The organism is Streptomyces sp. MNU76 (assembly GCF_020982545.1).
Classification (GTDB): Bacteria; Actinomycetota; Actinomycetes; order Streptomycetales; family Streptomycetaceae; genus Streptomyces.
On sequence record NZ_JAJKLK010000006.1, the window covers coordinates 518,435 to 576,105 of the forward strand.

46 protein-coding genes, 3 tRNA genes and 7 pseudogenes (1 of these 56 cut by a window edge) are annotated in these 57,671 nt (G+C 68.8%); 25 read left to right on the forward strand and 31 right to left on the reverse strand.

All coding sequences use genetic code 11. The annotated features are described in order from the left end of the window. Nucleotides 1-345: 345 nt before the first annotated feature. Nucleotides 346-741 (reverse strand): hypothetical protein, encoded by a 396-nt coding sequence (locus E4N62_RS17630; protein ID WP_230215488.1) that lies wholly within the window; start codon nucleotides 739-741, stop codon nucleotides 346-348. A gap of 452 nt (nucleotides 742-1,193) precedes the next feature. On the opposite strand from E4N62_RS17630, the gene E4N62_RS17635 reads away from it, so the two are divergent. Together E4N62_RS17635 and E4N62_RS17640 are read left to right on the forward strand one after the other, a co-directional pair. Further along, the gene (locus tag E4N62_RS17635; protein WP_230215489.1) at nucleotides 1,194-2,081 is read left to right on the forward strand and encodes a prohibitin family protein; all 888 of its coding nucleotides are present in this window, start codon (nucleotides 1,194-1,196) and stop codon (nucleotides 2,079-2,081) included. A 670-nt stretch (nucleotides 2,082-2,751) separates the two neighbouring features. Next, nucleotides 2,752-3,915, forward strand: coding sequence for an LAETG motif-containing sortase-dependent surface protein (locus E4N62_RS17640; protein WP_230215490.1), 1,164 nt, complete (start codon nucleotides 2,752-2,754; stop codon nucleotides 3,913-3,915). 907 nt (nucleotides 3,916-4,822) lie between these two features. Here the strand turns inward: E4N62_RS17640 and E4N62_RS17645 are convergent. Beyond that, nucleotides 4,823-5,134, reverse strand: coding sequence for a hypothetical protein (locus E4N62_RS17645; protein ID WP_230215491.1), 312 nt, complete (start codon nucleotides 5,132-5,134; stop codon nucleotides 4,823-4,825). A 258-nt stretch (nucleotides 5,135-5,392) separates the two neighbouring features. Continuing rightward, nucleotides 5,393-6,532, reverse strand: a complete 1,140-nt coding sequence (locus E4N62_RS17650; protein ID WP_230215492.1) for a peptidoglycan recognition protein — start codon at nucleotides 6,530-6,532, stop codon at nucleotides 5,393-5,395. A 417-nt stretch (nucleotides 6,533-6,949) separates the two neighbouring features. Between E4N62_RS17650 and E4N62_RS17655 the strand changes: the two genes are divergently transcribed. Both E4N62_RS17655 and E4N62_RS17660 read left to right on the forward strand, forming a co-directional pair. Next, nucleotides 6,950-7,372 carry a GNAT family N-acetyltransferase gene (locus tag E4N62_RS17655; RefSeq protein WP_230215493.1) on the forward strand — a complete coding sequence of 141 codons (423 nt, stop codon included), beginning with the start codon at nucleotides 6,950-6,952 and terminating at the stop codon, nucleotides 7,370-7,372. A gap of 208 nt (nucleotides 7,373-7,580) precedes the next feature. Beyond that, nucleotides 7,581-8,576, forward strand: a complete 996-nt coding sequence (locus E4N62_RS17660) for a PP2C family protein-serine/threonine phosphatase (protein WP_230215578.1) — start codon at nucleotides 7,581-7,583, stop codon at nucleotides 8,574-8,576. 202 nt (nucleotides 8,577-8,778) lie between these two features. On the opposite strand, the gene E4N62_RS17665 is transcribed toward E4N62_RS17660, so the two are convergent. The 3 genes from E4N62_RS17665 to E4N62_RS17675 all read right to left on the reverse strand — a co-directional run bounded on the left by E4N62_RS17665 (nucleotide 8,779) and on the right by E4N62_RS17675 (nucleotide 11,881). Beyond that, complete coding sequence (locus E4N62_RS17665) at nucleotides 8,779-9,126, reverse strand: hypothetical protein (protein WP_230215495.1); 348 nt, start codon at nucleotides 9,124-9,126, stop codon at nucleotides 8,779-8,781. Between the two features lie 216 nt (nucleotides 9,127-9,342). Then, nucleotides 9,343-9,825, reverse strand: coding sequence for a hypothetical protein (locus tag E4N62_RS17670; protein ID WP_230215496.1), 483 nt, complete (start codon nucleotides 9,823-9,825; stop codon nucleotides 9,343-9,345). Between the two features lie 178 nt (nucleotides 9,826-10,003). After that, complete coding sequence (locus tag E4N62_RS17675) at nucleotides 10,004-11,881, reverse strand: hypothetical protein (RefSeq protein ID WP_230215497.1); 1,878 nt, start codon at nucleotides 11,879-11,881, stop codon at nucleotides 10,004-10,006. 176 nt (nucleotides 11,882-12,057) lie between these two features. Between E4N62_RS17675 and E4N62_RS17680 the strand changes: the two are divergent. After that, a pseudogene (locus tag E4N62_RS17680) lies at nucleotides 12,058-12,490 on the forward strand (serine/threonine-protein kinase); the annotation flags it as partial. A 57-nt stretch (nucleotides 12,491-12,547) separates the two neighbouring features. Here E4N62_RS17680 and E4N62_RS17685 read toward each other — a convergent pair. From E4N62_RS17685 to E4N62_RS17695, 3 genes are all read right to left on the reverse strand, one after another. After that, on the reverse strand, nucleotides 12,548-13,006 hold the full coding sequence (locus tag E4N62_RS17685; protein ID WP_230215579.1) for a hypothetical protein: 459 nt from the start codon (nucleotides 13,004-13,006) through the stop codon (nucleotides 12,548-12,550). A gap of 27 nt (nucleotides 13,007-13,033) precedes the next feature. After that, nucleotides 13,034-13,393 carry a hypothetical protein gene (locus tag E4N62_RS17690; protein WP_230215498.1) on the reverse strand — a complete coding sequence of 120 codons (360 nt, stop codon included), beginning with the start codon at nucleotides 13,391-13,393 and terminating at the stop codon, nucleotides 13,034-13,036. 894 nt (nucleotides 13,394-14,287) lie between these two features. Continuing rightward, nucleotides 14,288-14,479 (reverse strand): hypothetical protein, encoded by a 192-nt coding sequence (locus E4N62_RS17695; protein ID WP_230215499.1) that lies wholly within the window; start codon nucleotides 14,477-14,479, stop codon nucleotides 14,288-14,290. Between the two features lie 475 nt (nucleotides 14,480-14,954). Between E4N62_RS17695 and E4N62_RS49465 the strand changes: the two are divergent. From E4N62_RS49465 to E4N62_RS17705, 3 genes and pseudogenes are all read left to right on the forward strand, one after another. Further along, nucleotides 14,955-15,299: pseudogene (locus E4N62_RS49465) on the forward strand (Mu transposase C-terminal domain-containing protein); the annotation flags it as partial. A 178-nt stretch (nucleotides 15,300-15,477) separates the two neighbouring features. Further along, entirely contained in the window at nucleotides 15,478-16,356 is an 879-nt protein-coding gene (locus E4N62_RS48030; RefSeq protein WP_308185162.1) for an AAA family ATPase, read from the forward strand. A 154-nt stretch (nucleotides 16,357-16,510) separates the two neighbouring features. Beyond that, on the forward strand, nucleotides 16,511-17,140 hold the full coding sequence (locus E4N62_RS17705) for a hypothetical protein (protein ID WP_230215501.1): 630 nt from the start codon (nucleotides 16,511-16,513) through the stop codon (nucleotides 17,138-17,140). A 204-nt stretch (nucleotides 17,141-17,344) separates the two neighbouring features. Here the strand turns inward: E4N62_RS17705 and E4N62_RS17710 are convergent, their stop codons facing one another. Further along, nucleotides 17,345-17,656 carry a helix-turn-helix domain-containing protein gene (locus E4N62_RS17710; RefSeq protein ID WP_230215503.1) on the reverse strand — a complete coding sequence of 104 codons (312 nt, stop codon included), beginning with the start codon at nucleotides 17,654-17,656 and terminating at the stop codon, nucleotides 17,345-17,347. A 111-nt stretch (nucleotides 17,657-17,767) separates the two neighbouring features. Here E4N62_RS17710 and E4N62_RS17715 point away from each other — a divergent pair, with 111 nt between their 5' ends. Next, the gene (locus E4N62_RS17715) at nucleotides 17,768-18,286 is read left to right on the forward strand and encodes a hypothetical protein (protein WP_230215504.1); all 519 of its coding nucleotides are present in this window, start codon (nucleotides 17,768-17,770) and stop codon (nucleotides 18,284-18,286) included. A gap of 202 nt (nucleotides 18,287-18,488) precedes the next feature. On the opposite strand, the gene E4N62_RS17720 is transcribed toward E4N62_RS17715, so the two are convergent. After that, nucleotides 18,489-18,572 (reverse strand) — tRNA-Leu (locus E4N62_RS17720). Nucleotides 18,573-19,057: 485 nt separating this feature from the next. On the opposite strand from E4N62_RS17720, the pseudogene E4N62_RS17725 reads away from it, so the two are divergent. The 6 genes and pseudogenes from E4N62_RS17725 to pknB all read left to right on the forward strand — a co-directional run bounded on the left by E4N62_RS17725 (nucleotide 19,058) and on the right by pknB (nucleotide 27,194). Continuing rightward, a pseudogene (locus tag E4N62_RS17725) lies at nucleotides 19,058-19,890 on the forward strand (FhaA domain-containing protein). A 10-nt stretch (nucleotides 19,891-19,900) separates the two neighbouring features. Next, on the forward strand, nucleotides 19,901-20,425 hold the full coding sequence (locus E4N62_RS17730; RefSeq protein WP_184906312.1) for an FHA domain-containing protein: 525 nt from the start codon (nucleotides 19,901-19,903) through the stop codon (nucleotides 20,423-20,425). Nucleotides 20,426-20,553: 128 nt separating this feature from the next. After that, on the forward strand, nucleotides 20,554-22,089 hold the full coding sequence (locus E4N62_RS17735; RefSeq protein WP_230215505.1) for a Stp1/IreP family PP2C-type Ser/Thr phosphatase: 1,536 nt from the start codon (nucleotides 20,554-20,556) through the stop codon (nucleotides 22,087-22,089). Nucleotides 22,090-22,116: 27 nt separating this feature from the next. Further along, nucleotides 22,117-23,567, forward strand: a pseudogene (locus E4N62_RS17740) (FtsW/RodA/SpoVE family cell cycle protein). Beyond that, nucleotides 23,564-25,024, forward strand: coding sequence for a penicillin-binding transpeptidase domain-containing protein (locus E4N62_RS17745; protein ID WP_230215506.1), 1,461 nt, complete (start codon nucleotides 23,564-23,566; stop codon nucleotides 25,022-25,024). The pseudogene E4N62_RS17740 and the gene E4N62_RS17745 overlap by 4 nt, the downstream one beginning before the upstream one ends. 169 nt (nucleotides 25,025-25,193) lie before the next feature. Then, the gene (gene pknB / locus E4N62_RS17750; RefSeq protein ID WP_230215507.1) at nucleotides 25,194-27,194 is read left to right on the forward strand and encodes a Stk1 family PASTA domain-containing Ser/Thr kinase; all 2,001 of its coding nucleotides are present in this window, start codon (nucleotides 25,194-25,196) and stop codon (nucleotides 27,192-27,194) included. Nucleotides 27,195-27,365: 171 nt separating this feature from the next. Here the strand turns inward: pknB and E4N62_RS17755 are convergent, their stop codons facing one another. From E4N62_RS17755 to E4N62_RS17780, 6 genes are read right to left on the reverse strand one after another with little or no spacing between them, the layout of a single operon-like run. Next, the gene (locus E4N62_RS17755; RefSeq protein WP_230215508.1) at nucleotides 27,366-28,106 is read right to left on the reverse strand and encodes a class E sortase; all 741 of its coding nucleotides are present in this window, start codon (nucleotides 28,104-28,106) and stop codon (nucleotides 27,366-27,368) included. Between the two features lie 25 nt (nucleotides 28,107-28,131). Next, complete coding sequence (locus E4N62_RS17760; RefSeq protein WP_230215509.1) at nucleotides 28,132-29,376, reverse strand: class E sortase; 1,245 nt, start codon at nucleotides 29,374-29,376, stop codon at nucleotides 28,132-28,134. Further along, the gene (locus E4N62_RS17765) at nucleotides 29,373-30,023 is read right to left on the reverse strand and encodes an aminodeoxychorismate/anthranilate synthase component II (protein WP_230215510.1); all 651 of its coding nucleotides are present in this window, start codon (nucleotides 30,021-30,023) and stop codon (nucleotides 29,373-29,375) included. The genes E4N62_RS17760 and E4N62_RS17765 overlap by 4 nt, the downstream gene beginning before the upstream one ends. Next, nucleotides 30,020-30,181, reverse strand: coding sequence for a hypothetical protein (locus E4N62_RS17770; RefSeq protein WP_230215511.1), 162 nt, complete (start codon nucleotides 30,179-30,181; stop codon nucleotides 30,020-30,022). The genes E4N62_RS17765 and E4N62_RS17770 overlap by 4 nt, the downstream gene beginning before the upstream one ends. Before the next feature lie 53 nt (nucleotides 30,182-30,234). Further along, nucleotides 30,235-30,927: a class E sortase gene (locus E4N62_RS17775; protein WP_230215512.1), complete on the reverse strand. Its 693-nt coding sequence runs from the start codon at nucleotides 30,925-30,927 to the stop codon at nucleotides 30,235-30,237. 17 nt (nucleotides 30,928-30,944) lie between these two features. Continuing rightward, a complete protein-coding gene (locus E4N62_RS17780; RefSeq protein WP_230215513.1) occupies nucleotides 30,945-31,724 on the reverse strand; it encodes a DUF881 domain-containing protein in 780 nt (259 codons plus the stop codon). A 142-nt stretch (nucleotides 31,725-31,866) separates the two neighbouring features. Between E4N62_RS17780 and crgA the strand changes: the two genes are divergently transcribed. Beyond that, nucleotides 31,867-32,121, forward strand: a complete 255-nt coding sequence (gene crgA, locus E4N62_RS17785; protein ID WP_045558527.1) for a cell division protein CrgA — start codon at nucleotides 31,867-31,869, stop codon at nucleotides 32,119-32,121. A gap of 304 nt (nucleotides 32,122-32,425) precedes the next feature. On the opposite strand, the gene E4N62_RS17790 is transcribed toward crgA, so the two are convergent. Both E4N62_RS17790 and E4N62_RS17795 read right to left on the reverse strand, forming a co-directional pair. Beyond that, a complete protein-coding gene (locus E4N62_RS17790; RefSeq protein WP_230215515.1) occupies nucleotides 32,426-33,313 on the reverse strand; it encodes a rhomboid family intramembrane serine protease in 888 nt (295 codons plus the stop codon). A 153-nt stretch (nucleotides 33,314-33,466) separates the two neighbouring features. Next, nucleotides 33,467-34,000, reverse strand: coding sequence for a peptidylprolyl isomerase (locus E4N62_RS17795; RefSeq protein ID WP_230215517.1), 534 nt, complete (start codon nucleotides 33,998-34,000; stop codon nucleotides 33,467-33,469). Nucleotides 34,001-34,360: 360 nt separating this feature from the next. Here E4N62_RS17795 and E4N62_RS17800 point away from each other — a divergent pair, with 360 nt between their 5' ends. After that, nucleotides 34,361-35,062, forward strand: coding sequence for a DUF5324 family protein (locus E4N62_RS17800; RefSeq protein WP_230215519.1), 702 nt, complete (start codon nucleotides 34,361-34,363; stop codon nucleotides 35,060-35,062). 469 nt (nucleotides 35,063-35,531) lie between these two features. Here the strand turns inward: E4N62_RS17800 and E4N62_RS17805 are convergent. Continuing rightward, a tRNA-Ala gene (locus E4N62_RS17805) sits at nucleotides 35,532-35,604 on the reverse strand. Between the two features lie 182 nt (nucleotides 35,605-35,786). On the opposite strand from E4N62_RS17805, the gene E4N62_RS17810 reads away from it, so the two are divergent. Both E4N62_RS17810 and E4N62_RS49470 read left to right on the forward strand, forming a co-directional pair. Further along, the gene (locus E4N62_RS17810) at nucleotides 35,787-36,335 is read left to right on the forward strand and encodes a transcriptional regulator (protein ID WP_033530590.1); all 549 of its coding nucleotides are present in this window, start codon (nucleotides 35,787-35,789) and stop codon (nucleotides 36,333-36,335) included. A 293-nt stretch (nucleotides 36,336-36,628) separates the two neighbouring features. Continuing rightward, a pseudogene (locus E4N62_RS49470) lies at nucleotides 36,629-37,312 on the forward strand (serine/threonine-protein kinase); the annotation flags it as partial. Between the two features lie 1,117 nt (nucleotides 37,313-38,429). Here the strand turns inward: E4N62_RS49470 and E4N62_RS17820 are convergent. After that, nucleotides 38,430-39,973 (reverse strand): annotated as a pseudogene (locus E4N62_RS17820) (hypothetical protein). Nucleotides 39,974-40,271: 298 nt separating this feature from the next. Further along, entirely contained in the window at nucleotides 40,272-40,400 is a 129-nt protein-coding gene (locus tag E4N62_RS17825) for a DLW-39 family protein (RefSeq protein WP_003999697.1), read from the reverse strand. Between the two features lie 371 nt (nucleotides 40,401-40,771). Between E4N62_RS17825 and E4N62_RS17830 the strand changes: the two are divergent. Beyond that, a pseudogene (locus tag E4N62_RS17830) lies at nucleotides 40,772-41,139 on the forward strand (DUF6344 domain-containing protein). Between the two features lie 345 nt (nucleotides 41,140-41,484). Here E4N62_RS17830 and E4N62_RS17835 read toward each other — a convergent pair. From E4N62_RS17835 to dnaA, 9 genes are all read right to left on the reverse strand, one after another. Next, nucleotides 41,485-41,561, reverse strand: a tRNA-Ile gene (locus tag E4N62_RS17835). Nucleotides 41,562-41,669: 108 nt separating this feature from the next. Next, complete coding sequence (locus tag E4N62_RS17840; RefSeq protein ID WP_230215523.1) at nucleotides 41,670-42,482, reverse strand: DUF3566 domain-containing protein; 813 nt, start codon at nucleotides 42,480-42,482, stop codon at nucleotides 41,670-41,672. An 18-nt stretch (nucleotides 42,483-42,500) separates the two neighbouring features. Continuing rightward, nucleotides 42,501-45,095: a DNA gyrase subunit A gene (gene gyrA / locus E4N62_RS17845; RefSeq protein WP_230215525.1), complete on the reverse strand. Its 2,595-nt coding sequence runs from the start codon at nucleotides 45,093-45,095 to the stop codon at nucleotides 42,501-42,503. Nucleotides 45,096-45,137: 42 nt separating this feature from the next. Then, nucleotides 45,138-47,207 (reverse strand): DNA topoisomerase (ATP-hydrolyzing) subunit B, encoded by a 2,070-nt coding sequence (gene gyrB / locus E4N62_RS17850; protein WP_308185168.1) that lies wholly within the window; start codon nucleotides 47,205-47,207, stop codon nucleotides 45,138-45,140. A gap of 395 nt (nucleotides 47,208-47,602) precedes the next feature. Then, nucleotides 47,603-48,136, reverse strand: a complete 534-nt coding sequence (locus tag E4N62_RS17855) for a DUF721 domain-containing protein (protein WP_230215527.1) — start codon at nucleotides 48,134-48,136, stop codon at nucleotides 47,603-47,605. Next, nucleotides 48,133-49,257: a DNA replication/repair protein RecF gene (recF, locus tag E4N62_RS17860; protein ID WP_230215529.1), complete on the reverse strand. Its 1,125-nt coding sequence runs from the start codon at nucleotides 49,255-49,257 to the stop codon at nucleotides 48,133-48,135. Before recF ends, E4N62_RS17855 begins: the two co-directional genes overlap by 4 nt. 119 nt (nucleotides 49,258-49,376) lie before the next feature. Continuing rightward, a complete protein-coding gene (gnd, locus tag E4N62_RS17865) occupies nucleotides 49,377-50,252 on the reverse strand; it encodes a phosphogluconate dehydrogenase (NAD(+)-dependent, decarboxylating) (RefSeq protein ID WP_230215531.1) in 876 nt (291 codons plus the stop codon). Between the two features lie 200 nt (nucleotides 50,253-50,452). Next, nucleotides 50,453-51,583: a DNA polymerase III subunit beta gene (dnaN, locus tag E4N62_RS17870; protein WP_037689673.1), complete on the reverse strand. Its 1,131-nt coding sequence runs from the start codon at nucleotides 51,581-51,583 to the stop codon at nucleotides 50,453-50,455. Nucleotides 51,584-52,588: 1,005 nt separating this feature from the next. Next, the gene (dnaA, locus tag E4N62_RS17875; protein WP_308185171.1) at nucleotides 52,589-54,616 is read right to left on the reverse strand and encodes a chromosomal replication initiator protein DnaA; all 2,028 of its coding nucleotides are present in this window, start codon (nucleotides 54,614-54,616) and stop codon (nucleotides 52,589-52,591) included. A 416-nt stretch (nucleotides 54,617-55,032) separates the two neighbouring features. On the opposite strand from dnaA, the gene rpmH reads away from it, so the two are divergent. The 5 genes in view from rpmH to E4N62_RS17900 are tightly spaced (at most 21 nt apart) and all read left to right on the forward strand, a layout consistent with a single transcriptional unit that may run on beyond the window. Then, nucleotides 55,033-55,170, forward strand: coding sequence for a 50S ribosomal protein L34 (rpmH, locus tag E4N62_RS17880; protein WP_005482975.1), 138 nt, complete (start codon nucleotides 55,033-55,035; stop codon nucleotides 55,168-55,170). Between the two features lie 21 nt (nucleotides 55,171-55,191). Further along, nucleotides 55,192-55,563, forward strand: a complete 372-nt coding sequence (rnpA, locus tag E4N62_RS17885; RefSeq protein WP_230215533.1) for a ribonuclease P protein component — start codon at nucleotides 55,192-55,194, stop codon at nucleotides 55,561-55,563. After that, nucleotides 55,560-55,913, forward strand: a complete 354-nt coding sequence (gene yidD / locus E4N62_RS17890) for a membrane protein insertion efficiency factor YidD (RefSeq protein WP_184906350.1) — start codon at nucleotides 55,560-55,562, stop codon at nucleotides 55,911-55,913. The genes rnpA and yidD overlap by 4 nt, the downstream gene beginning before the upstream one ends. 3 nt (nucleotides 55,914-55,916) lie before the next feature. Beyond that, nucleotides 55,917-57,191: a membrane protein insertase YidC gene (gene yidC, locus E4N62_RS17895; RefSeq protein WP_230215535.1), complete on the forward strand. Its 1,275-nt coding sequence runs from the start codon at nucleotides 55,917-55,919 to the stop codon at nucleotides 57,189-57,191. A gap of 15 nt (nucleotides 57,192-57,206) precedes the next feature. Beyond that, nucleotides 57,207-57,671, forward strand: the 5' portion of a protein-coding gene (locus tag E4N62_RS17900; RefSeq protein WP_184906354.1) for a R3H domain-containing nucleic acid-binding protein. 48 nt of this gene lie beyond the right edge of the window; the window shows 465 of its 513 coding nt (coding positions 1-465); its start codon is at nucleotides 57,207-57,209; its stop codon lies beyond the right edge, outside the window.

Here is a 57,671-nt window from a genome sequence, read left to right on the forward strand (position 1 = left end):
CCGACCTGCCTCTGAGCGCGCAGTCCGACGACAAAAAGAAGCGGTCCCATCGTGATCACGATGGGACCGCTTCGCTGTGGGGCACCGACGGAACTCGCTGGTCAGGGGCTACACGAGGACTGACGGAGATCGTTTCCCACGGTGGCACAGGGCATTTCCCACCGCCCTGGCCAACAGACCGCGTAGGGCTCGACAGCGCCATGTCTCGCGAATCCACCGAAGCGTGGGTCGGGGAACCGACAGGTGGCCGGCGCCAGGGGCACGGCACTCGCCACCTCCTTGACGCCCAAATTCAACGGGTCAGCCGAGACGTGCAACCGGACCGAGGTGGCGGCGGCCGTGGTGCTACGTCTCCTTGTGGGAGGGGGCGAGCCGGACCCTGCCCACGTTCGAAACCTCCACGGTGCCACCGTCCGCCATCGGCAACTGCCTGCCCAGGGCCGTGAGGGAGCCAAGTAGCTGGGACTCCACGGCCGGCTTACGTCCGGCGGCGCAGCTCGCTGTGACAGTCACCTCCTCCACCTCCACCACGGGCAGCACCGGCACATGCGCCCGGGCCCGCACGACGTGGGTGGCTCCCTCCGCCCGACCGCTCGCGGCATCGGCTTTCGCCATGGCGACGTCGGTCTGCAGAAGATTGACCGGGCGATCGCCGTTGACTCCGTCGAGGTCGACGTCGAGGGTCCTCTTCTCGGCGGTTGCCGGAGCCTGCACCTCGTTGAGCGAGGCATGCAGGGGCACCGTTCCGGCCAGCCCGACCCCGGAGACGTCCAGCGTGGCACGGACACCGCTGCGGTGGCGCTGCCTTCCGACACGTCGGCGACCAGAGCGGCGGTGGCCCCTCCGGCGACGGCCGGGCCGGCCACGAGGAAGCCGCAGACCGTCAGGGCGGCAAGGCGGCGGACGGGTGGGGTCAGGGCTCGGACTTCGGAGGCCCGGCCAGTCAGGCAGGGTACGGATGGCCTTGTGGGCGGGAACTGCGATACCGGAGATCTCCATCAGGAGCCGCACGTAACTTGGCAGCCGTCCGTGGTGCCGCAGGGTTCCGGGAGCGCGGACCGCGACCAGGTCGGGCACCGGGACGGACGGTCCTCCGGGGCCCCTGATCACTCCTTCTCCTGGATGTCCTACGCTCCGCTGACACAAGCAGTGCCTGGTGTGGCGCTGTTCTGCCGTTCCAGGGGGGAGCCACCGTGCTCGTACTGTCCGTTCTGTTGATCCTCGCCGCTGTGGTGTTGTACTTCGTGGCCCGGGCGCGCGCCTCGTCCCCGTTGCGCCTGGGTGCCATAGCCGCTCTGGCCGGGGGCGCGTTCTTCGGGATTGCCAGCTGTGTGTACGTCGTCAGCGCCTACGAGGTCGGCGTCCCGGTGCTGTTCGGCAAGGTGGGTACGCCGATGGCCTCCGGCATGCACCTGAAGGCGCCGTTCACGGATGTCACGTCCTTCTCCACCCGCCCGGTGGACCTCAACCTCTCCGACAAGGACGTCGTCGAGGTGCGCTCCTCGCAGGGCGGAGTGATGTATGTGGAGGTGACCGTGAAGTGGGCGGTGACCCCGGCCAAGGCGGTGGAGCTGTACCGGCTCGCTGGGAACGAGACGGCCATCCAGCAGCGGCTGGTCTATCCGGACAGCCGGGAGATCATCCGCAATGTCTTCGCCCGGTACACCAGCGAGCAGGGTTACGCCTCGGACAGGGAGAAGATCAACGCGGAGCTCGGTGAGCTGATCAAGGAGCGGCTCGCACCGCGCGGTATCGACGTCACCGCCGTGAACCTGCGCAATGTGAAGCCCTCCGAGCAGCTCCAGCAGCAGATCGACCGCAAGATCCAGCAGAAGGAGGCCACCGAGCGGGCCGTCGAGGCGACCCGTACGGCGGAGGAAGAGTCCAAGCGGCGCAAGATCGAGGCAGAGGGTATCGCCAGGGCCAACAAGATTCTCAGCGACTCGCTGTCCGACAAGGTCCTGATGAACCAGTGCATCGAGGCCTTCAAGGAGGCCTCGAAGAAGAACCCGGTCTACGCCGTGCCCTGCGGCTCCGGCAGCGGTAACCCGCTGATCGTGGACGGCACCGGCCGGAACTGACCCCAGCGGCCCGGGGGCGGAGAAGGGGCCTTGCTGTGTCGGCACGGAGAACAGGGTCTGCTCAGCTCAGTGATGGCGGTGCCCTGGCGCTGGCGGGGTCTGTAAAGGCCGCCGTCGACCGCCGAAGTCGGTGCCGCCGCCCCGACGTGACGAAAGCGCCTTCGCCCCCGCGATCCGGCGCTGGACCGGTCTTCCCGTCTTCTCCCTCACTCCTGCTTCCGGCCGGGCCGAGCCTGCTCACCGGGCGGTTCGGCCACCCGAGTCGCGTGCGACTGCCTCCACCGGCACCCTCCTGCGGTGCCGCTCCGGCGACGACACGGAGCCGCGAGAGCCGATCGGCACCGATGCCGAGCGGCCGGCACCCGGTGCTACCAGTAGCACCACAGGTTCAGGCTGCGCCCGCATCAGCCCTGAGCCCCTTTCCCGCCCTTCCCCGTAGGCCACGTGTTTCGCGACGCTTCGAACTGGAACAGCCCATTCCCCATCGCCTTCAAGGCGTGACCGCCGACAGCGTCCACCCCGCCCCTTCTCGTGTGACACAAGCCACATAAGGATTCTGTGAATGCGGGTGCAACCTTCCAAGGGTTTGCTGAGTCACCCCTGTGGAATCAACGGCCACATCCGCGGCCCCACAACGCGACGGCCACTCACCCCTTCGCACGAGGTGCACATGAAGCTTCGCCGCGCCATGGCCGTCGCAGCCGCCACGGCAGTCATAGCCCCCCTCGCCCTGCTGTCGGCCCCGGCAGCGTTCGCCACCGACACCCCCGGCACCACGGAGAACTCCTCCACCGGTACCTCCGGCGACACCGGCACCGGTGACGCGACCGGGACGGGAGACACAACCGGCACCGGTGGTGACTCTTCGGACACGGACACGGACCCCGCCTCCGGCGGCCAGGACACATCGACCGAGGAGCAGAACGCCACCACGGACGACGAGGCGGCGACCTCCGAAGGCTCCGACGGCGAGGCATCCTCCTCGGACGACCAGGACACGTCGACCGAAGACGACACCACGTCCGGTGAGGACGGGGACTCGTCCTCCGAGGACGAGAACAAGCCGTCGGACGACGAGGGCGACGACACCGACCTCTCGGACGACGAGCCGTGGAGCCCCTACGAGGACTGCGAGACCTTCGACCTGGACGACAAGCTCACCGCCTCCATCGCCGGGCTGCCGAACCAGATCGTCGCGGGCTCCGGCTGGCACGAGTTCGATTTCGTGATCAGGAACGACTCGGACAAGGACCTCAAGAAGGTCTGGGTCCAGGCGTTCACGGAGTACGGGGACGACACCAACGACGACAGCTCACTCGCCTTCGACCTCGCCGAGCTCCAGTACAAGCTGGACGGCAAGTGGACCAGCGACTACCAGGAAGGCTTCGAGGACGAGGACGGCAAGATCGCCCTCACGGGCACGTTCGTCGCCGTCCTGGACTCCCTGGAGAAGAACTCCACCGCCACCCTGGACCTCCGGGTGCGGGTGGACGGCAAGGCCCCGGCGGGTTCGTCGTTCGCCCTGAGCCAGGCCGTGTACGCAGGTGAGGAGTCCGCCTGCTACGGCAACGGCGACTTCTACGAGTTCACCGTGCTCGCCGCCGGCCGCGAGCCGGGCGACGACGTCGAGGACGCCGAACCGAACGGCGAGAAGCCCGATGTCACCGACGGCACCAAGCCGCAGGGCGGCGCCAAGGAGATCACCGGCAACCTCGCCGAGACCGGCTCCGGCTCCGCGCTTCCCATGATCGGGATCGCCGGCGGCGTGGCCGTCGCCGCCGGTGCCGGCGCGATGTTCGTCGTACGCCGCAAGAAGACCGGGGCCCAGGCGTAGGACGAGAGCGGTTCCGTACGGAACACGAAAGAGGGGCCTGCGTCCGAAGAGGGCGCAGGCCCCTCTGCCATCGCGGGCGGCCTCGCTGAAGCCATGGGCGGCACACTCAGTGCATGGGGGTCTGGCGCGGCGGCTGCACCGTCACCTTGCCGCCCTTCACGGGAAACGACCTTCCGACGCAAGGGGAAGCAATCTCCAACGGGGTGCTCCGCCACACATCAGCCCCCACTCGTGAACACCCCTGGTGGCGGTGTCCGGCGGCTGCGGCCGTGATGGCGACAGCCGGGTGCACGGCGCTCGAACTCGCGCCGCAAGCTGAAATCCAGTCAGCCGGGAAGGAAGACAGATGCTCAAGAGGCAGTACTGGGGAGTCACCGTACTCCTCATCACCGTGGTCTTCAGCTGCGTCGGTTACCGCCTCAATGACCAGCACCCCAGCCTGCCGTGGATGGTCGGCGGCTTGGTGACCGGAGTAATCGTCACGACAGTTCTCGCCCGAATCGGAAGAGAGTAGATTTCGGCTCCCGGCAGACTCGGAGGCGCCACCAGATCCCTCGGTGGCGCCTTCTGCCCGTTCTTCTTGTGATTGCAGGGGGTGGTTCACAGTGACTCGTGACCCTGTTCCCCCATGTGGACCACGGATCCCGTACGGGGCCGGAGGCCGATGGGCGATGGCCGCTCCACGCGGACAGGACCAGGTGGGTTGCCCGAGCAGCCTCAGGGATGGTCTTGAAACGGGGGCCGCTCCAGTGATCGCCGGATGCCACGCGTCGCGATCAGTGGCAACGCGCTCGGGGCGACGAAATCCGACGGGCCGCATCCGCAGGCCGGCGGTCAGGGCACGGTCGCCCCGTCCGTCCCGGAAACCCGTATCACCGCTGTCCAGGAAATCGCCGAGCCGGGTGGCTCAGTCGCGCCGACGGTCGCGGAGGGGAGCCGTGCGCTCGTACGCGATACCGAGCGCGACAGCCAGGAGTGCCAGGAGCAGCGCGATGCGCGAGCAGGCGGTGACCACGCTCTTGGACGCACCGGCGAGGCGCGGCGCCGCCTCGGCGAAGGCGGCCGCATACGCCGCAAGCGCCACCGAAGCGAGAAGGCGTGGTGGGTCCGTGTCACGGTGCGGCAGCGGTGGCTCCCAGCCGAGGAGGGTCGCCAGGATGAGCGGAAGGACGAGCACCGTGCCGATGCCGAGAACGACACAGCCTGCGGTGGTGTTCATACGAGCGCTCCAGGGCAGGGCGGCGGCTTGCGCCGACCAGGCTTCCCGGCTCACCTGAGGTGGATCATAGCCACCGCGCGTGCACCCTGTGGTGAAAACGTGTGTTTCTGGTGCAGGCCGGGCTCATGCGCGACGAGGTCGTATGTCATGTTTCGTGAAGTAGTGACAAGGAGAACTGCACCGTGTCTGTCTGAGGTTCCCCGCCGTACGGAGGGGCCTTGCGCCCCACGGTGCGCCGGCGTGGGTGTCCTGGGCATCTCAGCCACCGGCCAGTATCCGGATCGTGGGCAGCTGGGCGTACAGCTGGTGTCCGGGGCACTGGGTGTTGTAGCCGTCACGGTGACCGTGGATGGCCGGGAAACTCAGCCGGGCGCCCTTGGCCCAGGTAGAGCCGAAGTAGTTGCGGCCGGCGTCGCCCGCGGTGAGGGTGGCGGTGCCGGCCGGGTTGACGCCGTACTGGCCGAGCTTCCAGGCGGCGACCCTGGCCACGGCGGTCAGGACGGCCGGGCTGGGCGTGACGTCGGTGTACGTGCCGAGGACGGAGACGCCGGTGGTCTCGGTGTTGAAGCCGTAGGCGTGGGCGCCCATCACCGGACGGTCCACGCCGCCCTTGCGGCCCTCGTAAAGGGTCCCGCATCGGTCGACGAGGAAGTTGTAGCCGATGTCCTTCCAGCCCAACTGCATGACGTGGTAGACGTAGATGCCTCGGATGACAGCCGGGGCCTCGGCGCAGGTGTAGTCGTTGCTGCCGGCGGTGTGGTGCACCACCACCGCCTTGATCTTCCCGTCCGGCAGATATCCCGGCGGCTCGGGGCTGATCGACTCGTCCGCACCCCATCCGGCACGCGAGGTGATGGGCGGACGGGGTGCGAGTTCGGCATTCGGTGCTCCGTGGGCAGCGGTGGGGGCCGGCCGCGCGGTGGCTGGTGCGTCGGGACCGGGATCGACCAGGTCCAGTCTCAGCCCGGCGGGCAGGACGGAGGCACCTTCCGCGGCGATGCGAACCTCGGCGCCGCCAGAGGGCCCCGTCCAGACGGGATCGGTGCCGCCCCGCAGGGCTGTGTCCTCGCCCTGGCTGTCGTCGCCGTCCAGGTGCCGCCAGCCGGACCACCGGCCCGTCCCGGCGGACCGGGTGCGCACCGCCACGCTGCCCGCGAGGTGGGCAGACGGATCGTCCCAGGTGACGCCCAGCACGCTGAACAGGCGTGTGTCTCGTACCACCAGTACGGCGCCGCGCCGGTCCGCCGTGGCGGGCACCGCGCGGACCTCACTCCGCGTCCCGGTGGTGGGGCCGGGATCCGTCGGCCTGCCGTGGCTGCGGGCCGCCGGCGCGCACAAGCCCTGGACGGTCAGTGCCCCCGCCACCACCAGCGCAGCAATGTGTCCTGTACCCCACACGCGTGAACTCCCTTGCCTGAACGCTACTGTCGGCCACCGGCTCACGGTTCCGGCCCTCGTTATGAGCTGTTGCGGCTTCGGGCGGTGAGTGTGTCAGCCGCCTGGCGATCATCGGGTTATCGACACGGAAGTCCAGTCCGGGACCCGGGCGCGCACCCCCGGGCGGGTGAAGGGCGGTTGGGCCAGGTGGCGGCTCCGGGCTGGCCCTGCCATGGCCGCTCCCCGTTGCCGTGCGGGGTGCGGGCCGGCTGTCCATCGCCGAGAGCCGCACTGCGGCAGACAGGTCTGCCAGGATGCTGCCATGCAGCCGTACGGGACAGCAGCACGCGTCCAACGATGCCTTGGCCGGCTGCGGAACCCACCCCTCCGCCGGATCCGTGCCCTGGCGGCACGCTGCGCGACCGCGGCCGGAGCACGATGACCCGGGCCTGGCGCGTGGGCGGCCGGGGCTGCTGGACCTGGCGGCTGGACAGGGTTCACCGGCAGCAGCGGAGTCGCCCGATGGAGATCGTCCTGCGCGACGGTCGGGAGCGGGTGGTCGCGCGGCTGCGTTTCCGGGTGTGTCCGGCATGCCGTACGGGGCGGATCCACGACGTCTGGGTCGACGAAGCGTGGCAGCGGCAGGAACTGGGCCGCGAGGCCCTCCACTCACTGCTCGCTCGGCATCCTGGACACCGCTGGAGCACTACCCTGAAGACCCGGCAGGGGCGGGCCTTCTTCAGCGCGATGACCCGGGAGACGTCCACCGACTTCCCGGCCGCAGCCCCGTTGTGCCCTCATCTCAGGGGACGGTTCGGGCAGTTCGTGCACCGCATGACCGGTCGGTCCCCGGCGCCGTGAACGGAGCCGGGGATGCGGCGGCCCGACTCGGCCGTGAGCGCGGGCCCGGCCGTCTGCGACTATGGATCTCGCTCCGCGGGGAGTGTGTGACGGCAAGGGCGTCGTCCTGTGCCGTCCTGGGGCCGCGGGGCGTGACCGCCTGGCGCTGGAGGGGGATGTGTCCGAGGAGAACGACCGGCTTGCCGTGCTGTCCGCCCTGCCGTTCGCCATGATGGCCACGGTGACGGTGGTCGACGTCGCCACCGGACCGGCGGTGGGACTGCTGCCGTTGGTGTCGCTTGGACCGGCCTTCGCCCCGCTGGTCGGCGGCTGGCGGCGCACCCTGGGCATCGGTGTGATCGCGTTGCTGCTCACCGTCGGGCTGAGTGTGTACAACGACCTGTTCGACGCCGCGCGCGGCTACGTGAGCACGGCCTCGGTCATCGGCGTCACCGCGGCGGGACTCGTCGCCGTGTCCATGCGCCAGAAGCGGGAGGCAGAGCTGGCCAGCGTCCGCTCGATCGCCGAGGCCGCCCAACGGGTGCTGCTCAAGCCGGTGCCGCGCCTGGCCGGGCAACTGCGCGCGGCCGTCTCCTACATGTCCGCCGTCGCCGAGGCCCGCATCGGCGGCGACCTGTACGAAGTGGTCGCCGCACCGCAGGGCGTGCGGGTGATCGTGGGCGACGTACAGGGCAAGGGACTGGACGCGGTGGAGACCGCGGCCATCGTCCTGGGCGCCTTCCGCGAAGCGGCCCTGGACGAGGCCGATCTCACCCAGGTCGGGCACAGACTGGCGCGGTCCGTGGACCGGCAGCTGGAAGGGGAGAAGTTCGTCACCGCCATCCTCGCCGAAGTGCGCGACCGCGAGGTCACCTTCCTCAACTACGGCCACCCCGCACCCCTGCTGATCCACGCCGACGGCTCCGCGACGCTCCCCGAACCGGCCGTCTACGCGCTCCCCCTCGGCCTGAGCGCCCACGGCCCGTCGGAACCGGAGCCGTTCCAGGCCGACTTCCACCCGGGGGACCAGCTGCTGCTGTACACCGACGGGGTTACCGAAGCCCGAGACGGCGAAGGTCAGTTCTACCCACTCGCCGACCGCGCTCCCCTGCTCAAGGAACGCGATCCGGAAGCGGCTCTGGAGACCCTGCGCCAGGACCTGCTCCAGCACGTCGGCGGCCCGCTGCAGGACGACGCCGCCATGCTGCTGCTCCGCTACCGGTGACCGGCCGGATCACACCTGACGGTCGACCACCGGCGGCGGATGGGCGAAGCGTGCTGTCCGCCTCCACCCACCCCGCGGCCGTCCAGCACGGTGGTCTCCACGGTGGCCGGTCCGAGCCCCTGATGAGCGCGGCATCCCCGAGGCCCGTCATCTGCGCAGGCGACGCCGGCTGGCGGGAGAGCGATACGTCCGGTACGCCATGTCAGGAGTTCCGCAGCCGGGAGCAGGAGGTGAAGGCGACCAGCGCCACAAGGGCTCCCGCCTCGGTGGCCGCGGCGTCGGCGAGCAACCGGCCCAGACGCGGGCGCAGGTGGTCGACCAGGACGAACACCACGGGGAGCCGGTGAGCGCGGCGACCACGCCAGGGCCCCAGTAGGGGGGGCCGGGTCCAGAGCCAGTGGGCCAGCAGCATCACCACCGGGGCGGTGAAGGGCAGTTGAGGCTCTCCGAGCAGGGCCAGAACAGGACAGGCCAGAGCGCACACGATGGAGCACGCCACCGTCATCCGGGCGGCCTCGCCCCACGTCACCGGCCGTGGCTCGGACACCACGTCGCCTTCTCCTCGCTGTACCACGGCCATTGAGCCGCAGCCGGTCGTCCTTCGGTCATGCCAGTTCCCTGCGTGATCAGCGTGTCTCGGACTGCCGAAGGACGGCGACGCTCCCTGTGGTTGCGCGCCGTGAACTCGGCGTCGTGCAGGACAACGAATGAGTCCGGGAGTCGGGAGGGGACGGCCGGGGCTGAGGTCTCGGCGCTCTGCAGCGTCTCACCCGGTGGGAAGAACCTGCGCCGATCCATCCGCCGGCAGTGAGGCGGCCGGAGTGCCGGTCACCGCAGGCAGCACCTCAGGAGCGTCCTCCGACTGCTGCACGGTCGTCCCCGTGTCTCCCGGGCGACCGCCCGTGCCGTCAGGGCGCACCACCACCAGGATCAGGGCGATGATGGCGGCCACGCCGAGGACGCGGGCGGCGCGACGGCACCTGGCCCATCCGTCCAGTTCGTGCCATGCCGGGCCGGTACGTGGTTCGTCCGGATGCCAGAGCTCACCGACTGCCTCCAGCCCGCCCAGCGCGCTCTCGTCCGCGGAACGCAGGGCAATCCGCTCCCGGGCGGAGGGCTCCCTGGGCGCGGACTTCCGGGTGGCGCGCTCGCTGTCCTTGAGGAACTGCTGCCACACGTCGTCCGGGACGGACGACGTGTGGTCCGGATCCCCGGATGATCCGTCGCTGCCCGGCCGCTGAGTGGTCACCGCTCCCCCTGTGCACAACCTGTGGACGAAGGCAGGGGCGGAGAGAGCCCCCCGAGCCAACGGGTCTCGAATGTACGCCCGCTGACGTCTCCGGTCGCTTTCGGATGCCGGCTGCTCTGCCTCATCAGCGCCTCCCGCCTTCCCGCACGGCCCGGTGACGGTCGGTGCCGCCTCGTGCTCATCTGATGACCGCGACCGTGATGGCGAGGCTGACGAGGAGGAGCAGGAGGGGTCCCAGCGGCAGGCCGTGTTCGCGCGGTGTGCTTGGTTCGGTGGGGCGCAGTTGCGGATGGGCGTGCAGGGCGGTGACCTCCTCGGTCATGCGGGCGTAGGACGGTCGCAGTCCCAGGCGCCGTTCGAGGCGCTGCTCCCCCAGGCCCGTCAGACGCCACGCGTCGCCGTCCGACCGGTGTATCTCCACGCCGCCCTCGTCGGTGTACTTGGCTGCCCGCAGCTGTTCCCATGGGACGTGCCGTACGGTCCAGGCCCCGGTCAGCCACAGACCGGTGCTGTCCGCGATGACGCGCCAGTTCAGGAGGATGGCCGCGAGGTTGATCAATATCGACAGTCCGAGGAAGGGGAGGAGGCCCCAGTCGAAGCCATCCGTCGCAAGGTCCTGTGCGGCGAGGGAGAGCCCAGTCGCCACGCCTGCGGTGAGGGCCAGTCCGACGGTCCGGGAAACGGGGCCCGGCCCCCACCGCACAGGGCGGCCGGTGGGCGTCAGGGTGGCGGCGATGCGGTCCGTCCAAGCCTGCTTCTCTGGTTCTGTGGTGTCGGAATCGGTATCCGTGACGGCAGGAGCGTCCAGGAGGGGCTCCTTGCCGGTTCGAGGGAGCCGGACCGGGCCGACGGTACGGAGCGCGATCGGATCCCCCGCATGGTCTGTGGTGATGAGGACCAGTTCACCTCCCTCGTAGGGGGCGCCGAACAGGACCGCTTCGTGCAACCGCGTGTCGACCGAACAGTCCTCCTCCTCGTCCTCGACTTCGTGCTCGTGCTGGCCCTCGGCTTCGGTGCGGTCGGCCGGTTCGTCGTCCTCGCGGAGCGTGGTTGTGCAGAGACAGGTGAACAGCGCGGTGCGGCCGGCTGTGTCGTCGGCCGCATAGATCCAGGTGCGGCCTTCGTGGTCCGTGCGCTCCAGCACGCGTAGGGCGGGAACCGGTGCGCGACGCAGCGCCGCAGCACGGCGGCGGGCGAGGACGCCCATCATGAGAAGGGACAGGCCGGGCAGTCCGGCGGCCAGCACCAGCAGCTGCCAGCCGAAGGCGTCGTACGGCTCGGCCACCAGACGCCGCCACGAGCCGTCCTCCAGGACGGTCACCGTGCTGCCGACGCGGTAGTCCTCGGGGTAGAACGCGTCGACGGTGATGCGCCGTGCGTCGTCGGCGCGGACCTGCACGCTCTCCTCGCCGCGGCTGATCACCTGCGCCGTGGTCTGCACGGACCGGGCCGCGTGCTGCTCGTCGGCGCGGATCCCGCTCAGCCCCAGCAGGACCGCAACCGCGGCCACGGCACACAGGACCAGCCCAGCGGCGAGCGGGAGCCTGCCTCGCGCGAGTGGGCCGACGGGCTCCGGCAGCCGGTGCCGCACTCCGGCGGCCCGCTCGGCGATCCGCCGCTGCCTGGACCGGGCGGCCAGCCGCTCGCGGGCCGCGGCCCAGCCGAAGGCCAGAGCCCCGATCACGGCGACGTTCGCGGCCTGGGACATCCGCCCGGCGCCCGGCAGCTCTCCCCACGCCACGATGGCCGCCAGGGCGGGCGCCGCGATCAGCGTGAGCTCCGGAAGCCGGGCGAGCCAGAACAGCAGCCCGACGGCCAGGCCCGATTCCGCCATGCCGACCCAGTCCGGGCCGCAGGGCGCCGCATCGCTGCACGGCGGTACCGGTTCCACCGCGATCGCCCATATGACGCTGATCAACAGCGCCAGCACGGACCACATGGGCTGTGCCCATGGCGCGGGGCCGGCCTGGGCCCATGGGGCGGCGTCGGTGGACGACCAGGCGGGCGTACCCGCTGGAACGGCGCCCGAGGGTATCGGGACGGGAGTTTCGGACACGCGAGGATTATGCGGCAGGAGGCGGGCAGTCCCGCCGCGGGCCGAACTCGGATCGGCCCGACGCCACCGGGCCAGAAGGCTGAGGCCGCTGCAGCACCCCCACCAGCACCTGCCTTGCGCGCGGTTATGGCCTGCGGTGATCGGAAATCGGCTCACGGCGTGAGGATGAGACACAGGTGATAGCGGGCCGGTATCGGCTGCGAACCAACCATCGGGCGGGGCGCGATGGGCGAGGTCTGGCAGGCCCGCGACGAAATGCTGGGCACAGACGTCGCGGTCAAGGTCCTGCTCGCCCAGGGCTCCGACGCCACCGTCGCCGCCCGCTTACGCCTGGAGGCCCAGACCGCGGGTTCCCTCAACCACCGCCACGTCGTCGGCGTCCTCGACTTCGGCGCGCACGAGAACCAACTGTTCCTGGTCATGGAACTGGTCGACGGCGACAGTCTCCGCACACTGTCCGCCACGGGGCCGCTGCCCGCCGAGCAGGTGGCCCGCATCGCCGCCCAAACGGCCGCCGGACTGGCCGCCGCCCACCGACAGGGCATCGTGCGCCGGGACATCAAACCCGGCAACCTGCTCCTGGACGCCGACGGCACCGTCAACCAGGGCCCCGACAGATTCGAACCTTGAAGACTGTTTCCCTGACCCTCCACCGCAACGCCCGGCTCATGCTCCGCCGATCCTCCGCGCTGCGGCCCGAGTCACTTCCTCGGGCGTGAAATCGTCGAACAGCCGACTCAGGGCGCAGGACAGCCTCGCGCGTCGTGTGGAGCGGTCACGGGCCAGTGCCCGGGCGATGGCGCCCCGGAGATACTTCTCCGGTGTCTGTCCGGCTTCCGCCGCGAGGCGTTGAAGGCGTTCAGCGGTTTCCGGCTCCATCGGGATGCTCATGAGGTAGCTGCCGTCGGAGCCGGGGAACAGTCCGCAGAGCACGTCGACGGGCAGTGCGTCTCCCAGCCGTTTCCAGATCTTCCGTACGGCTCTCGGCTCGCTCTTCGCGGACACGAGGACCACCAGGCGAGTGCCGTCGTCGGAGGCCGCCATGGCAAGACGGCTTCGCTGTTGCGCGGCTCTCAACTCGACCGCACCCACGGCGCGGGTCAGGACGATCTCGATGGCGTGCATGGACACTGCGCTTCTCCTGTCCCTGGGTCACTCGAGGGAGACCACCCCGTCGGGCAGCCATCCCTCCCAGTAACCGTCGATGAGGTCGAGCAGCACGGGCGGCTCCACCCGCACGTCCGTGGCCCGCAGTTCAGCCGTCGTCCACCACCGCGCGCCTGTTGCCAGCAGGGCGCGGACATCGCAGGGCCAGGCCCCTGCCGCCGGAGCCGCCAGGACGAAGTACTCCTCGTGCCGGCGACCCCCGGAGGCGGGAAGCCGTCCTGTGACGGGGGCGATCCGCAGTGCGGGCAGCCGCAGTTCACGCCCAAGGTGGTGCGCCGCGGCCCGGCGAAAGGATTCGCCGGGCCGTATCGAGCACCTGGGAACACTCCAGATGACCGGGGGCACGACGCGGTCGGGCAGCAGCAGAAAGCTGCGTGCGGCTGGGTCGATAACGACGGGACGGACGCATGCGGCTGCCGGAAGGCCTGAGCTGATCGCATCGACCACTCTGCCCGCATGTTATTGGAATGGCATGCCGATGTGTTCCATACGGGTGTGTCAGGGCAGGATCCGGCGTGCATATCCAGCGAACTGGATGCGATGTGTGTGCGCACTCACCCTCGTATCCAGTTCACTGGATGGCGAGGAAGATCTGGCCGGACCGAGCGGTGGCGGTCCGGGCTCGTGGGCGGTGTGAACGCGCACGAGCCCGGCCCGGTGCGGACGACCGGGGAGGGGAGGAGCAGGGTGTGGCCCGACCGGCTCGTCGTGGAGGACCGGGTCCGGTTCGACGGGCAGGTGTGCACGGTGACCGGCGTGCGTGGCGGGCGCGTCGCATTGCTGGACGGACTCGGCGCCACCGAGCACGTCGATATGGTGTTCCTGGTTGCCTCGGAGGGCTTCGAGTTCCTGGCGAGGGGAACGGGCCCGCCGCCTCTGGAGCAGTCGGCGCCGCCCCTGCCGGAGGCGGCGCTGGAGCGTGCACGCTGGTGGCGGCGGCACGTCACCGAAGTACTCAACGGCGTACCGTACGACGCCTCGGCCGGCACCGAGCCACTCCCGGCCTACGATCCGTCACACCGCACACTGGCCGAGCGCGAGGAGGCCAAAGCGCGGGAGTTGGCCGACCTGGGCGTGCGCGGGGCTTCCGCGCGGACGGTGCGGCGCAAGCGGCAGCGGTATCAGGAGCAGGGTCTGGCCGGGCTCGCCGACGGGCGGGCAGGTCGGCATATGACCGACGAGGCCCGAATGGATCCCCGAGTGGGGGCGACGGTCTGGGAGGTGCTCGCCGCGCAGCGGTCAGGAGCCCCCCTGACGGCCGGGCACTTGCACGAGCAGGTGCTGGCCCGGCTGGCCGGGCCCATCTCGGCGGGTGAGCTGCCCAGGCCGTCCCGGGCTGCCGTCCGGCGGCTCGCCGCCGAGATGCTTGCCGGCGAAGGGAGGCGGCGGCTCCGCCGGGTGAGCGACGTGGCCGTGGGCGAGCGTGTTCATCTGGATACGGTCGAGTTGCCGCTGCCGCCCGGCGGGGCGGGCTCGAGGGAGCGTCTTCGGGTAGCTGGTCGCTCTGGACGAGGCCACTGGTCTCGTACTGGCCGCCGTCGTCCACACCGGTCACCGGCCGCCACTGCACGCGACGCTGCTTGCCCGGATGCTCGTCCCCGTCGGGATGCACACGGACTGGGGCGCTCTCCTGTCCGGACGGCTCTTTCGCACGGACCGGCGACCCGCGTCCTCACTGATCGTCCGCCCGGACAGCCTCGTTGTCGACGGGGCCCACGCGCCCAGCCTGCGGGCACTGCGCCCGGCCTGCGCCCATCTGGGCATCCACGTGCGGTACGCGCAGCGTGTGCGGCCCACGGACCGCCGGGCTGTGGAGCGCACGCTGGACCAGTTCGTGTCCCTCTTCACCGACCATCTGTTCTCCGCCGACGGGCAGGCCGCGCACGAGGCCGGATGGCCGCCCGAGATGGTGCAGGACCTGCTCGACGTATGGGTGGCCCAGGTCTGGCCGGACGCCCCGGCGCCGACCGCGCCCTCAGGCGGAGCGCACACGCCGCGAACCCGCCACGAGACGCTGACCGCCTCAGCGGGATGGACACCGACGCCTCTGCCCCCGCCCGGTGTCGCGGAACTTCTGAGCGTGGCCTGGAGAGTGGTCGGAGGTCAGGGACTACGGCTCAGCGGGCAGACCTACAACTCCTCGGCCTTGGATCCCCTGCGTTCCCCGGCGTCACCGGACACAGGCCGCAGGTTCGAGGTCCGCTGGGACCCGTACGACCTCCGCCGTGTGTGGCTGCGGCCCGAGAACGACGAGTGGATCACGGTTCCCGCCGTGGTGCCCGCCGCCCGGCCCGCCGTTCCGGCTACCGTCCTGCATCACGCGCCACTTGAACACACGGAGGTCTACGCCGCCATCGCCCGGCAGCAGCCGGATCCGGCCGCGAACACGAGCGCGCACTCGCCTGTCTCCTGGGCAGGGCCGGCCTGTCGTGACTGGGTGTCCTTCTCGCCGCTGCCGGACCAGGAGGACGGCTCACACGCAGCACCAGACGATTCCCGCGTGGCCTTTCACGCCGGGCTCCCGCTGCGCGTGCCGGACGTCGTGTCCGCAGCGCAGCGGATCGGCGAGTTGCTGGCCCTCAACCGGTACGGGACAGGCGCCCGCCACGGAATGCTACTGCACGGGGTGTCCGGTACCGGCAAGACGACAGCCCTGCTGGAAGCAGCACACCGCTACACCGCCCGGCATTGCCTCGGAGAAGCCGGGCAGTTCGGCCGTGCCGGTGGTCTACGTCCGGCTGCCACCCGCCACCTCACCGCGCCTGCTGCTGGCCGAACTGGCACGCGCTCTCGGCATCCCACTACGAGGCTCGCCCACCACCGCCGACCTGGCGGCCCGGGTGAGCGAGGCGATGACAACCGCCCACACCGGCCTCGTCCTGGTCGACGAGGTCCAGCATCTCCGCAGTCCGGGCTGGTCGGACACCGCCGTGGCCGAGATCCTGGACTACCTCTGCGACCGCATCCCAGCGACGTTCGCCTTTGCCGGTATCGGCAGCCCCGAGTCCCTCGCCACGGCGGTGACGCACACACCGCACCGCCGACTGCTGTCGGCACGCCTGGACCTTCTGCCCGCCGGCGAGGTCTGGCAGGAGGTCATCAGCCGGTTCGAAGACGCGCTGCGGCTGCACGCGCACGAGCCGGGCACCCTGACCGCCCAGGCCCCTCTGCTCCACCAGCGCACCGGCGGGAACGTGGGCCGGCTGGCCCTTCTCCTGCGCACCGGAGCCGTCCGGGCCATCCGCGAAGGCACCGAACAACTGACGGTTTCACTGCTTTCCGGGCTGACTGTTCCGAGCCTCTGGTGACCCCCTCCTCCGAGGCCACGAGTGACCATACCGAAAAGCGAATCACGAACGTGTAGACGATAAAATGGAGTTCTATCAGGGTCGCAGCCACCAAAAAGCCAACTGGCCCCCAAAGGCCAGACAGCCAACTGGCTTTGCCCCTACCTTGATGGCCATGACGTACCAGGAGACTTTTCCGAGTCCCCCACCTGACGGGGACGAAGCGGAGCACGTGGTCCGTCAGTACGAATCGCTGATCGAGAAGTCCCAAGCGGCTATCGGACGGCTGAGTACGGCACTGCGCGAGGAAACCGAGAAGTGTGAGGCGCTGATCGCTCACCGCGATGAGGCGCGAGGCCTGGTAGGAATGCAGTCTCGTTTGCGGACTATGCAGGAACAGGCCAGACAGCACGGTATCTTCACCGGCCGGCCCACCCCTCCGGTGACGCTGCACATCGTCCCGGAACCTCAGGACCGCGAAAAGTCCGCATCGGACAGCAAGCCGCCCGCGTCCCCTGAACCCACACCGACAACGACGGATGTGGTACACCCGCCGGCCGCCATCACGATCCGGAGTAGCAGACAGCAGGAGATCCTGAACGTCATCGCCGCACGTCCCGACCTCCCCTGGGGCAGTGAGGACATCGCCAAAGTCCTGGGAATCCCCAAGGAGGACCCCCGGGGCCGCAAAAGGCTGCGCAACCGCCTTCGGGCTCTGACGCTGATCGGCGCCCTGGAACGCGTCACACGCGAGGACGACCGGCACGTCTACTACCGTCCACGAATGAACTGGAAATTCGACTGACCATTCCACTCACGACAAGCGATACACGCAGTACTGCTGTTTTATGACCGCCGCCGCATGTAGCGACCCAGGAGGCACTGGATCCGCGGCGACGGTCGTGACCGTACAGGCCGTTTCCGACACTACCCGGCACCGCCCGAGCGTGTTCGGCATTCGGTCATTTTTCCCTGCCTCTTTCCCGAGGAACCGAGTGCCCATGCGTATTCACTTCGGTGGATTGCCCGGCTCACGGCCGGGCCACAGGTCCACCTCCAGCGCCTTCTCCAGGTTCGCGATCGTCAGCAGGTCGCACCACACCGCGCCATCGAGGACCTGGGCGACCGTCATCCGCGACACGCCACTGCGCCGGGACGCCTCTGCGACCGACCAGCCTCTCTCGCCGATCACCCTGCCCAGCCTGGCTGCCACCTCCTGCGCCACACGGGCGCCGTGGTGGTCATCGAGCACGGCGTGCGGCCACGCGCCGTCGGTCACGTACTCGGCAGGGCTGCGTCGTCGCTTGTCTCCTCGTGGCACAGCGAAGAGTGTCGCCCATCCGGCCCTCCAGGGATGACAGCGTCCGCCAACTCCACCGCATGCTATTCCAAACACACCCCTCCCGGGGTTCTTTTCTGGTGGAGAGTCACGATGGACGCGATCGAGCGCTACCGGCCCAAGCTGCCGAGGCCTGTCTGGGCCCGTATCGGCCCCGACTGCCGCCGCGCCGTCGCCAAGGCTGGGCCGGCCACGCCCAAGGAGGCCCGCGACTGGCTCGGCGCCCTGGCTCACCCCTGTGCTGTAGCCAGAAGACCGTCACCGTCCCGCCGGAAGCCGCCGCCAACCTCTGGCAGCCCCTCCAGTACGGCTCCGAAGCCTGGCAGCGCGTGTACTTCCGGCTGCGCAACAGCGTCGAAGGCATCAACGGCTACGCCAAGGACCCCCCTCTACGAGCGCCTCGAAGACGCCGGCACTCGCCGGATCCGCGGCATCGCCGCCCAGACCCTCCTGCTGGCCTTCCAGCTCGCCCACGCCAACCGCCGCAAGCTCAGGGCCTGGGCCGACTCGATCGCCCTGCACGACGACCGACCGCGCCGCCGCCCCACCCGCCGCCGCAAGACCAAGCCACTGGGCACCTGGACTCCCAAGGGCTACGTCAACGAGCCCTAACCCATGAGACCTTCCTCACAAGCCACCCAGTAGCTCACCCTCGACGTAACCGAAGATCCACACCCGAACACGGGACCGCCGACGGCCTCAGCCGTCGGCGGTCCCGTGTTTCTGCCCACACAAAGCGGAACGGGCGGCATCGTGATCACGATGCCGCCCGTTCCGTCGGTGCAACCAGAGCACTTTCGTCGGTGCTCCGCTGTGCGCGAGGGGGGAGTTGAACCCCCACGCCCTTGCGGGCACTGGAACCTGAATCCAGCGCGTCTGCCTATTCCGCCACCCGCGCATTGGGTGTGTCCTCAGGCCCCGTTCCTTGCGGTCTGGCGCCTTCCGACATCGAGAAGATTAGCACGCTGGAGAGGGTGGCTTCACATCCCTTAAACCGCGGCCCGCCCCGTCCCGCGCCGCCTGGACCGGCCGACCAGCACGGGCCGAACACACGCCCCCTCCTGTCACGTATCAACGAGTGCTGGTTCACGTATCAACCTCGTACCGGTCCCGGCCATCTCCTTGGGAGAGGGACGGGGCGCACAGTCCGGTGCGGGACACTGGTCTCGCGCCGCCTCTACGATCCTTGGCAGAGTTCGGACGGGGTAGTTCGAAGAGGAGTTCCGATGGGAATCCGGGAGGGGACTTCAGTGGGCGTCGACGCCGGGTGACACCGGTCGACCGGGCCGACAGGGGGAACCAGCCGATTTCCCGGCGCGTGGATACGATCAGTAAGCAGTACCGATGCGGTACGCAGAGCGGTGACGACGGAGGAGGTGCCCCATGGGAGTCCTGAAGAAGTTCGAGCAACGTCTCGAAGGTCTGGTCAACGGCACCTTCGCCAAGGTGTTCAAGTCCGAGGTCCAGCCCGTGGAGATCGCGGGAGCACTCCAGCGGGAGTGCGACAACAACGCGACCATCTGGAACCGCGACCGTACGGTCGTCCCCAACGACTTCATCGTGGAGCTGAGCACGCCCGACTTCGAGCGCCTCAGCCCCTACTCCGGCCAGCTCGGCGACGAACTCGCCGGCATGGTGCGCGACTACGCCAAGCAGCAGCGCTACACCTTCATGGGCCCCATCAAGGTCCATCTGGAGAAGGCCGACGACCTCGACACCGGTCTGTACCGGGTGCGCAGTCGTACGCTCGCCTCCTCCACCAACCAGCAGGCCCCCTCGGGCGCCCCGGCGAGCCCCGCCGCGGGCCGCCCCGGCGGCTACGGCTACCCGCCCACCGCCGCACGGGAGCCCCGCCCATGCCGGCCACACCGCCGCCCGGCGGCCGTCCCGCCCCGCTCGGCCAGCGGCCGCCCGCCTCTCCGGCGGGCGGGGGACGCACGCGCTACTGGATCGAGATCAACGGCACCCGCCATCAGATCTCCCGCCCGACGCTGGTGCTGGGACGCAGCACCGAAGCCGACGTGCGGATCGACGACCCCGGCGTCTCCCGCCGGCACTGCGAGATCCGGACCGGAACGCCCTCGACGATCCAGGATCTCGGATCCACCAACGGCATCGTGGTGGACGGACAGCACACCACCCGCGCTACGCTCCGCGACGGCTCGCGGATCGTCGTGGGCAGCAGCACCATCATTTACCGGCAAGCCGAAGGGTGAAGCGGGGGCAATGTCAGAGCTGACCCTCACGGTCATGCGGCTGGGTTTCCTGGCCGTACTGTGGCTGTTCGTGATCGTGGCCGTGCAGGTCATCCGCAGCGACCTGTTCGGTACGCGTGTCACCCAGCGGGGGTCGCGCCGGGAGCGGCCGCAGGCGGCGGCCCGCCAGGCCGCGCCCCCGCAGCAGCGCGGCCAGCAGCCCGCACCCTCCACCGGCGGTGGCGGCCGTCGCGGGCGCAACGCCCCGACCAAGCTCGTCGTGAGCGAGGGCACACTGACGGGGACGACCGTGGCGCTCCAGGGCCAGACCATCACCCTGGGCCGCGCACACGACTCCACGATCGTGCTGGACGACGACTACGCCTCCAGCCGGCACGCCCGGATCTACCCGGACCGCGACGGCCAGTGGATCGTCGAGGACCTGGGGTCCACCAACGGCACATATCTCGACCGGAACCGACTGACGACTCCCACGCCGATTCCGCTGGGCGCGCCGATCCGCATCGGCAAGACCGTCATCGAGCTGCGGAAGTAGTGCTACATCATGAGTAGGCGCGAGCGGAGCGAGCACGCAGGGGCGGCCCCCACCAGGGCTCCCGGCGCGCTCCCGACCGGAGGGTGGGCACCGTGCGGATGTACCCGGAGCCGACGGGCGAGGTGCGCATGAGTCTGTCACTGCGCTTCGCCGCCGGATCGCACAAAGGCATGATCCGCGAGGGCAACGAGGACTCGGGCTACGCCGGTCCGCGGTTGCTCGCGATCGCCGACGGCATGGGCGGCCAGGCGGCCGGCGAGGTCGCCTCCTCCGAGGTGATCTCCACCCTCGTCACGCTCGACGACGACGTCCCCGGCTCCGACATCCTCACCTCCCTCGGCACCGCCGTGCAGCGCGCCAACGACCAACTGCGCTCGATGGTCGAGGAGGACCCGCAGCTGGAGGGCATGGGCACCACGCTCACCGCCCTGCTGTGGACCGGCCAGCGACTCGGCCTGGTCCACGTCGGCGACTCCCGCGCCTACCTCCTCAGGGACGGCGTCCTCACCCAGATCACCCAGGACCACACCTGGGTGCAGCGTCTGGTCGACGAGGGCCGCATCACGGAGGAGGAGGCCACCACCCACCCGCAGCGCTCCCTGCTGATGCGCGCGCTGGGCAGCGGCGACCACGTGGAGCCCGACCTCTCCATCCGTGAGGTCCGGGCCGGCGACCGGTACCTGATCTGCTCCGACGGCCTGTCCGGCGTGGTGTCCCACCAGACGATGGAGGACACCCTCGCCAGCTACCAGGGCCCGCAGGAGACCGTGCAGGAGCTGATCCAGCTCGCACTGCGCGGCGGCGGCCCGGACAACATCACGGTCATCGTCGCCGACGTCCTCGACCTCGACACCGGAGACACCCTCGCCGGGCAGCTCTCCGACACCCCGGTCGTGGTCGGCGCCGTCGCCGAGAACCAGCTCCACCTCCAGGACAACGGCATCATGCAGACCCCCGCCGGCCGGGCCTCCGGTCTCGGCCGTCAGGGGCACGGACAGGGCGGCGGCGAGTTCGGCCCGCCCGGCTCCGGCGACACCACCGGGTACATGCCCGCGGCGGGCGGCTTCGGCGACTACTCCGACGACGACTTCGTCAAGCCACGCAAGAAGCGCAGGTGGCTGAAGAGATCCTTCTTCGGCATCCTCACCCTCGCTGTGGTCGGCGGGGGCCTGTACGGCGGCTACCGCTGGACGCAGACGCAGTACTACGTCGGCTCCAAGGACGACCACGTGGCGCTGTACCGCGGCATCAGCCAGGACCTGGCCTGGATCTCGCTCTCGAAGGTCGAGAAGGACCACCCCGAGATCGAACTCAAGTACCTGCCGCCCTACCAGCAGAAGCTGGTCGAGTCCACGATCGCCGAGGGCGGTCTGGGCGACGCCCGGAAGAAGATCGAGGAGCTGTCCACCCAGGCGTCGGCGTGCAAGAAGAACGCCGAGCGCCGCGAGGCGGCGGACAGCAACGCCAAGACGGGCGAGGGCGAGGCGGGCGGAGTCACGGGAACCACGAAGACCTCCATCACGTCCAAGGCCACATCGTCCCCGACGCCGACACCGTCGGTGTCCCCGACCCCGAACCAGACTGAGACCGCACCCACACCGTCGACCGGCCCCACCCTCTCGGAGGAGGAGCAGGAGCTGGTCTCACGGTGCGGTGAGCAGTAGGCAAGCCGCGAGGGGCCCACGTACACCATGAGCAGTACTACCAACCCGTCGACGCAGCACACGTCCACGATCGGCGCGATCGGCACACCGAGCCGACGCAACACCGAACTGGCACTGCTGGCGTTCGCGGTCGTCATCCCGGTGTTCGCCTACGCCAACGTGGGTCTCGCCCTGAACGACCAGGTGCCCGCAGGACTCGCCGCCTACGGCATCGGTCTCGGAGTGCTGGCCGGCATCGGCCATCTCGTCATCCGCAAGTTCGCGCCGTACGCCGACCCGCTGATGCTGCCGCTGGCCACGCTGCTGAACGGGCTGGGACTGGTGGCCATCTGGCGACTGGACCAGTCGAAACTGCTCCAGCAGATCGGACAGGCCGGCGGCAAGGCGACCAATCAGCTGGTCTACACAGCGATGGGCATCACCCTCCTCATCGTCGTACTGATCTTCCTCAAGGACCACCGCACCCTCCAGCGCTACACCTACATCTCCATGGCCGGCGCGCTGGTCCTGCTGCTGCTCCCCCTGGTGCCAGGCCTCGGCGCGGAACTCACCTACGGCGCCAAGATCTGGATCCAGGTCGGCAGCTTCACCATCCAGCCCGGCGAGTTCGCCAAGATCGTGCTGGCGATCTTCTTCGCCGGCTACCTGATGGTGAAGCGCGACGCGCTCGCCCTGGCCAGCCGCCGCTTCATGGGCCTGTACCTGCCGCGCGGCCGCGACCTCGGCCCGATCATCGTCGTCTGGGCGATCTCGATCCTGATCCTGGTCTTCGAGACCGACCTCGGTACGTCGCTGCTGTTCTTCGGCATGTTCGTGATCATGCTGTACGTCGCGACCGAGCGGACCAGCTGGATCGTCTTCGGTCTGCTGATGTCCGCGGCCGGCGCGGTCGGCGTGGCCAGCTTCGAACCCCACGTCCAGACCCGCGTCCAGGCATGGCTCGATCCGTACCGCGAGTACAAGCTCAGCCGCGCGGGGACCAGCGACGGCATCATCCACTCCGAGCAGGCCATGCAGGCCCTGTGGGCCTTCGGCTCCGGCGGCACCCTCGGCACCGGCTGGGGCCAGGGCCACTCCGAACTCATCCGCTTCGCCGCGAACTCCGACTTCATCCTCGCCACCTTCGGTGAGGAGTTGGGTCTGACCGGGGTGATGGCGATCCTGCTGATCTACGGGCTGATCGTGGAGCGCGGTATCCGCACGGCCCTCGCCGCCCGCGACCCGTTCGGCAAGCTGCTCGCCGTCGGCCTGTCCGGCGCGTTCGCCCTCCAGGTCTTCGTCGTCGCCGGCGGTGTCATGGGCCTCATCCCGCTGACCGGTATGACGATGCCGTTCCTGGCATACGGAGGTTCGTCGGTCATCGCCAACTGGGCGCTCATCGGCGTCCTGATCAGAATCAGCGACACCGCGCGCCGTCCAGCACCCGCCCCGCCCCCAACCCCGACGCCGAGATGACCCAGGTGGTCCGCCCGTCATGAACAAGCCCCTGCGCCGCATCGCGATCTTCTGTGGGCTCCTGGTCCTCGCCCTGCTCGTCCGCAACAACTGGCTGCAGTACGTCCAGGCGGATGCCCTCGCCACCCACAAGGAGAACCGGCGCGTCGCCATCGAGCGCTACGCCACGCCTCGCGGGGACATCATCGTCGACGGCAAGGCCATCACCGGGTCCGTCGCGACCGAAGGCGCCGACTACGAGTACAAGCGCACCTGGAAGAACGGCGAGATGTGGGCGCCGGTCACCGGCTACTCCTCCCAGATCGTCGGCGCCACCCAGCTGGAGAACCTCGAGGACGGCATCCTCACCGGCAACGACGACCGGCTCTTCTTCCGGAACACGCTGGACATGCTCACCGGCAAGAAGAAGGAGGGCGGCAGCGTCGTCACCACCCTCAACGCCGCCGCGCAGAAGGCGGCCTTCAAGGGCCTCGGCGACAAGAAGGGCGCCGTCGCCGCGCTCGACCCCAAAACCGGCGCGATCCTCGCCCTGGCCTCCACGCCGTCCTACGACCCGTCCACGTTCGCCGGAATCAGCACCAAGGACAGCGAGACCTTCTCGAAGCTGGAGAAGGACGCCGACAAGCCGATGCTGAACCGCGCGCTGCGCGAGACCTATCCGCCAGGCTCCACGTTCAAGGTGGTCACGGCCGCCGCGGCCCTGGAGAACGGCGTCGTCTCGGACATCGACGACAAGACGGACACGCCTGACCCGTACAAGCTGCCGGAATCGTCCACCCCCCTCACCAACCAGCACGGCGCGTGCAAGAACGCCACCCTCCGCTACGCGCTCGAGCAGTCCTGCAACACGGTCTTCGGCAAGCTCTCCGACAGCGTCGGCAACGACAAGATGATCGAGCAATCCGAGAAGTTCGGCTTCAATGACGCCACCCTGGACACTCCCGTCCGCGCCGCGGAGAGCATCTACCCCGAGGACAACCGCCCGCAGAACGCGATGGCCGGCATCGGTCAGGCATCCAACCGGGCCACCCCGCTCCAGATGGCCATGGTCGCCTCCGCCGTCGCCAACGACGGCGAGCTGATGGCTCCGTACATGGTCGACCAGCTGCGGGCTTCCAACCTCGACGTCATCGAGACCCACGATCCTGAGACGCTCTCCCAGGCGGTCTCACCGGAGAACGCCCAGAAGCTCCAGGACATGATGGAGAGCGTCGTCAAGACGGGTACCGGTCAGCGCGCGCAGATCGGCGGCGTCACCGTCGGCGGCAAGACCGGTACCGCCCAGCGCGGCGTGAACAACAAGGAGAGGCCGTACGCCTGGTTCATCTCCTACGCCAAGCTCAGTGACGGCAGCTCGCCGGTGGCCGTGGCCGTGGTCGTCGAGGACAGCGACGCCTCGCGTGGCGACATCTCCGGTGGCGGTCTCGCCGCCCCGATCGCGAAGAGCGTGATGCAGGCAGTGATCAACAGCAAGAAGTGACCCCGCTCACGTCGCCTTCACATCGGTGCACGTTGCGATACCGGTCCTGTATCGGGTGACGCGGTTGGCCAGGTCACAGAAGGCGAGCCGGGTACCGTATGCCCGGAGCACAGCCGCCGGACCACACATGGGTGCGGTCGGGACCGACGGAGAGGGCTGGTAGGAAGCTATGGAAGAGCCGCGTCGCCTCGGCGGCCGGTACGAGCTGGGCCAGGTGCTCGGCCGTGGTGGCATGGCGGAGGTCTACCTCGCGATGGACACCCGCCTCGGCCGCACCGTGGCGGTGAAGACGCTGCGAGCGGACCTCGCGCGCGACCCCACCTTCCAGGCCCGGTTCCGCCGGGAGGCCCAGTCGGCCGCCTCGCTCAACCACCCCGCGATCGTGGCGGTCTACGACACGGGCGAGGACTACATCGACGGGGTCTCGATCCCGTACATCGTCATGGAGTACGTCGAGGGCTCCACCCTCCGTGAGCTTCTCCACAGCGGCCGCAAGCTGCTGCCGGAGCGGGCCATGGAGATGACCATCGGCATCCTCCAGGGACTGGAGTACGCCCACCGCAACCAGATCGTCCACCGCGACATCAAGCCGGCCAACGTCATGCTGACGCGCAACGGCCAGGTCAAGGTGATGGACTTCGGTATCGCCCGCGCCATGGGTGACTCCGGGATGACGATGACGCAGACGTCCGCGGTCATCGGCACCGCCCAGTACCTCTCGCCGGAGCAGGCCAAGGGCGAGCAGGTGGACGCCCGGTCCGACCTGTACTCCACCGGCTGTCTGCTCTACGAGCTGCTGACCGTCCGCCCACCGTTCATCGGCGACTCCCCCGTGGCGGTCGCCTACCAGCACGTGCGGGAGGAGCCGCAGCCCCCGAGCGTCTTCGACCCGGAGATCACTCCGGAGATGGACGCCATCGTCCTGCGGGCCCTGGTCAAGGACCCGGACTACCGCTACCAGTCCGCCGACGAGATGCGGGCCGACATCGAGGCCTGCCTCGACGGTCAGCCCGTCGCCGCCACGGCGGCCATGGGTTCGGTCGGTTACGGCGGCTACCCGGACGACCAGCCGACCAGCGCCCTGCGCGCCGACGCCGGTGCCACGACGATGCTCCCGCCGGTCGGCCCGGACGACGGTTACGGCTACGACGACCGCCAGGGCCGTCGCCGCCAGCAGCCGAAGAAGAACAACACCTCGACGATCCTCCTGGCCCTCGCGGGTGTGCTGGTCCTGATCGGCGCGGTCCTCATCGGGCAGTGGATGTTCTCGGGCAATGACACCGGCAACGACACCCTCAAGGCGCCGAACTTCGTCGGCCAGAGCGAGGCGGAAGCGAAACAGGCGGCCACCAACGTCGACCTGAAGGTGGAGACCTCCCAGAAGCCCTGCGAGGACCAGAAGAAGGGCAACATCTGCCAGCAGAACCCGCAGGCGGGTACCCCGTTGAAGAAGGGCGACACCGTCGAATTGGTGGTGTCCACGGGTGCGCCGAAGGTGGCGGTTCCGAGCGTCATCGGCGATCAGATCGAGGACGCGAAGGACAAGCTGGAAGGCGAGGACTACGAGTTCGTCGTCAAGACCAAGACGAAGGAGTCCCCGGAGGAGGCCGGCACGGTTCTCGACCAGAACCCCACAACCGGCAAGGAAGTGGAGAAGGGTTCCACGATCACCCTGACAGTCGCCAAGGCCGAGGAGAAGGCCACCGTGCCGACCGTCACCGGCCGGAGCTGTGACGCCGCCAAGTCCCAGATGGAGGCCAACGACCTCGTCGGCACCTGCACCGAGGTCGAGACGCAGGACCCCAACCTCGTCGGCAAGGTCGTCGCGACCAACCCCGAGGCGGGCTCCGAGCTGAACAAGGGCGACACGGTCACCATCCAGATCGGCAAGGCGGCCGAGGAGGAGGAGCAGGAGGCCGAGGTCCCGAACGTCGTCGGACGGACCGTGGGCCAGGCCAAGCAGATCCTCCAGGCGTCCGGCTTCACCAACATCCAGTTCGCCAACGGCAGCGACCAGAGCGACACCGCGTTCGTCACCGACCAGGACCCGGACGGCGGCAACAAAGCCGACCCGGCCCAGACGACGATCACCCTCGCGTCGGTCGGTTTCGGCGGCAACAACGGCAACAACAACAATGGCGGCGGCGACGGCGGAGGCTTCTTCGGTTAGCGCCACCCGCCTGAGGCGGAGGGGCTGATCAAGCCCTCTGCCCCGTACGACGAAGGAGCCCTGGCACCCCCTCAGGAGGGGGTGCCAGGGCTCCTTCGCCATCTCGATGTTTCACGTGAAACCGGATGTTTCACGTGAAACATCCCTCCGGGGGAACAACCCACCGCGCGACTACCGGAGTTCCTTCGGCGGCGTGCGCTCCGCGTTCACCCGTTCCACGCGTTCCAGCTCGCCCCACACGATGTACCGGTACCGGGACGTGTAAACGGGCGTACAAGTCGTGAGGGTGATGTATTTGCCGGCCTTCTTCTTGCCGGACTCCTTGGGGATGTTCGAGAGAACCTTGACGTTGTACTTCGAGGTCTCGGAGAGGGTGTCGTAGACCTTGTAGACGTACCAGTTGTCGCGGGTCTCGAAGACGATCGCGTCGCCCTTCTCCAGCTTGTCGATGTTGTGGAACTTCGCGCCGTGGCCGTCCCTGTGGGCAGCAAGGGTGAAGTTGCCGTCCTTGTCGGAGCTGGGGAGGGTCGCCTTGACCGGGTCGGTGTAGTAGCCGGCGACACCACCGTTGAGGATCTTGGTGGAGGTGCCCTTCTTCACCAGGACCTCGCCGTTCCTCATGGCGGGCACGTGCAGGAAGCCGATGCCGTCCTTGGTGTCCAGGGCGCCCGGTCCGTCGTCCGAGGCCCAGGTGTCGCGGACCTCGTTCGCTTCCTTGTCCGCCTCGCGGTCGGCGAGCACGTTCGTCCACCACAGCGAGTAGACGACGAACAGGCCGAGCACGAGGCCCGCCGTGATGAGGAGTTCACCGAAGACACTGACCGCCATGGCGATCCGGCTCATGCCGCGGCGCCGCGGCGTGGCCTCGGACGCGTCCGTCTTCTCTTCGGTGTCGTCGGTGGTCACTGCCACAGTTCTTCCGCCCTTGGTCGAGCCCCTACTGGACGAGCGCGTCGGGCTTCCCCTCGCTGCGCGGCCGTTCCTCCACCATCTTGCCCCACACGATCATGCGGTACTTGCTCGTGAACTCCGGCGTGCACGTGGTCAGCGTGATGTAGCGACCCGGCTGGGTGAAGCCGGAGCCCGGGGGCACGGGTTGGAGCACGCTGACGTTCGACGGCGGGGTCACCGGCAGGATCGAGGCCATGTCGTAGACGTAGTACTTGTCCTGCGTCTCCACGACGATCGGGTCGCCCGGCTTGAGTCGGTTGATGTAACGGAACGGTTCACCATGGGTGTTGCGGTGGCCCGCGATGCCGAAATTGCCCGTCTTGTCCTCGGGCATGGCCGTCTTGATGCTGTTCTCGTCGTAGTGGCCGACCATTCCGCGGTCCAGGACCTTCGACTTGCTGATGCCCTCGGCGATCGGCACGACGACGTCCAGCTTCGGAATGTGCAGGATGGCGAAGCCCTGCCCGGGCTCGAAGGCGCCGGGCGCGCGCTTGCCGCTCTTCCACTCCTCCTGGAGGCTCGTCGCCTCCCGGCCCGCCTGCTGATGGGCGCGGATGTTGGACCACCAGAGCTGGTAGGTGACGAAGAGCAGCATCACCACGCCGGTGGTGATGAACACCTCGCCGATGATCCGGCTCGCGATCACTCCCGCGCTGGGCTTGCGCGCCCGCGCCGCCCGCCGCGCCTCGATCCTGGAACGGGGCGCCGACAGCCCGTCCTCTCCTAAGCCCTCCTCGGGCCCCTGAGCGACTCCTGGGCCCGCGTGGGCCCCCGGGGAGCCCCCGTGCCTCCCGTGCCGTCTCGCGGCCTTACGGCGGGCCGCACGGCCTCCGGGAGTCGGGGGCGCGGGTATCGGCTCGACCGCGGCGGCCAGCCGCCGCGCCTCCTCCACCCGGAGGGCCACCGTCTCCTCGTCGATCGGAGGGTGCTGCAGCGCGGTGTCGGTCCCGTACAGCCCCTCGGCCGTGGGTCGAGGACGCGGCTCGTAGGTGTCGTACGACTGGTAAGGCTGGTACGGCTCGAACGAGGGCTCCGTGTACGGCTGCTGCTGGCCGTACCAGTCCCCCTGCCCGTACTGCGAGCCCTGCTGGACGGTCCAGGCCTGAGGCTCGGCCGTGTCGCCGAACGACTCCCCCGGCTGGAAGGCCTCCGCCTCGAACGCCTCGGCGCCCCCGTACGCGGCCTCGCCGCCGTAGGGGGCACTCTCGCGCTCGGGGCGCAGTGCCGTCACGCCGTGGCCCTGCCCACCACGGGGGCGAGCCCCGTCGACCTGGCCACGGCCCCTTGGTCACCGCATTCGGCCAGCCAGTTGGCCAGCATGCGGTGGCCGTGCTCGGTGAGCACCGACTCGGGGTGGAACTGCACGCCCTCGACCGGCAGTTCCCGATGCCTGAGGCCCATGATGATCCCGTCGTGCGTGCGCGCCGTGACCTCGAGCTCGGCCGGCACGGTGGCCGGCTTCGCGGCGAGGGAGTGGTAGCGGGTCGCGGTGAAGGGGGTGGGCAGGCCCGCGAAGACCCCCTTGCCCTCGTGTTCCACCAGCGAGGTCTTTCCGTGCAGCAGCTCGGGCGCGCGGTCCACGACACCGCCGTACGCCACCTGCATGGACTGCATGCCGAGGCAGACACCGAAGACGGGGACGCCGGTCGCGGCACAGTGGCGGACCATGTCCACGCAGACGCCGGCCTCCTCGGGCGTGCCCGGGCCGGGGGACAGGAGCACGCCGTCGAAGCCGTCCTGGGCGTGGGCGGTCGCCACCTCGTCGTTGCGCAGCACCTCGCACTCGGCGCCCAGCTGGTACAGGTACTGGACCAGGTTGAAGACGAAGCTGTCGTAGTTGTCGACGACGAGGACCCGGGCGGGTCGGGCGGCTCTCACTGGTCGTTCACCGTCACATCGTTGAAGGGCAGCAGGGGCTCGGCCCAGGGAAAGACGTATTGGAAGAGGCCATAGACGACGGCCAGGGTCAGCACGATCGAGATCAGCGCCTTCAGCCACGCGTTACCCGGCAGATGTCGCCAGATCCAGCCGTACATGCCGTCCCTTCCTTCACACCACGGCACCGGAATCACGCCGTACCGCCACCAGACTAACGGCGTAGTGCCTCCGGTTTCCCTGACTCGACAGGCTGTGTGGAATCCAGATGGCCCCAGACGATGAGCCGATGGCTGTGTCCCCACTCCGGGTCGCACGTCGTCAGCGTCAGATAGCGCCCCGCGCGCGTGTAGCCCGATTTCGTCGGCACGAGGTCGATGACCTGGACGTCCGTGGGCAATGTCCGGTAGGGCCCCTTGTCGATGACGTACGTGAACCAGTCCGCGCCGTCGGACAGGACGACCTCGTCGCCGGGACGCAGCTTGGGAAAATCTTTGAAGGGATCGCCGTAGGTACGCCGGTGGCCGGCGACCGCGAAGTTCCCCTTCTGTCCCAGCTGCGCGGTGTTCGCGTAGTGGCCGAGTCCTTTCTTGAGAGTGTCCGTCTTCGTGCCCTCCAGGACGGGCTTGTTCCATGTGGAACCAAGACGCGGGATGTACATGAGTGCGAAGGGCTCGCCGCTCTCGTACGCGGCGGGCGGCTCCGGCGCCGAAGAGGAGCCCGGGCCGGGCGTCGGCCTCGTCGGCTGTTTCGCCCACCGGTCCTGGAGCAGGTCGACCTGGTGGTCCATCTCGGTGTCGGCCTTCACGCCGGTCCAGAACAGCACGTAGACGACGAAGAGCACGATCAGGGTGCCGACGGTGATGCAGAGCTCGCTGGCGGTCCTCACGATCACGCGCACCGACACGGGTCCCCCGGCTGCCGTCACTCCACGGGCTTCGCGTACTTCAGATCCACTGTGCCCGAGTAGCCGGGAAGAGTCACCGGCCCGTCCTCGGTGACTTTCCAGCCCAGCCCGTAGACGTTCACGTAGACCATGTAGTTCTGGATCGCCTTGCTGGCGGTGAGCGCCTTCTGCAGCTTCTCGGGATCACCGACCGCCTGGATCTTGTACGGGGGCGAGTAGACGCGGCCCTGGAGGATCAGGGTGTTGCCGACGCAGCGGACGGCGCTGGTGGAGATCAGCCGCTGGTCCATGACCTTGATGCCCTCGGCGCCGCCAAGCCACAGGGCGTTCACCACGGCCTGCAGGTCCTGTTGGTGGATGACCAGGTAGTCGGGCTGCGGCTCGGGATATCCGGGGAGTCTGGCGGTGGCGTCCGGCGGAGCGTCGTTGAGGGTGACCGTGAGGGCCTGCCCCCTGAGCTTCTGGGTGCCGGCGTTCTTCTCCAGTGCCCTGAGCCGGGCGTCCTCGGCCTTCGTGCTGCCGTCGTCCCGCTCGGCCAGGGCCTCCACGTCGTCCCGGAGGACCGCGTTGGACTCGTCGAGCTGCCCGTTCTTGTGGCTGCGCTCCTGGATCAGGTCGGAGAGCTTCAGCAGAGAGGCGTCCGTACGGATGTTGGTGCCCTTGGCCGTGTCGAAGCTGGTGAAGAAGATCAGCCCGGCGAGGGCGAAGACCCCGACGGTGAGCACGCGCACGGGCCGGAAACCGCCTCGGGAGGTGGTGCCGTTACCCGCCTCGGGGGAGTCGGCTGAATTGCTCAACGTACCCTTATCTCCTTAGGCGCCGCGGAAGCACTACGCTAACGGACGCCCGGGGGAGCATTCAGTGTCCCCTTGTACGCTGCCCCGGAGCCCGCCACAGTTCCCTGCGCGGCCACGCAGCGCATCGACAGGAGAGACCCTCGTGCCGAAGTCACGTATCCGCAAGAAGGCCGACTACACGCCGCCGCCGTCCAAGCAGGCCACGAACATCAAGCTGAACAGCCGCGGCTGGGTGGCCCCGGTCATGCTGGCCATGTTCCTCATCGGGCTGGCCTGGATCGTCGTCTTCTATGTGACGGACGGCTCGCTGCCGATCGACTCGCTCGGCAACTGGAACATCGTGGTCGGCTTCGGCTTCATCGCCGCCGGATTCGGTGTCTCCACCCAGTGGAAGTAGTGGTCTCCGCTCGGTGGAGCTAGTTCTCCCCAGAGCAATCCACGGAGTTATCCACAGGTGTTTTCCACAGTGGGGAAAAAGAACGACGATCTGTGGATAACTCACTGGGCGTTGACGCCGGTACGACTGACCTACCGGCACCCGCAAGCATGTTCGCCCCCTGCCTGACCTGCGAAAACACAGGTGAGCGACAGGGGGCACACCTGTTCCCGCACCCTATGCACAAGATCCGCCACCGTCTGTGGACAACAGTGCTGTAACGGTGCCCGGACCAGCACCCGGACGGTGACGATCCGCCATCACCTCAGGTCAGCTGGGCCGTCCTCAGCAGGGTCACGATGACCACGGCGGCCAGTACCAGCGCGCACACGCCGTACTGGACCAGCGCTCGTCGTTCGCGCGGAGCGTGCACCATCGCATAGCCGATCAGCACACCGCCGACGAGACCGCCGACATGGGCCTGCCAGGCGATGCCGGACCAGCCGAACGTGATGACCAGGTTGATGACCAGCAGGATGATGACCGGGCGCATGTCGTACTTCAGCCGACGCATGAGGACGGCTGTCGCGCCGAAGAGGCCGAAGATCGCGCCGGACGCGCCGACTGTCGGTTGGTTCGGTGCGGCGAGCAGGTAGGTGAGCGCGCTGCCCGCGAGGCCCGAGGCGAAGTAGAGCGTCAGATAGCGGGCTCGGCCGAGGGCGGCTTCCAGCGGGCCGCCGATCCACCACAGGCTGAGCATGTTGAAGGCGATGTGCATGACACCGCTGTGCAGGAACATCGACGTGACCAGCCGGTACCACTGCCCCTCGGCGACGCCTTGGACCGAGCCGAAATCGGAGCCCCAGGCCCGCCCGACGAGGGCGAACCGTTCGGTGAAGGAGTCGCCGACGGCCTCCAGCACCAGGAAGAACAGCAGATTCGCACCGATCAGGATCTTGGTGACGAGCCTGGGGTCGGCGGTGACCGAGCCGCCCGCGAGGGTGCGCGGGGCGGAGGCGGAGGGGGCGTGGCCCGTGCCGGAGCCGTCGCGGACGCATTCGGGGCACTGGAAGCCGACGGAGGCGCTCACCATGCACTCGGGGCAGATGGGCCGCTCGCAGCGGGTGCAGCGGATTCCTGTCTCCCGGTCCGGATGCCGGTAGCAGGTGGGCAGGCTCCGCGCGTCCTGCGAGCCGCTCGGCACCTGTTCCATCGGGTTCCTCCGTCTCCTGGGTGGAACGCATCGCCCCGCCCATCCTTACGGATGAGCGGGGCGATTGGTTCCCTTCGAGACCTTGTGAACCTTTCGGGGTCCGGTCCGTGCGGTGAACCCGTGATGCGCGTTCCGGGCGACAGGCCCGAGGGCTCAGCCCTGGCGGGTCTCGACGACGACCGACTCGATGACGACGTCGTTGACCGGACGGTCGGTGCGCGGGTTGGTCTGGGCGCCGGCGATGGCGTCCACGACCTTCTGGCTGCCCGCGTCGACGACCTCACCGAAGATGGTGTGCTTGCGGGTCAGCCACGCCGTCGGGGAGACGGTGATGAAGAACTGCGAGCCGTTGGTGCCCGGGCCGGCGTTGGCCATGGCCAGCAGGTAGGGCTTGTCGAAGGCGAGGTCCGGGTGGAACTCGTCCGCGAACTGGTAGCCGGGACCACCGGTGCCGTTGCCCAGCGGGTCACCGCCCTGGATCATGAATCCACTGATCACCCGGTGGAAGACCGTGCCGTCGTAGAGCTTGTCCGTGGACTTCTGGCCGGTGGCCGGGTTGGTCCACTCACGCTCGCCCTGGGCGAGCTCGACGAAGTTACGGACCGTCTTGGGCGCGTGGTTCGGCAGCAGCCGCACCTCGATGTCGCCATGGTTGGTCTTCAGGGTGGCGTACAGCTGCTCTGCCACGATCTGCCTTCCGTTGTCCTCTGTGACTCCCCCGATCCTCGCACGGACGACGCCGTGCGTCCCCCGACGCCCTCGCTCTCGTACGGCGGGCGTACGGAAAACCGGCCGAGTACCACCGGTACCGGCGCGCTTCGCGGCGATCCGTGGCATTGTCGGCCCTGTCGTGGACAAGTTCCCGTTGTCCCGCATTCATCCTCTATTGCACGTGACCGGATTCATGAGCGGCTCCTGTCGATGACCGGCCGGGGTCGAGGCCATGACCCGGATGCCCGCCCACACATGCCCCGGAGCGCTCCGAGAGGCATGATCCCCAAAAGGGTGGAAAGTCGAATTACGTACGCCACCGAGGAGGAGGATCCCGTGACCCGCATCGACAGCGTGCGCGCCGCGACCGGCTCGGCGAAGGACAGCGTGCTGCACGCCGCGGAAGTGGTGGCGCCCTACGCCGACACGGCCAAGGACAAGGCCTCGCACTACGCGCAAGAGGCACGTGTACGACTCGCGCCGAAGGTGTCGCAGGCCGCGGAACAGGCACGCGTCCAGTACGGCGCCCATGTCGTCCCGCGCTTGGAGCAGGCTCGCACGCATGTGCCGCCGAAGGTCGACCACGCGGCCCACGAAGCCGCTGCACGCACCCGCAAGGCGGCCCGTCAGGCCGCCGACTACTCCCGTCCCCGTATCGAGCAGGCCGTGGCCGCCGCCGGCCCCGTCCGCGAGGAGGCCACCGCCCGCAGCGTCGCGGCGCTGGCCGCATTGCGGGGACAGGTCTCACCCCAGCAGATCCAGCGGCTGGTCCGCAGGCAGCAGCGCAGGGCCAGGCTCGGCCGTGCCGCCAAGGGCCTGGCCGTCCTGGGTGTCCTGGCGGGCGGCGCCTTCGCCGCCTGGAAGTGGTGGGACAAACAGGCCAACCCCGACTGGCTCGTCGAGCCCCCTGCCGCCACCGAGGTCTCCGACTCCGGTCGCCTGTCCGCTGTGGACGGCAGTGGTCAGTCCGTTCTCGACCCCGAGGTCGAGGCCAAGCAGGCTGAGGACGAGGCGGCCGACCGGGACAACCGCCACTGAGAACCGACTGAGCATCGGCAGCCGAGGCCGCTTTCTCTACGGTCGGCGTCGGAGGACGTGCTCCTTTCCGGCTCAGCCCTGCCCGAGGGTGCGTTCGGCGGGACATCTTTCAACAGCCCTGTGGGGCAGAAGACTTGAAGGTCTTCTGCCCCACAGGGCTGTTTCACGTGAAACAGCACCACCCTACGAGCCCCCTGCCACCCCCATAACCGGAATGTATCGATCCGGTTGCGAAGGGTGACGCACACATTCCACCAGCCCTCGCGTGACCCAGAACACTGGTTTCGCATTTGCGCACATCGACACGCGCCAGCATCCGTTGCCCCGTTCCAGCAGGCTTCTTTCCACGGAGTGCACAGATAGCGATCGCGATGACCGCCGCCCAGGGCGCCGGTGACGACCATGCTTCCCGAGGCAGGAAAAAGACCGGGCCGGATGTCGTAGGACATCCGGCCCGGTCAATCCGCTGTGGAGCCTAGGGGAGTCGAACCCCTGACATCTGCCATGCAAAGACAGCGCTCTACCAACTGAGCTAAGGCCCCGGAAGGGAAGCGTCCACCCGGAGGCAAGGGCCACCGGGAGGCTGCGCAGACCAGAGTACCGGGTCACCCCCGGGATCTCGCAAAAAGATTGGGGGTCCCCGTGAACGACCACTCTCCGTAAGATGCTCGTCGTGGTTCGCTACAGCGAACCACGGTATTTGGGGAAGCGATGGGGAGACGCAATGGACGCCGCACAGCAGGAAGCGACCGCAAGAGCCCGGGAGCTGCAGCGGAACTGGTACGGAGAGCCGTTGGGGGCGCTCTTCCGTAGGCTCATCGAGGACCTGGGTCTCAACCAGGCCCGGCTCGCGGGGGTGCTGGGCCTGTCCGCACCGATGCTGTCGCAGCTGATGAGCGGTCAGCGTGCCAAGATCGGCAACCCGGCGGTGGTCCAGCGGGTGCAGTTGCTGCAGGACCTGGCGGGTCAGGTCGCGGACGGCAGCGTGAGCGCCGCCGAGGCGACCGAGCGCATGGATGAGATCAAGAAGTCACAGGGGGGCTCGGTGCTCAGCAACACCACGCAGTCGACGACGAGTTCGGGGGCGCCCACGGTCAAGCGGGTCGTCCGCGAGATCCAGTCGCTGCTGCGCTCTGTCGCGGCCGCGGGCGACATCATCGAGGCGGCGGACACCCTCGCCCCGACCCACCCTGAGCTGGCAGAGTTCCTCCGGGTGTACGGCGCGGGCCGCACCTCGGACGCGGTGGCGCACTACCAGTCCCACCAGAACTGAGCTCAAGGCCCGGTCCCCGAAAGGGGGTTCGGCGACCGGGCCGAGGCCGAAGAGGGGAGCCTGGAAGGGGGAAGGGGTCTGTAGGCCCCTCGTGAGCGGCGGCGTCGTGGACGTAGGCTCCGCGCAGGAACCGGAATCAGGAACAGGACAGAGCGGCAGGGAGACAGAAGCGGGTACCAGCTCCGAGGGAAGCCGGGCACGTGCGAGCCGGCTCCGCAGAGGGCGGCGCGAGCGCCGTGCCCTCCGCCGACGGGCAACCACGAGGGGAGCCGAAGGGGGAACGACGCACAGCCATGGGTGAGGTCTTCGCCGGCCGGTACGAACTGGTCGACCCGATCGGGCGCGGGGGAGTCGGCGCGGTCTGGCGCACCTGGGACCACCGCCGCCGCCGTTATGTGGCCGCCAAGGTCCTGCAACAGCGTGACGCGCACGCATTGCTGCGCTTCGTCCGTGAGCAGGCCGTACGGATCGACCACCCGCATGTGCTCGCCCCCGCCAGCTGGGCCGCCGACGACGACAAGGTCCTGTTCACCATGGATCTGGTGGCCGGAGGGTCCCTGGTCAACCTCGTCAACGACTACGGTCCTCTCCCGCCGACCTATGTCTGCGGCTTGCTCGATCAACTCCTGTCCGGCCTCGCCGCCGTGCACGCCGAGGGCGTCATCCACCGCGACATCAAGCCCGCCAATGTGCTCCTGGAGGCCACGGGCACGGCCCGCCCCCGCCTGCGCCTGTCCGACTTCGGCATCGCCATGCGTCTGGGCGAGCCCCGCCTCACCGAGACCAACTACGTGGTGGGAACGCCGGGTTACTTCGCTCCCGAGCAGATGCTGGGCGCGGATCCGGACTTCCCCGCCGATCTCTTCGCTGTGGGTCTCGTCGCCCTGTACCTCCTGGAGGGCGCGAAGCCTGACTCGAAGGCCCTCATCGAGCACTTCGCCGCCCATGGCACTCCGAAGGCACCGCGCGGTATCCCCGAGCCACTGTGGCAGGTCATCGCCACGCTGCTCCAGCCGGACCCCAACTCCCGCTTCCGCACCGCCACAGGCGCCCGCAAGGCCCTCGCCGCGGCCGTCGAGCTGCTGCCCGAGCCGGGGCCCGACGACGAGTTGGTGGAGGTCTTCGACCAACTCGGCCCGCTTCCCACCGGGTTCGCTCCCGAGGGTCCCCTGCACAGGGCATCGGGACTGGATAAAACGGGCACCGGTGTCGACACCAGCGGCACGTCCTCCCCGACTCCCGTCACGGACACGACCCCACCACCCTCACCATCCGCCGGCCTACGGACCGCCGCCCATGGGGCCGCCGTCCCAGCCGGGGCGGGCCCGGCGCTACCGGCGCCGTTCCCAGGCAGCGCCCTCAGCCCCGTACACGGCCACAGGCTCCATATCTCCGCCCCCATGCCCACCACCGCCCCGACCGACCCCCTCCAGCTCTGGCAGGGCTCGGGCTTCGGTACTGGTACCGAAGCTGGTGCTGGTGGCGCGGGCACCGACCCAGGCACGGGTGCGAGCGCCGGCACGAGAACCGGAACCAGCCACTGGTCCCAGGATTCCGGGGCCTCGTCTTCGGCGTCTCCGGCGCAGTCGCCCCACCCCGGTCACATATCGCCCGGGGCACCCCTCCGACGTACCACCGCGCCCCGAACGCGCCCCCGCACCGCAGCCCTCCACGATGTCGGACACCGGCAGCTTCCACCTGCCCCCGCCCCAGGTGCTCACCGCCCACGCGGCCTCGCGACAGATCGACCAGCATGCCCCGGCCTGGGCCACCCACAGCAGCCCCCGAGCAGCAGGCCAGTCCCCGGCCGGGACGCCCCTCCGAACAGCCCCAGCGCAGCACCCCGAACCCGCGCATGTGCCCTCCCCAGTCGCACCCGCAGTTGGGCCTCTCAGAACCCGCCGCGGCGGTGCAGCACGCGTACGCCTCTACTGGTTCATACACCGCTCGGCCCCCGGAGGTTCCACGTCGATCGAGGGCGCTTCCGCGACGCCGTCCGGGCCCGCCGGTCAAGGTGGTCGTCCCGGTCCTGCTGCTCGCCCTGGCCTGCTTCGCGGTGGGGTTCTGGGCACTGGGACAACTCTGATCCCCGAGCTACCCCCGGGACGCCCCGTGCCGCCCACGTGCTGCCGCGCCCACGCCCTTCGGGCGTTCGGACTCGATGGCAGCAGACGCCCTCCTGCGGGCCACGAGTGTCCACGCCAGAAGCCCGAGAACCAGCAGACTGCCCGTGCCGAGGCCGCCCGCCGCGACGAGGGTCATGGCCAGTCGCCGGTCTCCACTGACCAGGGAGTTCCCGGAGCCCTTCCCCTCGTCGGAATCTCCCGGGCCCCCTCCGTCACCGCCGTCCCGGGAGCCCCTCCAGCGTGTCCCCGTGATGCCGTTCTCGGCGGCCTCCCGATCCCCTCGGTGACCTCGAAGACGCCGCGCGGCTCGGAGTCTCCCAGATATCCCGGCCCGGCCCCGGCCTCTCCCTCCAGCCGCACCCGTAGCGTCAAGCCCACCGGCTCGTCGCCGAACCGGTCGGCGACCGACGTCCCGAGGTGCAGTGCCAGGTAGTACCAGCCGGCGAACCGCATCCCGCCCACCTCGTCGTCGGGAGAGAAACGGTTCTCGTACGCGACGGGCGGGAGCGGGTCCAGGGAGACCGAGCGCTGGACACCCCCGTAGTTGGCCGTCCTGTCGTCCACCAGGCCGCGTACGGGGTTGTAGAGCGACATCACGAACGCGTTCCCGACGTAGCCGTCGCCCTCGGTCGTGCTGCCCAGTTCGGCGGTGGCCTGGAGTTGCTGCCCCCAGCTGACGGGCACCTTGTAGAAGAGGGTCTCCCCGGCTCTGATGCCGACCTCGTCCTGCCAGACGCCCTGTGCCACGGGGCTCGCCGCGGCGAAGCCGCTCCCGCCGCGACGGGGCTCGGGGTCACCGGAGACAGCATCGGGGGAGGCGGAGTTCCAGCTCTGGGGAGCGCTCGTCGAACCGCCCTTCGTCACGGCGGGCTCCGAAACGAAGCGGAGCTCCAGCCCCCACTCCTCAGACGCACCCTCCGAGGGGGAACCCGTCACGGAGCCGGAAGCCGAACCGGAAGATGAGCCGGTCGCCGAGCCGGAGTCAGCGCCCGCGCTCGTCCCCGAACCGGCTCCGACAGCCGAGCCGACGCGTTCGACGACGACGTAGTACACCCCGGCCCCCTGGCACATGTACTCGTCGGTGCCGACCTCCCGCGAGGCCCAGGCGGTGACGGGGTGCGCGCTGCGGGTCGGTCCGAAGCGGGCGGTCTCGTAGGAGCAGCGATGTGCGTCGGCGTCCTGCACGGACACCCTGACCCCGTCCGCGGAGCCGACCGCCGAACCCGCCTCGGGCACGGCCGTGGCCGAAACGTACGCGTTGGTGGCGGCGCCGAGATCGAGACGGTAGTACAGCTTGCCGCCCGGCCCGATGGAGCTCCGGTAGGTCTTGCCGGCCGCCAGCCGCACGGCTCCCGTGCTGCTCGGGGCGCCCTCGACCGCCCTCGCGTCCTCGGCGTAGGAGTACGGGGCAGGCCCGTCGGCCGCCACGGCGGGCCCGGGCTGCGCCGTCGTCACGCACAGGACCGCTCCCACGGCCGCCCCGGCTCTCCACCAGACCGTGCGCCGCCCCATCAAGCGCCACCCCTCGTCGTAGACCGTGATGCGAGGCCCCAGCCCTGTGGTCGCGGCCCCGAACGCGCCCATCCTGCCCGGCCATGCGGGCCGATGCCGGTGTTCCTGGGGACGAGCGGCTGAAAACGGCCCCTAACCGGACCGCCACCTTGCCATTGCAATCATATCGTTCGCTAGTGCGAATTCGAGGCCGGCGGAATTTCCGCACATGCCCCAGAAGCCGGGAGGGGTGCGGCCGAGCAACACAAAACCCCGGCCGCCAGGGCGGCCGGGGTCTGCTCTGAGACTGATGTCGACGTCACGAACCCGTGGGCACGGAGTCAGTCGCCTCCGTCCACAGATCCTGCTCGGCGCGATCCGCCTGGATCTGGCGGTACACGAGGAGCCCGCCGATGGCGGCCAGTGCGACCAGGAGAAGCTTCTTCACCGCGCGACCTCGTCTTTCCTTGACGTAGGGGACCTCTGGCGCCCGACTATACACACCGACCGATACCGATCGGTGACCTGCGTCGGCCCCTCAACTCCCGCAGGGAAGACCGCAGTAGAACCGGACGCCACTGCTCCGATCGCAGGTTCATCACACAGGTCCATCACATCTCGCACACCTTGGCGGATCCCACGGACCTCGACTTCCTGCAACTTTTCAGACCTCCCTGCAACCCCTCGGGTCTCCCTGCACCCATCCGAGTGGTGTTCATCCGAAGATCGACGCGCCATGAACGTCGGTCCGTGATTTCGAAGCCCACATACACATCATGAGGAAAGTACGCAAATCGCCCAACCCGAAAGTGAGGGGCCATGGCCCAGAACAAGGTCATGAAGCTGTGGACCGCCATCGTCACCGCCTTCCTCGCGCTGTGCACGGCGCTCGGACTCGTCACGACCACCGCCTCGGCGGCGGTACCGCAGACCGAGACCACCCGCAACTGCGCGGCCACCGCTGCGACCCCGGCGATGTCCCTCCCGGCCCGGCCCCACGACCGCGCCCTGCCCCCACGATGAAACAGCGCATCCGCGCCGAGGCCCACGGCTCCTCCCCCTCCTGCCGTCGCCGCACGGCCCTGCACACGGCCACGGACACCGCGACGGACGTCACGGGCCAGGCAGCGGCCCCGGAGGCACCTGTGCGTGAGCCCGAGCATCCAGGCGCACCTCTCCTGCACTGATCTGCGGCAGGCCAGGACAGACCCAGCGGCGATCTTGCGTACGACGCCCGCGGCAAGACCCTGAACAGCGAAGACCCTCAGCCGGACTCGGCTGAGGGTCTTTCCATGCGGCAGCGCGTTCGCGCGCAGCCCACGGGATACGCCGGGGCGGCCGGTGGAGGTGGCAAGAGAGCGCGTCGGAGCAAGTCGTCCGCTACGACTCTGTGTTGGCGTGTTGGCGGATCAGGAGAGGAGGGTGCCGAGGATGGAAGCCGTCCTGCCGCCCATCGTCGAGGTCCGCGGCATCCCATGTGTCACCCACGACAGCAAAGACCCCCAACCGTAACCGGTTGAGGGTCTTCTGTCTGGTGGGGCTAACAGGATTTGAACCTGTGGCCTCATCCTTATCAGGGATGCGCTCTAACCAACTGAGCTATAGCCCCGCCGCGCTCTGCGGTGTGTCCCGCGCGCTGACTCCTGAAGATTAGCGCACGACGTGGGCAGTCCCAAAATCGATACCCGCAGGGCGACCGCGACGCGGTGAGCCGCGCCTACTCGTCCTCGGCGAGCGTCAGCTCGACGCCGCCCACGAAGCCGGCGGAGAGGTTGTAGATGAAGGCTCCGAGGGTGGCCAGGGCGGTGGCGAGCACGACATCGATGACCGCGATGACGGTGGTGAAGATCAGTACGTTGGGCAGCGACAGGAACGCCTGCAGGTCGAATCCGTTGGACTCGTTCGAGCCGGTCGCCTCCGAGATGGTGGCGCCGACCGTCGAGAAGACGCCCATCGCGTTCATGACCATCCACAGCACCGCCGCCGCGACGACCGTGCAGATGCCCAGGGCGATGGAGAGCAGGAAACTGACCTTCATCACGGACCACGGGTCGGCCTTGGACACCCGCAGCCGCGCCTTGCGCGTGCGCGGCGTCGTGCGTGCCCCCGTACGAGGCTTGCGGGAGGACGCCTCCGGAGCCGGCGCATAGGCCTGCGGCGGGTGGTACGGGCCCGCCTGCTGCTGCGAGTGCCGCTCACCCGGCAGCGCGGAGCCGGCGGCCTGCGCCTGGGCCTGCGGCTGTGCCGCGGCGGCCGACGGACCGCCCTGACGGCCCGGCCCGGCCTGAGCCGCGGCCGGGCTTCCGGACGCGGGCTTCTGGGCCTGCGGACCACGGGTGTCCGCCGCGGTCGCCCCCTGCGATCCCGGCTTCTCCGGCGCGGGCGCGGCCGCGTCGGTCGCGTCCGGCTTGATGGCCTTCAGCTGGGTCGTGTGCGTGTCCATCGCACGCGCGGCGGAGCCACGGCCGCCGCCGTCCGCCTCCGACCCGGTCGAAGTACCGGACGATCCGGCGCCCGTGGCTCCGCTCACGCTGACTCACTCCTCGTGCTACTCGGACGAGGGCGCCTCACCCTCGTCCGTACCGGTCGATGGGGCAGCCTCGACGGTGTCGTCGACGGCATCGTCGCCGTCGACCTCCTCCGCCTCCCGCCCCGCCTCGGCGTTGCGAGCGATGCCGACCACGGCATCGCGCTTGCCCAGGTTGATCAGTTGGACGCCCATGGTGTCACGGCCGGTTTCCCTGATCTCGTTGACTCGCGTACGAATCACACCGCCCGACAGCGTGATGGCGAGGATCTCGTCGGTCTCCTCGACCACCAGCGCGCCGACGAGGGAACCGCGGTCCTCGACGATCTTGGCGGCCTTGATGCCGAGGCCGCCGCGACCCTGGACGCGGTACTCGTCGACGGCGGTCCGCTTCGCGTACCCGCCGTCTGTGGCAGTGAACACGAACGTACCGGGTCGAACAACATTCATCGAGAGCAGTTCGTCCCCCTCGCGGAAACTCATGCCCTTGACACCCGAGGTGGCACGGCCCATGGGCCGCAGCGCCTCGTCCGTCGCCGTGAAGCGGATCGACTGAGCCTTCTTGCTGATCAGAAGGATGTCGTCCTCTGCCGATACGAGTTCGGCTCCGATCAGTTCGTCATCGGAACCGTCCTCCTTCTCACGGAGGTTGATCGCGATGACACCGCCGGAACGGGGCGAATCGTAATCCTTCAGAGGCGTCTTCTTCACAAGACCGCCCTTGGTGGCGAGCACCAGATAGGGCGTGGCCTCGTAGTCGCGGATCGCGAGGATCTCGGCGATCGCCTCGTCGGGCTGGAAGGCCAGCAGGTTGGCGACGTGCTGTCCACGCGCGTCACGTCCGGCGTCGGGGAGCTCGTACGCCTTGGCCCGGTAGACACGGCCCTTGTTGGTGAAGAACAGCAGCCAGTGGTGGGTCGTGGACACGAAGAAGTGGTCGACGATGTCGTCTTCCTTGAGCTTCGTGCCGCGAACGCCCTTGCCGCCGCGCTTCTGCGCCCGGTAGTCGACCGTCTTGGTGCGCTTGACGTAGCCGCCGCGCGAGACGGTGACGACGATGTCCTCCTCGGCGATGAGGTCCTCGATGGACATGTCGCCGTCGTAGGGGACCAGCATCGTCTTGCGGTCGTCGCCGTACTTCTCGACGATCGCGGCGAGTTCCGCGCTGACGATCCCGCGCTGACGCACGGGGGAGGCGAGGATCTCGTTGTACTCGCGGATCTTGGCCTGGAGCTCGTCGTGCTCCTGGATGATCTTCTGGCGCTCCAGGGCGGCCAGGCGGCGCAGCTGCATCTCGAGGATGGCGTTGGCCTGGATCTCGTCGATCTCCAGGAGGTCCATCAGGCCCGTGCGCGCGATGTCGACCGTGTCGCTGCGCCGGATCAACGCGATGACCTCGTCGATGGCGTCCAGGGCCTTCAGCAGGCCGCGCAGGATGTGCGCGCGCTCCTCGGCCTTGCGCAGCCGGAACTTCGTACGGCGGACGATGACCTCGATCTGGTGCGTCACCCAGTGGCGGATGAACGCGTCCAGCGAGAGGGTCCGGGGCACGCCGTCGACCAGGGCCAGCATGTTGGCGCCGAAGTTGGTCTGCAGGTCGGTGTGCTTGTACAGGTTGTTCAGCACGACCTTGGCGACCGCGTCGCGCTTCAGGACGATGACCAGGCGCTGGCCGGTACGGGACGACGTCTCGTCGCGGACGTCCGCGATGCCGCCGATCTTGCCGTCCTTCACCAGGTCGGCGATCTTCTGCGCGAGGTTGTCCGGGTTGACCTGGTACGGCAGCTCCGTGACCACCAGGCACTGGCGGTTCTGGATCTCCTCGACCTCGACGACCGCGCGCATCGTGATGGAGCCGCGGCCCGTGCGGTAGGCCTCCTCGATGCCCTTGCGGCCGACCACGAGGGCGCCGGTCGGGAAGTCAGGGCCCTTGATGCGCTCGATCAGCGCGTCCAGGAGGTCCTCGTGGGAGGCCTCGGGGTTCTCCAGGTACCACTGGGCGCCGGCCGCGACCTCGCGGAGGTTGTGCGGCGGGATGTTCGTCGCCATACCGACCGCGATGCCCGCCGAGCCGTTGATCAGCAGGTTCGGGAAGCGGGCCGGCAGGACGGTCGGCTCCTGGGAGCGGCCGTCGTAGTTGTCCGTGAAGTCGACGGTCTCCTCGTCGATGTCGCGGACCATCTCCATCGACAGCGGCGCCATCTTGCACTCGGTGTAGCGCATGGCCGCGGCCGGGTCGTTGCCCGGCGAGCCGAAGTTGCCGTTGGAGTCCACCAGCGGCATCCGCATCGACCACGGCTGCGCGAGGCGGACCAGTGCGTCGTAGATCGAGGAGTCGCCGTGCGGGTGGTAGTTGCCCATGACGTCGCCGACGACGCGGGCGCACTTGTAGAAGCCCTTCTCGGGCCGGTAGCCGCCGTCGTACATGGCGTACAGGACACGGCGGTGGACGGGCTTGAGACCGTCGCGTACGTCGGGCAGCGCGCGGGACACGATGACGGACATCGCGTAGTCCAGGTACGAGCGCTGCATCTCCGTCTCGAGCCCGACGGGCTCGATGCGCACGGTCGTCTCGCCGGCGTCGTCAGGCGTGACGGTGGGGTTCTCGTCGGCCATTGCTGGTGGGGATCCTTCCTGGTGCGGTCAGCTGAGACCGACTCAGATGTCGAGGAAGCGGACGTCCTTGGCGTTGCGCTGGATGAACTGCCGCCGGGCCTCGACGTCCTCGCCCATGAGGACCGAGAACAGTTCGTCGGCCTGGGCGGCGTCGTCCAGCGTGACCTGGCCGAGGACCCGGTGGTCGACGTCCATGGTCGTGATGCGCAGTTCCTCGGCGTTCATCTCGCCGAGACCCTTGAAGCGCTGGATCGAGTCCTCCCTGACGCGCTTGCCGTTCTGCCGGCCCAGCTCGATCAGGGCGTCGCGCTCACGGTCCGAGTACGCGTACTCGAAGTCGTCCCGGCCCCACTTGATCTTGTACAGCGGGGGACGCGACAGGAACACGTGCCCGGCCTCGACCAGCGGCCGCATGAAGCGGAACAAGAAGGTCAGCAGCAAGGTGTTGATGTGCTGGCCGTCGACGTCGGCGTCCGCCATCAGGATGATCTTGTGATAGCGGAGCTTCGAGATGTCGAAGTCCTCGTGCACACCCGTGCCGAAGGCGGAGATCAGCGCCTGGATCTCCTGGTTCTGCAGGATCTTGTCGATCCGCGCCTTCTCCACGTTGAGGATCTTGCCGCGGATCGGGAGGATCGCCTGGTACTGCGGGTTGCGGCCGGACTTGGCCGAGCCGCCGGCGGAGTCACCCTCGACGATGAAGATCTCGCACTTGGTGGGGTCGTTCGACTGGCAGTCGCTCAGCTTGCCCGGCAGCGACGCCGTCTCCAACAGGCCCTTGCGGCGGGTCAGGTCACGCGCCTTGCGGGCCGCCACGCGCGCGGTGGCCGCCTGGATGGACTTGCGGATGATGTCCGCGGCCTCGACCGGGTTGCGGTCCAGCCAGTCCGTCAGGTGCTCGTGGACGACCTTCTGCACGAAGGTCTTGGCCTCCGTGTTGCCCAGCTTGGTCTTGGTCTGGCCCTCGAACTGCGGCTCGCTCAGCTTGATCGAGATGATCGCGGTGAGACCCTCGCGGATGTCGTCACCCGTGAGGTTGTCGTCCTTCTCACGGAGCAGCTTCTTGTCACGCGCGTAGCGGTTGATCAGACCGGTCATCGCGGCGCGGAAGCCCTCTTCGTGCGTACCGCCCTCGTGCGTGTGGATGATGTTGGCGAAGGAGTACACACCCTCGCTGTAACCGCTGTTCCACTGCATCGCGACCTCGACGGACAGGGCCTTGTCCTTGTCCTCGGCCTCGAAGTCGATCACGGAGGGGTGCACCACGTCGCCCTTGCGGGAGTTGAGGTGCTTCACGAAGTCGACGATGCCGCCCTCGTAGTGGTACGAGACGGCCTTGACCTCGTGCTTCTCGTCCTCACCGGCCTCGTCCGCCCCGGCCGTGGCCTTCGCCGACTCGCGCTCGTCGGTGAGGTTGATCCTCAGCCCCTTGTTGAGGAACGCCATCTCCTGGAAGCGCCGCGAGAGCGTCTCGAAGGAGTAGTGGGTCGTCTCGAAGATGTCCGGGTCGGCCCAGAAGGTGACCGAGGTGCCGTGCTCCTCCGTGGCCTCGTGCTGGGCGAGCGGAGCGGTCGGGACGCCGAGCTTGTAGTCCTGCGTCCAGCGGTAGCCGTCCGTCTTGACCTCGACGGCCACCTTGGTCGACAGGGCGTTCACGACGGAGACACCCACGCCGTGCAGACCGCCGGAGACCGCGTAGCCGCCGCCGCCGAACTTGCCGCCCGCGTGCAGGACGGTCAGCACGACCTCGACGGCCGGCTTGCCCTCGGACGGCACGATGCCCACCGGGATGCCGCGGCCGTTGTCGACGACCCGGACACCGCCGTCGGCAAGGATCGTCACGTCGATGGTGTCCGCGTGGCCTGCCAGGGCCTCGTCGACGGAGTTGTCCACGACCTCCTGCACGAGGTGGTGCAGGCCGCGCTCACCGGTCGAGCCGATGTACATGCCGGGCCGCTTGCGGACCGCGTCCAGCCCTTCGAGGACGGTGATGGCACTGGCGTCGTACGCCGAGGGAGAGGCCGCGGCCGTTCCGGCCAGGGCCTCGGTGGACGGGATGTTCTCGTTGGGGTTGCCGGAATCGGCCACGAAGCGCCCTTTCTGGCACAGCACAAGCCAGGCTCTTGGCGGGTTTGCCGGAGCGGCTGCGGCATGTTGCGGTGGAAGCCTTTGTCAGCGTTGCACAGTGTTTCCGAAGCGGTCCCCACGAATGGGGCGGGATTAGCTTCCAGTCTACCGGTAGCGCCGACAGTGATGGGGGTTTGCCGGTACCTGAGTCCGCATGTGCCGCCCTGAACCGGTCTCTCCCGACTCCCCATATGCGGAGCGGGGCTCCAAGAGGCTCACAGCGGCACTCAGCGCTTCCGGGTGTCAACCCTTTGCTACTCCCGGGTCAGGTCGACGTTCGCATCCGCATGCGAACGTCCGCGCCGAAGCGCACGGGCACCCACCGACGCTCGGAGGACCGCCGGTCATGGGTGCGGGAGCACCTGGAAATGTGACTACGGTCACCCGTAGGTATCGCCGGGACCCGTGCTTCCCGGGGCCCGCAGGGGACCGTAGCGACGGGCCGAGCCGGCGGGGCCGTGGACCTTGAGGAGCCGCACGGTGCCGTGGCCGAGGTCCTCGTTGAGCCGGGCGACCAGCTGCGGGGCGAGCAGCCGGACGTTCGTGGCCCAGGCGGTGGAGTCGCACCGCACGTGCAGGATCCGCTCGTCCTCGTCGTAGCGCTCGGGAACGCACCGTCTGGCCAGGTCGTCGCCGACGATCTGGGGCCAGCGCCCCATGACGCCGCCCACGGCGGCCGGTGTCTCCCAGCCCCTCTCGGTGATCAGCCTGTTGATGGCGGGGCCGAGTGGCATCGGGTCCCGGCCGTCGGCACGCGCGCCGGAGCGCAGCCCGGGGCCCCGTCGTGCCTGCTTCTGCTGCTGGGTGGCCTCGCCACGCGCACGTGCGGCCTCCTTCGCGGCGCGCAGCGCCACGCGCGCGAGGTCCACGCCGGAGGGCTCGGGCGGCTCGGGAGTTGCGTCGGATCCGCTCATACGCGCTCCACCGTCCCGTCGGACACGGCATACCGGGTCCCCGTCAGTACGCCTGGTACGTCGTCGTCGACCGCCGCGGTCACCAGGACCTGCTCGCCCGGCGCGACCAGCTCCGCCAGCCGCTCCCGCCGACGGGTGTCCAGCTCGGCGAAGACGTCGTCGAGGATCAGCACCGGTTCGTTGCCCTCGGCGCGCAGCAGGTCGTAGGAGGCGAGCCGCAGCGCCAAGGCGTACGACCAGGACTCGCCGTGGGAGGCGTACCCCTTGGCCGGCAGCTGACCGAGCTTGAGGATCACGTCGTCGCGATGGGGTCCCACGAGTGTGACGCCCCGCTCGATCTCCTGCTTGCGGCTCTCGGTGAGGGCCGCCGTCAGCTGCTCGTACAGCTCCTCGCGCGCGTGCCCGACGAGGCCGGGCGAGGAGGGTTTGTACTCAAGGCCGACCGGGCCGCCGCCGGGCGCCAGCTGCTCGTACGCCTTGTCGGCGAGCGGCTGGATCGCGGCGACCAGATCGAGACGCTGGGCGAGCAGTTCCGCTCCCACGCGCGCGAGGTGCTGGTCCCAGACATCGAGGGTGGACAGGTCCATGGAGCGGCCGCCGTGCCGACGGGCCAACGCGGCCGTCTTGAGCAGGGTGTTGCGCTGCTTGAGGACCCGCTCGTAGTCGGAGCGCACCCCCGCCATGCGCGGAGACCGAGCGGTGATCAGTTCGTCCAGGAAGCGCCGCCTCTCACCGGGGTCGCCCTTGACCAGTGCGAGGTCCTCCGGCGCGTACAGCACCGTCCGGACGATGCCGAGGACGTCGCGTGGCCTGACCTGCGAGGACCTGTTGACCCGGGCGCGGTTGGCCTTGCCGGGGTTCAGCTCCAACTCGACCAGCTGCTGCCGTTCGCCCTGTCGCACCTGTGCCCGGATCACCGCGCGGTCGGCGCCCATGCGGACCAGGGGCGCGTCCGACGAGACCCGGTGACTGCCCAGGGTCGCGAGATAGCCGACCGCCTCGACCAGGTTGGTCTTCCCCTGCCCGTTGGGGCCGACGAACGCGGTGACGCCCGGGTCGAGCGGGACCTCGACCCGGGCGTACGAGCGGAAGTCGGCCAGTGACAGGTGCGTGACGTGCATGGTCGGGTGCCGACCTCCCCCAGGATTGTGGACCACCGTGCGGCCCTGTGGACGACTTCTCGTCGACCGTAGTGCGGTCGTCGTTGTCTTCTGTGCCGTGCGTTGCTTGTCGCCGTGGGCTACTTCTTCTCGACCGCGTGGCCGCCGAACTGGTTCCGCAGCGCCGCGATCATCTTCATCTGCGGAGAGTCATCCTGGCGCGACGCGAACCGCGCGAAGAGGGAGGCCGTGATCGCGGGCAGCGGCACGGCGTGGTCGATGGCAGCCTCCACGGTCCACCGGCCCTCGCCGGAGTCCTGCGCGAAGCCCTTCAGACCGTCCAGGTGCTCGTCCTCGTCGAGGGCGTTCACCGCCAGGTCGAGGAGCCAGGAGCGGATGACCGTGCCCTCCTGCCAGGAACGGAAGACCTCGCGGACGTCCGTCACCGAGTCGACCTTCTCCAGGAGCTCCCAGCCCTCGGCATAGGCCTGCATCATCGCGTACTCGATGCCGTTGTGGACCATCTTCGCGAAGTGCCCGGCGCCGACCTTGCCGGCGTGCACCGCGCCGAGGTCGCCCTCGGGCTTCAGCGCGTCGAAGACCGGTCGTACCTTGGCGACGTTCTCCGCGTCGCCGCCGTACATCAGCGCGTAGCCGTTCTCCAAACCCCAGACGCCGCCGGAGACCCCGCAGTCGACGAAGCCGATGCCCTTGGCCGCCAGCTCCTCGGCGTGCTTCTCGTCGTCGGTCCAGCGGGAGTTCCCACCGTCCACGACGACGTCACCGGGCTCCAGCAGCTCGGCCAGCTCGTCGACGGTCGACTGGGTGGCGGCACCGGCCGGGACCATCACCCACACGACCCGCGGGCCCTTGAGCTTGCCCACAAGCTCTTCGAGGCTGTGGACATCGGCGAGATCCGGGTTCCGGTCGTATCCGATGACGGTGTGGCCGGCGCGGCGTATCCGCTCGCGCATGTTGCCGCCCATCTTGCCGAGGCCGACGAGACCGAGCTCCATCAGTTGTTCCTTAGGTTGCGACGTGGCAGGAGGGCACCTGGACTGCGTACCCACGCACGAGCCTAAACCCGGACGCTCACGCACACCTGTGGGCATACCCGCTCATAAGTACACCCCTACCTGCGGCTTCGCGCAGAGGGCCCGGTGATCCACCGGGCCCCACAGCACTGTGGACGACCTCCGCGGCGGCGTCCGCCCGGTCAGCCGCTGAGCCGCACCGGCATGATCAGGTACTTGTAGGCCTCGTCAGCCTCGGCGTCCACGGCCGGCTTGCCGCTGAGCAGCGCGGGCTTGGTGGACGTCGTGAACGACAGCTGGGCCACCGGGGAGTCGATGGCGCTCAGGCCGTCCAGCAGGAACGTCGGGTTGAAGGCGATCGAGATGTCGTCGCCCTCCAGCTGGGCGTCGACCCTTTCCACAGCCTGTGCGTCGTCGCTGGAACCGGCCTCCAGGATCAGCACGCCCTGCTCGAAGCTCAGCCGCACCGGGGTGTTCCGCTCGGCGACCAGGGCGACACGCTTGACGGCTTCGACGAAGGGCGCGGTCTCGATGACGGCCACGCTGTTGAACTCCGTCGGGAAGAGCGTGCGGTACTTCGGGAGGTCGCCCTCCAGCAGCCGCGTGGTGGTACGACGGCCCGCGCCCTCGAAACCGATCAGGCCTTCCCCGGAGCCCGAGCCGGAGAGCGCCAGGATGACGCTGTCGCCGCTCGTGAGGGCCTTGGCGGTGTCCAGGAGCGTCTTGGCGGGCACCAGGGCGACCGCGGACGCCTCGGGGTTCTCCGGCTTCCACAGGAACTCGCGGACCGCGAAGCGGTAGCGGTCGGTGGAGGCCAGCGTGACCGTGTCGCCCTCGATCTCGATGCGCACACCGGTGAGGACGGGCAGCGTGTCGTCACGACCGGCGGCGATGGCCACCTGGGCGGCGGCTGAGGCGAAGACCTCGCCCGGGACGGTGCCCGTGGCGTTCGGCATCTGCGGCAGCGACGGGTACTCCTCCACAGGCAGTGTGTGGAGGGTGAACCGCGAGGAGCCGCAGACGACCGTCGCCCGTACACCGTCTGTGGAGATCTCCACCGGGCGGTTGGGGAGGGCGCGGCAGATGTCGGCGAGCAGGCGGCCGGAGACGAGCACCGTGCCCTCCTCGTCGACCTCGGCCTCCACGGACACCCGCGCGGAGACCTCGTAGTCGAAGCTGGAGAGACTCAGCTGGCCTTCCTCGGCCTTCAGAAGGAGGCCGGCGAGGACCGGCGCCGGCGGACGGGCCGGGAGGCTGCGCGCCGCCCAGGCAACTGCCTCCGCGAGTACGTCGCGTTCCACCCGGATCTTCACTGTTGCCGCCTCCTGCTGTTGCCGGCGCTTCTCGCCCTGCCTGGCTTCGTCGTCTGTCTCGGTGTCGCTGGCTCCTGTGACGGGAAGGACACCGGGGAACAGTCTGACGCACACCACTGACACTCGGAGCCTCTCGGGGTCAAGTCGTGACGAGGCGCGGTCAGGCAGCCGAGAGCGAGTTGTGCACAGGACCCTCTTCGAAACGGATTCCCAGCTCTCTCTAGTTGGGAGTAGTAGTAGGGCCTGTGGAAACCGTGGATAACCCCGTTTTCGCAGCTCAGGCGGCAAATTTTGTCCACCGTGCCTGTGGGCGGAGGCGGTGGACAACCCGGGGTCTCTGTGGAGAACGGAAAGTTCTGCACACACCGTGCACAGCCCCGGGGCACTTCTCCCCAGCGGCGTCCCCAGGTTTACCCGTCTTTCCCACAGCCCAACCAGGCAACTTCGTGTGACGCCTTTCACTCGACACGGTGAGGAGGCGCGTGGGCTTGCCGAACAGTGGACAGGCATGTGGAGAAGCCGACGGTCACTGGGGACAACCAGCCACAGCCTGTGGGTCGTCGGTGGACAACTCCGTCCACAGTCTGTGGATCACCGCTTCGTCCACAGACTGTGGAGATCTTTCGTCCACCGATCCACAGGGGGGTGACCTGGCCCGATGATCTCTCAACGGCCCGCCCTGTGGACACGATCTGTATAACTTCCCGGTCCCCAGGGTGTGGACGGCAGAAAGTCCCCGAATCTGTGGAGGAAGGCCGTGACGCCGCAGGTAATCGAACACCTGATGACGCGACGGCGACGGACTTGGCCGCTCCGGAGCCGATCGCACCCGTCGAGGAGAGGGGTCGACGCCGCCCGGAAACGCCGAGGGCGCCCTCGGGAACTCGTCCCGGGGCGCCCTCAGCGATGTACGACGGCGTTCTGACCGCCGTACGGCAGCCGTTTCGTCGTCGGCTGTGTCGGGGGCGGCCGTGTCAGTGGTCGGTTGTATCGCCGGCTCTGGCGTCAGCCGTTCTTGATGCGGTTCGTCAGCTCCGTCACCTGGTTGTAGATGGACCGGCGCTCGGCCATGAGCGCGCGGATCTTGCGATCGGCGTGCATGACGGTGGTGTGGTCCCGGTTACCGAACTGCGCGCCGATCTTGGGCAGCGACAGATCGGTCAGCTCACGGCACAGATACATGGCGATCTGGCGGGCCGTGACGAGGGCGCGGCCGCGCGAGGTGCCGCACAGATCCTCCACCGTGAGCCCGAAGTAGTCGGCGGTGGCGCCCATGATCGCGGTGGCGGTGATCTCCGGGGACGCGTTCTCGCCGCCCGGGATCAGGTCCTTGAGGACGATCTCGGTCAGACCGAGATCGACCGGCTGCCGGTTGAGCGACGCGAACGCCGTCACCCGGATCAGCGCGCCCTCCAGCTCGCGGATGTTGCGCGAGATACGGGAGGCGATGAACTCCAGCACCTCCGGCGGGGCGTTGAGCTGCTCCTGCACCGCCTTCTTGCGGAGGATCGCGATCCGCGTCTCCAGCTCGGGCGGCTGGACGTCGGTGATCAGACCCCATTCGAAACGGTTCCGCAGCCGGTCCTCCAGGGTCACCAGCTGCTTCGGCGGCCGGTCGCTGGAGAGCACGATCTGCTTGTTCGCGTTGTGGAGCGTGTTGAAGGTGTGGAAGAACTCCTCCTGCGTCGACTCCTTGTCCGCCAGGAACTGGATGTCGTCCACGAGCAGGATGTCCATCTCGCGGTACCGCTTGCGGAAGCTGTCGCCCTTGCCGTCACGGATGGAGTTGATGAACTCGTTGGTGAACTCCTCCGAACTCACGTACCGCACGCGCGTGCCCGGGTAGAGGCTGCGCGCGTAGTGCCCGATCGCGTGCAGCAGGTGCGTCTTGCCGAGGCCCGACTCCCCATAGATGAAAAGGGGGTTGTACGCCTTGGCCGGCGCCTCGGCGACGGCCACCGCGGCCGCGTGCGCGAAGCGGTTCGAGGCGCCGATGACGAAGGTGTCGAAGAGGTACTTCGGGTTCAGGCGTGCCGTCGGCTCACCCGGGCCGGGGGCCGGTGCGGGCTGCGCCGCCAGCGGGCCGGGCGCACTGCTGGCCGGACCACCCCGGTGCACGTGTCCCGAACCCGGCGGCGGGTCGGGGAGCTCTCGCCGGTCCGATCGCGGGTAGTCGGAGTCGGCGCCGGACCGGTCGTAGTCGCCGCGGGGCTGGTCGTAGTCGGGGCGTCCGGAGTCGTACTCGGGGCGCTGGTCGTACGGACGCCTGTCCGTCGACTGCGAGCGGTAGTCCGACGAGGGCGAAGCGTAGGGATCCCGCTCCGGGAAGCCGAGCCTCTGCTGCTGCCAGCCGTAGTCGTCCTGCGACGGCCGGGGCCAGGCGCCCGGCTCGGGCCGCTGGTACTCGGACGGATACGCGGGACGCGCGGTCGGAAGCTGGTCCGAGCGGCCGGAGGGCTGCTGGTCCGAGCGCGGAGGCGGCAACAGGTCGCCGGGGTTGCCGCCCGGCTGGTCGCCGCGTCCCGGTCCACGATCGGCGGCCCGGTGGCGGCCGTACCCCTGGTAAGGATCGCGTCCCTGGCTGTCGTACCCGCTCGGACTCTCGTAGGTGTTCTGCGTCTCGTACCCGCCGCGCGCCTCGCGCCCCTGGCTGTCGTACGAGTCCCTGCTGTCGTAGGACTCGCGGTTCTGGGCCGGAACGGAAGGGAGCTCGGGCTCCTCGAAGCGGTGCTGGACCGGCGGGAGCGGCTGCTCGCCGACGGAGCTGTCGACGGTGATCGCGATCCGGATCGGACGACCGCACTCCCGGCTCAGCGTCTCGCTGACGATCGGCGCGAGACGGCCCTCGAGTACGCCCTTCGCGAACTCGTTGGGTACGGCGAGAAGTGCCGTGTCCGCGACCAGGGCGAGCGGCTGGCAGCGCTTGATCCAGCGCTCGTCCTTCACCTCGACGCCTTGGCCCTGGCCCTCACCCAGAAGTTTTTCCAGTACGCGTGGCCACACTGCGGCAAGATCGGCAGGTACGTCAGCCACAGGGCACGCTCTCTCACAGGTCCCACGAACGTGTGGTTCTGGGACAGGTCGGTTTGGAACTCGGGTGGGGCACTCGGAACGAGGTGCTGGTGGGCGGGTCGGGGCCCAACAGCCAAAGCAAAGGGAACGAATCGGAGTTCAGCACGGTAGTCACGGCGACCGGTGCGGTTCAAGTTGTTGTCCCCAGCCTGTGGATAGTGTCTCCCCGTGGCTGCTGGTTTGACCGGATGGCGTAGCCGCGCGTACCGTAACCAGGTCGAGTTGTCGATGGCTGCTGCCGCCTGCCTCCGATGGGCACAGGTCACGTCAGGTGATCGGACAGCGGTGCACTCGGGCGTTGATACGAGCTACTCGTGGGCGCACGGTGACAGCCAGGACGGCACCCGCAAACACCGATTTCTTTCTGGAGCCCCCGAGTGAGCAAGCGCACCTTCCAGCCGAACAACCGTCGTCGCGCGAAGACCCACGGCTTCCGCCTGCGGATGCGTACCCGTGCGGGCCGCGCGATTCTCGCGAACCGCCGCAGCAAGGGTCGCGCCAGCCTGTCCGCCTGATCCTGATCAGGTCATGACGTCGTGCTGCCTACCGAGCATCGGCTGAGGCGGCGCGAGGACTTCGCGACCGCGGTACGACGAGGACGCCGGGCCGGACGCCCTCTCCTCGTCGTTCACCTACGTAGCGGTGCCACGGACCCGCACGCGCCTGGGGAGAGCGCTCCCCCGACGCGTGCGGGTTTCGTCGTGAGCAAGGCCGTCGGTGGTTCGGTTGTGCGCAACAAGGTGAAGCGCAGGCTTCGCCATCTGATGCGCGATCGAGTCGCCCTGTTTCCCCCCGGTAGCCTGGTAGTCGTACGAGCGCTGCCCGGAGCGGGTGACGCCGACCACGTACAACTGGCCCAAGACCTGGATGCCGCCATAGGGCGGCTGCTGGGAGGGGGCACACGATGAAGTACCCGCTGCTGGCGCTGATCAAGCTGTACCAGTGGACGATCAGTCCGCTGCTCGGGCCGGTGTGCAAGTACTACCCGTCGTGCTCCCACTACGGCTTCACGGCCATCGACCGGCACGGTGCGATCAAGGGAACGGCACTCACCGCCTGGCGCATCCTGCGGTGCAATCCGTGGTCGCTCGGCGGTGTGGATCATGTCCCGCCGCGCAAGCGCCCACGGTGGCACGAGATGTTGCGTGGCGCCTGGCGTGCACGCAAGGGCGGGACCTCCGCCGCCGAACCGGCCACCGAGGGGCACGTCTCCTCGGGCCCGGCCGCAGAGACCCCGTCCCATGCCCAAGGAGCATGATTAGTGGACACGATTGCCAGCCTCTTCAGCTTCATCACGACACCTGTCTCCTGGGTCATCGTCCAGTTCCACAAGGTGTACGGCGCCCTCTTCGGCGCTGACACCGGGTGGGCCTGGGGCCTGTCCATCGTGTCCTTGGTGATCCTGATCCGTATCTGCCTGATCCCGCTCTTCGTGAAGCAGATCAAGGCGACCCGGGCGATGCAGACGCTGCAGCCCGAGATGAAGAAGATCCAGGAGCGCTACAAGAACGACAAACAGCGTCAGTCCGAAGAGATGATGAAGCTGTACAAGGAGACGGGCACCAACCCGCTCTCCTCGTGCCTTCCCATCCTGGCGCAGTCACCGTTCTTCTTCGCCCTGTACCACGTGCTCAACAGCATCGCGAACAACGACACCGTCGGTGTCATCAACGAGAGCCTGCTGGAGAGCGCGCAGAAGGCGCACATCTTCGGTGCCCCCCTGGCCGCGACCTTCACGGACAGCGCTGCCGAGGCCGCCGCACTCGACGCCTCGATCACCACGGTCCGGATCGTCACCGCGATCATGATCGTCCTGATGTCGGCGTCGCAGTTCTACACGCAGCGTCAGCTGATGACGAAGAACGTCGACACCACGGTGAAGACGCCGTTCATGCAGCAGCAGAAGATGTTGATGTACATCTTCCCGATCATGTTCGCTGTCTTCGGCATCAACTTCCCGGTCGGTGTCCTCGTCTACTGGCTGACCACCAACGTGTGGACCATGGGCCAGCAGATGTACGTCATCCACAACAACCCGACCCCGGGTTCCAAGGCTCAGGCGTCCTACCTCGAGCGCCTCGCCAAGCACGTCACACGGCATGGCAGGACCCGTAACCGCCGTGAGCGCGCCATCGTCAAGGCGATCGTCGCCAAGGGCCGTGACCGCAACGAGTACGAGCGGAAGTTCATCACCGGCCTGGGCAGGGAGGGCCTCGCGGCCCAGAGCGACGGCACCGTGATCAAGAGCGAGGTCTCCGTCGCCACCATCGAGGACGGTACGTCGGCGACCCCCAAGCGCCAGCAGCCGAAGCGCCAGACCAAGGCGCAGCGTCAGTCCGGCGGCGCGAAGATCGCCGACGAAACCGATCCGAAGACCGAGCCCACGTCCCTGAGCAAGTCGGACGAGCCGGAGGACGCCAAGCCGGCGGCCGCTGCCAAGAAGGCCGCGCCCAAGCCCGGTGCCGGCGGCCGCAGCAAGGCTCAGTCCGGTCAGCGCAAGGGTCAGCAGCGCCCCAAGTCCCCGTCCAAGAAGTAAGAAGGAGTCCATCCCGTGACGGAAGGCACCACCTCCGCCGCCTCCGAGGGTGGCGACACCCTGACCCGCCTGGAGCAGGAGGGTGAGATCGCGGCGGACTACCTGGAAGGTCTGCTGGACATCGCCGACCTCGACGGCGACATCGACATGGACGTCGAGGCCGACCGTGCCTCTGTCTCGATCATCAGCGACTCCGGTAGCCGTGATCTGAGCAAGCTCGTCGGCCGAGAGGGCGAGGTGCTTGAGGCGCTCCAGGAGCTCACACGCCTGGCCGTGCACCGCGAGACCGGTGACCGCAGCCGTCTGATGCTGGACATCGCCGGGTACCGGGCCAAGAAGCGCGCCGAGCTCTCCGAGCTGGGTGCCAAGGCGGCGGCCGAGGCCAAGAGCACGGGCGAGCCCGTGAAGATGCAGCCGATGACGCCCTTCGAGCGCAAGGTTGTGCACGACGCGGTCAAGTCCGCCGGTCTGCGCAGCGAG

Bases quoted from the DNA above. Each gene is read 5' to 3' on its own strand.
- E4N62_RS17695 (WP_230215499.1), bottom strand. From the start codon at position 14,479: ATGAACACGCTCGCCCACGGCCACGTCGCTCACCCGGCGGAGCCGCCG.
- yidD (WP_184906350.1), top strand. From the start codon at position 55,560: ATGAAGTACCCGCTGCTGGCGCTGATCAAGCTGTACCAGTGGACGATC.
- E4N62_RS17645 (WP_230215491.1), bottom strand. From the start codon at position 5,134: ATGAACACCACCGCAGGCTGTGTCGTTCTCGGCATCGGCACGGTGCTC.
- E4N62_RS17855 (WP_230215527.1), bottom strand. From the start codon at position 48,136: ATGAGCGGATCCGACGCAACTCCCGAGCCGCCCGAGCCCTCCGGCGTG.
- E4N62_RS17730 (WP_184906312.1), top strand. From the start codon at position 19,901: ATGTCAGAGCTGACCCTCACGGTCATGCGGCTGGGTTTCCTGGCCGTA.
- E4N62_RS17790 (WP_230215515.1), bottom strand. From the start codon at position 33,313: ATGGAACAGGTGCCGAGCGGCTCGCAGGACGCGCGGAGCCTGCCCACC.
- E4N62_RS17705 (WP_230215501.1), top strand. From the start codon at position 16,511: ATGACGTACCAGGAGACTTTTCCGAGTCCCCCACCTGACGGGGACGAA.
- E4N62_RS17660 (WP_230215578.1), top strand. From the start codon at position 7,581: ATGATGGCCACGGTGACGGTGGTCGACGTCGCCACCGGACCGGCGGTG.
- E4N62_RS17735 (WP_230215505.1), top strand. From the start codon at position 20,554: ATGAGTCTGTCACTGCGCTTCGCCGCCGGATCGCACAAAGGCATGATC.
- E4N62_RS17655 (WP_230215493.1), top strand. From the start codon at position 6,950: ATGACCCGGGCCTGGCGCGTGGGCGGCCGGGGCTGCTGGACCTGGCGG.
- E4N62_RS17640 (WP_230215490.1), top strand. From the start codon at position 2,752: ATGAAGCTTCGCCGCGCCATGGCCGTCGCAGCCGCCACGGCAGTCATA.
- E4N62_RS17715 (WP_230215504.1), top strand. From the start codon at position 17,768: ATGGACGCGATCGAGCGCTACCGGCCCAAGCTGCCGAGGCCTGTCTGG.
- E4N62_RS17685 (WP_230215579.1), bottom strand. From the start codon at position 13,006: ATGCACGCCATCGAGATCGTCCTGACCCGCGCCGTGGGTGCGGTCGAG.
- E4N62_RS17745 (WP_230215506.1), top strand. From the start codon at position 23,564: ATGAACAAGCCCCTGCGCCGCATCGCGATCTTCTGTGGGCTCCTGGTC.
- gyrA (WP_230215525.1), bottom strand. From the start codon at position 45,095: ATGGCCGACGAGAACCCCACCGTCACGCCTGACGACGCCGGCGAGACG.
- pknB (WP_230215507.1), top strand. From the start codon at position 25,194: ATGGAAGAGCCGCGTCGCCTCGGCGGCCGGTACGAGCTGGGCCAGGTG.
- E4N62_RS17810 (WP_033530590.1), top strand. From the start codon at position 35,787: ATGGACGCCGCACAGCAGGAAGCGACCGCAAGAGCCCGGGAGCTGCAG.
- E4N62_RS17770 (WP_230215511.1), bottom strand. From the start codon at position 30,181: ATGTACGGCTGGATCTGGCGACATCTGCCGGGTAACGCGTGGCTGAAG.
- gnd (WP_230215531.1), bottom strand. From the start codon at position 50,252: ATGGAGCTCGGTCTCGTCGGCCTCGGCAAGATGGGCGGCAACATGCGC.
- recF (WP_230215529.1), bottom strand. From the start codon at position 49,257: ATGCACGTCACGCACCTGTCACTGGCCGACTTCCGCTCGTACGCCCGG.